This is a genomic window from Dactylosporangium sp. NPDC000555, from assembly GCF_040300025.1.
GTDB lineage: Bacteria > Actinomycetota > Actinomycetes > Mycobacteriales > Micromonosporaceae > Dactylosporangium.
The window spans coordinates 56,033-103,642 of sequence record NZ_JBEPDB010000021.1 but is presented as its reverse complement, the minus strand read 5'-3'; the positions used below and the strand labels follow the sequence as shown (position 1 = coordinate 103,642).

Sequence of the window (47,610 nt, the reverse complement as noted above, 5' to 3'; positions counted from 1 at the left end):
CCCCGCGGCGGTGCCGAGGGTCGGGCACCGCGGCCAGCGCCCGCAGCAGATCCCGCTGTTCGTTGTGCTGCACAGCAGCCGGTAGGTCGATACCGCAGGTCGGGTCAAGGCGGACAGCGTCGATCAGCGAAGATGGCATCAGCGGGTGTGGTCCTTGCTCGGAGTCGTGTGGGCCTCAGCAACTCCATGATCATCGAGGCGACCACACCCGCCTCACACCACCCCGGACTGCCACATCGACCCAGGCCAACGACTTCCCCCGCGACTACGCAATGGCCTGGTGTGGCCGGCCTGCTCGCCCTGCACCCTGGGCCGCCACGGCCGCATCCCCGCAGGGCGCCACCATCACCGCCGCCAGGGCGTGGAGATGGGGCGCCCGTCGACCATCCAGGCCACCGCCACCGTCGTCAACGGGGCGGTGGAGAGGGTCGAGATAGCGGGGAGCGCGGTCGTCGTCGCCGTCGGCCGCCTATACGTATGACCAGCAGGATCACGGCGGCGAGGACCAGGACGGCTCCACCGGCAAGGATCATCAGGGCCCAGCGCAGGTACGGCCCGAGCCCCGTCGGTGGGTGGCCAGGCCGCATCAGGCCGCTCGCGATGGCGGCCTCGGCGACGTCGATGGACAGCACGTCCTCGTCCGAGCCGCGGACCAGGACGCGCTGGATGCCGTCCTCGGCCAGGGCCACCACGCGGGCGGAGCGCACGCGCGAGTAGTCGGCCGGGTGGCTGCTGGAGAAGGACAGCGTCCGGTCGCGGGCGCCGAAGCCGACGACAGCGGCGCCCGGCTCAGGATACAAGGCGGTAATGACCGGCTCGCCGGCTTTCGTCCAACCCAGCAGGCGTACGGCGGCCAGCTCCGGCAGTTCGGGCACGGCCGGCGTGGCCCGGGGCTTCCCGGTCTGCGCGTCGACCGCGAACAGTTTCCAGCGGGACTCGTAGGCATCGGTAACGCAACACTGGCGCTGGCGCAGCAGCATCAGGCCCCCGCCGTCGGGGGTCCACGCGCCCTTGCCGGCCAGGCGGACGCCGGGGTCCACATCGAAGCGGCTCACCAGCCCGCCGCCGGGCGTCACGACGGAGATCTGATTCTCCGACTGGTACGCCAGGAGGCCGCCGCCCGTCTGCGCGAACGCCGCCGTCCAGCCGTCGTAGTTGCCCACCGTCGGAAGTTCGGCGATCTTGAGGTGGTGGCCGGTCGACACCTCGACCATATGCAGCGTCGCCGTGGCCGCGGCGATCGTTTGCACCCCGTTGGATAGGGTGATCCACGTGGTCTTGTAGGCGACCACCGCCAGGTACCGCCGGTCGGCGGACCAGGCCTGCGGAATCGCCAGGGGCGCGTCGAGGTCGGGCAGCTTCGTGACCGTACCGGTACGCAGGTCCGCCACTCCGTCCTTGGTGGCCAGCAGCGCGCCGTCCGGGGACAGCAGGACGTGCTCGCCGGCCCGCGTCGCATAGTTGCTCCGGACGATGCCGTACGAATCCGTGCTCGAACCGACCAGTGCCGTGACGCCGGTGCTCTCGCCCCACCACCACTGGCCCGAACCGAAGGCCACGCTGGCCGGGCCGATGGGATCGTCGGTCACCTCCGGCGTGCCCCACAGCGGTGCGCCGATCTTCGCCGGCAGCGATGGCGTCGGGGGGATGGACGGGTCGACGGGGGCCACCGGGGCCGGCGCCGTCCGGGCCAGCGGCGGGGCGATGACGGCGAGCAGCGCCAGGACCGTGGTCGCCGTCGCCGCCGCGACCCACTGCCGCCGCCGCCGGTGCCGCCGCGCCTTGGCTAGCGCGCCGGCGTAGAGATCGTATGGCGCGACGCTCTCGGCGCTCGCGTGCATCGTCTCCCGCAGCCGGGCCGTCATCGCCAGCCTCCCGTGACTCGCTCCGCGTGGTCGACCAGGTGGGGGGCCGCGGCCCGGAGTCGGGCGAGCCCGTCGTGCGCGTGCCGCTTCACGGATCCCACCGAAAGACCGAGAACCTGCGCCGCCTGTATCTCGGACAGGTCCTCGTAGAACCGCAGCACCAGTACCGCGCGCTGCCGGGGACTCAGCACGGCCAGCGCCCGGTCCAGCGTCATGCGCAGCGCGGTGCCGGCGTGCGGGTCTGTCCCGGCTTGCTCGGGCGGCGTCGCGGCCAGCTGCTCCGGCACCCGCCGACGCCGCCACCACGACATCTGTAGGTGGTACATGGTCCGCCGCACGTAAGCCTCCGGGTCCCCGTGCCGCGCCCGCCCCCAGTGCCGCAGCACCCGCGACAGCGCGGTCTGCACCAGGTCCTCGGCGGCATGGTGGTCCCCCGTCAGCAGGTACGCCGCCCGCCACAGCGCCGGCCCGCGCCCGGACACGAAGTCCCGGAAGCCCGGATACCGATCCTCGTCCATACCCTCTCAAACGCCTCCCCGCCCGCACATGGTTGGGGTTCAGTTGATTACTTGATACGTTCGTAGCTCAAGGCCCTCGTAATGCGGCCCCACCTCGAGCGCATCGGCCGCTGGGATCCCGACCGGGCTACCCCCAACGCGACATCCTCGCCCAGGCCCGCCGGACTACGCCGGGACCGAACGCCGCTACCAACAATCCCTCACCACCAACGAGTGGCTCAGCAACCAAGCTGGCCTCGCAACCGGTGTGAGTCAACTCGCCAACCTGCGGGCCGCAACTGCCGACAACACCGCGGCCATACCCCTGCACATCCAAGCCCTCGCCATCGGGGTGCCGCAAGCCGCCAACAACATCGAGTAAATCGTGCGAATCAGCGACCGGACCGGCGAGGCCGGCTTCCCCGAAGCCAGGGCCATTGCGTGTCCGGCAGATGGCGGATTGAGCTGGGGTTATACGGGGTGACTGGCCTTTGTGGAGGCGGTCAGGGCGGGTGAGATCACCTAGCTAGACTGCTAGTAGGGCAGCCGCACTTATCGGCGTGATTATGTTGTGGCTTGTCGGGCGAGTCGGGTGCGGTGGTGGAACCATCGGGCGCGGGCTTGGTGGCGTCGTCGCCACCAGGTCCAGTGCAGGTGGTGCGCGTCGGTGTGTGGCCGGCGGGTGATCAGGATGAACAGTCGTTTGATCTCCGCGACGGTGAACGCGATCAGGCCGGCGTCCTTGGGTGGGTTCTCGTCGGCGCTGCTGGGAAGGATCGGTGCTGGCGCACGGGTCTTCGCCTGTGCTGCGGTGACCGCGCAGACCGCGAGGGCGGCCATGCTCAGCACCAGGTGCCGTGCGAGGGCGGTGTAGAGCCGGACCTGGGAATGGTCGAGGCCGAAGTGGTCCTTGCCGAACTCGAAGTCCTCCTCGACTGGCCAGCGTAGACACGCCACCCGTACCAAGGTCGTCAGCGGGACCTGCCGGCCGGGCGGGACGTGGCAGTAGTGGTAGGCGACCTCCCCGGTCTGCAGATGCTTGCGCAGCAACAGGAAATGGTGCGGGCTGGCGGTCGCGACCCACGCCCAGGCGTAACGCCGGTCGCCCTTGGACCCGGGTACCGCACGGACCTGCCAGCTGTCCTGCGTGGACAGCACCGTGTCCACCACCGCGTCGGCGCGTAGCCGGACACCGGCGGCCAGGTCTGCGTGGAACGCCCGACCGACCCGCAGCACATAGCCGATCCCGTTGTCCTCGCAGAAGCTGCGCAGTTCGGTGGAGCGGCCGTAGACCTCGTCACCAGCGCACCATCCGGGCATCGTGGCGTCGGTGACCATGTCCCGCAAAATGTCCACGGCCAGCTGCGGTTTGGACCGGAACCCGGTCTCCTGCCCGATCCCCAACGCGGCCCGGCGATCCGGGTCGGCGAGCTGGTCGGCGGGCACGTAGATCCGGGCACCTACCAAGGCATGCCCGCCCGGGGTGGCGTAGGAGCAGTACACCGTGTTCACCCCATTCGCGACCCGCCCGGCGCAGCCCATGTACTGCCGCGGCACCCCAGCCGTCGCCGCACCGTTCTTCTCCTGCCCGGACTCGTCCAACGCCGCCACGACCAGGGGCTGACCCCGCAACGCCTCGACCACGAACCCGCGGATCGTCGCCATCGCCGCATCGTGGTCCCAGACAGCGTGGTTCAGCAACCGCTGGGTCGGGTCCGGGCAGGCATCGCCGGCGTGTTCCGCGATCGTCCAACCGTTCTTCCGTGGCAGGTCACTGACCAGCGCGGTCACATACTTCCCCCCCTGCTCGAATGGTTCCAACCGCCGGAAATGCGGTCGTAGCCGTCGATGCAGCACGGCCAGGTTCTCCACTGCGAGGGCACCCTCTACCATGGCAGCCACAGCCGCCTCATGGTTGTCTTGCGTCACAACTTGATCATCGTGGGGCGGCTGCCTCTATGATCATCGCCCCCACACAAGCCGGCTACCAGCCAAAATCCCTCAAGTGCGGCTGCCCTACTAGTTCTGCTGTTCTACTAAAGCTCTTCGCCACGCGCGATCTGTTCAAGCACCGCGACGGTCTGTCTCGGTTGCTTTGCAGCGACGCCGACAGCGTCCATGTGGACCTTATATGGGTCGGTTGCGCTTGGGGCCGAAAAATACTCGGCGTGGTCCAGATGCTCGAGGTAGACCACATCAGGTACCTGGTTGGGCCGCGATCGGAATATTGAGAATGAGTTGCCAGTCTCGGCACGCAACCCGTCGCGGGCGGGTAGCACCTGGATGATAATATTCGGCGCTTCCGTGGCCTGGGCGACGTGCGGGGTGGTGCCGGCGGCGTGCTTGGTGGCGTCGTTGCGCTCGTTGCCTGCGGTGGAGGACATGCGGTGGGCTCCCATCGGGCGTTGCGGGTGCGGCTCACCTGCTGTGGCGCCGGGTTCGGGGTGATCCCGGAGGCGTCGGTGTGCCGCGCTGACGGGGCCGGTCAGAGCCCGCCCTGGGCCGGGGCCGCAAGCTTCCAGAAGGAAGATCTTGGCGTCGAGCGGAGCGAGACGTGGGTGCCAAGATGTTCCGCGCTGGGGGCTTGCTGTCCCCGGTTCGGGTGGGCTGACCTTTGGGACCCTCAGTGGCGGTCGTCTCCGACCGCCACTGTGATCTCCAGGCCCCGGCAATGCGGATGGCGCTGGATCGCGTCCGCGAGAGGGCGGCGCACCCTGTCACCTCACGTGGCAGTGGAGGCGTGCCCGTTGGGCGGTTGCGGGTTCCGGTTCGGTGTCGCCTTATCGCCGTCCCCGGATGCCGGGATGGCGGTGGCGCGGCGTCGGATCTCCCGCAGTGGCAGGGGCCGGCTGACGCCGTTGCGCCGTTCCCGGAGGATCGCCACATCGCCGAGCCGGGCGCGCAGCTGTTCCTCTTCGGCTTCGGCGGCGGCGAACCGGTCGGGGGCAACGTCGAGCAGGTGTCGCCACTGCCGCTGACCTGCTCGGACGCATGCTCCGAAACAGTTGTTGTGTTCTCCAGAATTCGCGTGTCTCACGAGACAAGCCAGTGAGGCTGGGCCAGGAGGGGCCTGGAGATCATTGAGCTGGTGTGGGACTGGACGAGGGGTGTCGGTCGTTTGAGTGCCGATGGCCGACCGGTCGGCTGCAGACGGCCGGTCAGGTCGTGGGGTGCGACTCAGGCTGGTGCGTGACGACGGCGTGGCCTGTCCCTGGCGATGGCCGTCCACGGCAAGGTGGCGTTGGACGTGGACTGTCTCCAATGCCGGTAGTAGTTGAGGCGGGCCGACGCAAACCTAGGGTTGTGATGCAAGTCACGCAGCCTATTAGCTGTGCGTTTGTCCTTGTGGTGGCGTTCGTCGTCTTGTTTGCACTGATGGGTGCACTACTCTCTCGACCACAGTGCGTTCCTGTCCGGTGACTGCGGGGAGTTGCGATGCCGGCTGCATGGCGTTCACGAGTGTTCATTTCGGTCAACTCGGGCGCGCGCCGGCGTGGGCTGCGCACGTTGGCGTCTGTGGTGTCGCTGGCGTTGGTCGCGTCCTTGGCGCAGGCGGTGGAACCTCCTGCGACGGCGGTTGCGGCGCCGCCGGCGAAGGCGCCGGCACCGTCGTGTCCGGATGAGCGGCAGGATGCGGTGTCGGCCTTGGTGACGGCGCGGCTGTGTAAGAAACGCATCCAGGTCAGCGGGGACACCACGGAGACCGATCAGGTGTTCGTCAACCCGGATGGTACGTCGGTGGTGGAGCAGTACCGCCGGCCGGTACGGGTCAAGCAGGACGGTAAGTGGACTCCGGTCGACGCCACGTTGGTGTTCGCTGCCGACGGGGCCGTGGTGGCTAAGGCGGCCGCGGTGGAGTTGCGGTTGTCTGGTGGTAACGACGCGGTTCTGGCGCGGACCGTGCAGGGCGAGGTTGGCATCGAGCTCGGGTCGCCGTTGGGGGCGTTGCCCAGGCCTAGCCTGGCCGGCAACGTTGCCACGTATGCGGATGTGCTACCTGGCGTGGACCTTGTGGTGGTGGCGAAGGTTGACGGGTTTTCCCAGCGGTTGGTGGTGAAGCGGCGTGAGGCGGCTGCGGATCCTGCGCTGCGGGCGCTGCGCTTCCCGATGAAGGTCACCGGCGGGTCGGTGGGTATGCAGGCCGGCGGTGCGCTGCAGGTGCTTGATGGCAAGGGGTCAGCGGTGTTTGCCATGTCGACCGCGCAGATGTGGGACGACACGGAGACGAAGGCGAACGACGCCAGCGCTAGGCCAGCTGTGGGGGCGGACGGGGCTAGGTTGGCCGATCTGCCGACGGGGCGGCGGGTCGCCATGGGCGTGACGTATGCCGGCGGGGTGCTGGCGGTCACCCCGGACCGGGCGCTGCTGGAGGACCCGGCCACCGCGTATCCGGTGACGATCGATCCGGGGTTCACCGCGTACATGTACGGCTGGAATTACGTCGATTCCTCGGCGCCGAACCACAGCTACTACAACGTGGCGGACTGGGCGCCGGTGGGCACATCCAACTCGGGCGGGTTCAAGAGGCGCTCGTTTTGGAACATGAACCTGGAGCCGATGGGCACGGGCAAGCAGATCCTGTCCGCGACCTTCCGGATCAGGGAGGTCTGGGCGTGGAGTTGCACGGCGCGCGAGGTGGAGCTGCACCGTACTGCGTGGGTGAACAGCAACGTCACCTGGAACACCCAGCCTGCCAGCAATTGGTGGGTTGGCAACCTGAACGTGGCGAAGGGTTGGTCGCCGGGCGGCATCGGTGGGGCATCGTCGTGTCCGGCCGGTGATCTGAGCTGGGATGTCACCAACGCGGTGCAGGACAACCAGAACAACGGCTATACCGCGATCACCTTCATGCTGAGGGCGCAGAACGAGACCGACAACGCGTACTGGAAGAGGTTCGACCCGAACCCGCGCCTGGACATCACCTACAACTCGTACCCGTACCCGCCGTCGATCTCCACGTCGCCGACGACGCCATGCGTGTACGGGGCCGGGCGCCCGTACATCAACACGGCCACCCCGCGACTGAACGCGGCGACCGGTGACGACGAGGGTAGCCAGCTGACGACGACGTTCGAGTGGTACCACTCCGGTGGCACGATCGTCGGCAGCGGCAGCGCCTCCACGCCGGCCGGCACGGTGGCGTCAGTGACCGTACCGGCCGGGCAGTTGTCCGAGGGCGGATCGTACGGGTTCCGGGCGCGCAGCTATGACGGAATCGGGTACGGCCCGTGGACCGGGTTCTGCGAGTTCACGGTGGATACCATTAAGCCGGGTGTGCCGTTGGTGTCCTCGACGCTGTATCCGTCGACCAGCATGGACAACACCTGGGGCCATGGCGGGGCCGGGCAGGATGGCCAGTTCACGTTCACCCCGCCGTCGGGCACCACTGACGTGGCCGCCTGGGTGTACCAGCTGGACACGCAGACGGCCGCGACGACGCTGACCGCGACCGGCGCGAGCACGGTGACCGTCACGCCCACCGAGGAGGGCCGGCGAACCCTGACCGTGCGGGCCAAGGACCGGGCCGGAAACCTGTCCGACCCCAACACCTATGTGTTCAACGTTGGTCGGGCGGGTCTGCGGTTGCCGGCGCCGGGCGCCACCGCGGTGGCCCGGATGAAGCTGGCCATCGATGGCGACTCGACCTATACCAGGGCTACTTTCCAGTACCGGCGGGGGCCGGGCGGCGCGGAGTATGACGTGCCGCTGGTGCACCTGCGTAAGGCCGATGGTTCGGCGGTAGCGGCGTACCCGGTGACCCTGTCGGACCTCGGCGGCAACGCCATCTGGAACGCGGTCGACACGCTCGGCGCGACGGGTGGTGTGGTGCAGGTCCGGGCGGTGCTCTACACCAGCACCGACGCGACCAACGGCTACAACACCCAATGGGTCACCGCCACGGTCGACCCGGACGGTGACGGCGCCGCTGCCACAACCGTTGGTCCCGCCAGCGTCAACCTGCTCACCGGCGATGCCTCGCAGTCATCCACCGACGCCGACGAGTTCGGGTTGTCGGTTGACCGGACGGCCTCGTCCCGGAAGCCCAGCGACGGCTGGCTGCCGCAAGGTGAACGACTCAGCAGTAACCAGCAACAGATCCTGGCGGATCCGAACCGGTACTCCGGCGTCTGGTACAACACCCGGTTCGGCGACTACTCCGGCGACGGCAAAGCCGACCTGGTGAAGATGGAGGGCGGCTATCTTTACGGCTACACCAGCTACGGCAGCAGCTGGAACGATCCGTTCCAGGTTGGCTCGGGGTGGAGCCAGGCGCAGTGGGACAACACCAGGCTGGGTGACTACTCCGGGGATGGTAAGGCCGATCTGGTGCAGATGGAGGGCGGCACCCTCTACGGCTACACCAGCAACGGCGCTGGTTGGAACAACGCGGTGGTGGTGGGCTCGGGGTGGAGCCAGGCGCAGTGGGACAACACCAGGCTGGGTGACTACTCCGGGGATGGTAAGGCCGATCTGGTGCAGATGGAGGGCGGCACCCTCTACGGCTACACCAGCAACGGCGCTGGTTGGAACAACGCGGTGGTGGTGGGCTCGGGGTGGAGCCAGGCGCAGTGGGACAACACCAGGCTGGGTGACTACTCCGGGGATGGTAAGGCCGACTTGGTGCAGATGGAGGGCGGCACCCTCTACGGGTACACCAGTTACGGCAGCGGCTGGAACAACGCGGTGGTGGTGGGTTCGGGGTGGAGCCAGGCGCAGTGGGACAACACCAAACTCGGTGACTACTCCGGGGATGGCAAGGCCGACCTGGTGCAGATGGAGGGCGGCAACCTCTACGGATACACCAGTTACGGCACCAGTTGGAACAACGCAGTCCAGGTCGGTTCGGGGTGGAGTCCGCCCGGCGACGGCGTGCCGTTCGTCACCAACACCGCCCTGCTGGCCCGCTCCACGACGCGGGGCCAAGGCTCCAGCACCGACTCGCTAGCGGTCACCCCCGCCGCGACCACCCCGCCGGGCGCCGCCGCGGGCGACACGTTCGCCGCCGTGGGCGCCGACCAAGGCGCGCTGCGACTGAACATGAAGCCCGCACACCGGTACCGGCTCACCGGCTGGATCTACGTACCGGCCGCCACCGGACTCAATCCGGTCCACAGCCGGGGGCTGCGCATCGTCGGGTTCTACAAGGACAGCGGCGGGGTATACCGGGAGGTCTCCTCGGTCAAGGCTGGCTGGGTCGACGCCTGGCAGGAGCTGACCGTCGATCTGGACATCCCGGCCGGCGCCACCGAGGCGTTCTTCCGCCTGTACAACGGTTTCGAGTTCGGCACCGGTAAGATCGTCTACTGGGACAACCTGTCGCTGCGGGAAGTCATCGCCCCGTTCGGGCCGCAGTGGCGCGGCGGCACCGGCGGCGGCGTCGCCGACGTGGACTACACCGCGCTGCGATTCCCCTCGGCCGAGCTCGCCGAAATCAGCACCACGACGGGCAGCCCGCTCACCTTCGCCCGCAGCCTGTCCGGCCAGTTCTACCCGGAGCCGGGCGCTGAAGATCTCACCCTGACCGCAGTGGACAGCCTGACCTACCGGCTCAGCGATCTGGACGGCACGGTCACCGAGTTCACCAAGCAGGGCGATGGCTTCGTCGTGACCGCGACGTGGACACCGGAACAGAACTCCAGCACCCGCTACCTGTATGACACCACCGACAACCGCAGCCTGCCCAAGCGAATCATCAACGCCGTGCAGCCCGGCCTCGGGGACTGCACCACCACCATCCCGGCGCGTGGCTGCGAGGTCCTCGAGTACGACTACGCCACCGCGACGACGGCGACTACGACGACCTTCGGCAACGTCATCGACAGGGTCCGGGCGATCAAGATCTGGTCCTGGGATCCAACCGCGAACGGCGGCACCGGCGCCGAGACCGCGGTCGAGGTCGCGAACTACGCCTACGACGATCAAGGCCGGCTGCGCGAGGTCTGGGACCCGCGGCTGTCCCCACCGCTGAAGACTACCTACGAGTACGACAGCGCCGGACGAGTCACCAAGGTCGGCACCGCCGGGCAGCTGCCGTGGATGTTCGACTACGGGACAATCGCTGGTGACACCAACGCCGGCCGGCTGTTGAAGGTCCGGCGGGCGGCGCTGGTTGCCGGCTCCAAGGACCAGCTCGACGGCGAGGTGGCCACGACGGTCGTCTACGGCGTGCCGTTGACGAAAGCGGCCGGCGGCCCGCACGACCTCAACGCGGCGGCGATCTCCACCTGGGGCCAGAAGGACCTACCCACCGACGCTACCGCCGTATTCGGCCCCGAGTCCGTGCCCACCGTCAATGTCGCCACCCAGAGCGCACCCGGCACCGGCGGCTACGGGCTGGCGAACATCACCTACCTCAACGCCTCCGGACAGGCGATCAACACCGCCGCACCGGGCAACTACATCGACTCCCAGTCCTACGATGAGTACGGCAACGTCATCTGGTCGTTGGAGGCGACCAACCGGGACCTCGCCCTGGGGCTGCTACCCGACGCGGCCACCCGCGTCGCCGAGCTGAACCTGCCGGCGGACACCGCACAACGCGCCGCCCTGCTGGCCACCACGAACCGGTACAGCCCCGACGGCCTCGACCTCCTGGAAACCACCGGCCCAGTAGTGAAGGTGGCCCTGGAACGGCAGCTGGTCGATCCGACCGGTGCCCTGCCCACACTGGCGCCGGGCACCCAGGTCATCGCCCGCGGACACGCCACCCACCTCTACGACGAGGGCAAGCCCGACGGCGCCACCTACCATCTGGAGACGACCGAACGCTCCGGTGGGGCCGTGGCTGGCTACCCTGACGCCGACGTGCGCGTCGTGCACACCGGCTACGACCCGCAACCGGGCACCACCTCCGGCTGGGTGCTGAAGAAGGACACGTCGACCACGACCGATGCCGGTACCGCGTACACCGTCTACGACAGCGCCGGCCGGGTACTCAAGTCGTGGGGCATCGGCTCGAACGGCGCCGATGCCCGCGCGACGGAGACGATCTACTACACGGCCGGGACCAACAGTACCGACGCGGCGTGCGGGAACCGGCCGGAATGGGCTGGGTCGCCATGCGTGACCCGGGCAGCGGGGGCGGTGACCGGGCACGATCCGGCCCGGGCCACGACCACGTTGCCGGTGAAGCGGGTCGAGGAGTACAGCCGGTTCGGTGACCCGTCGAAGGTGTCGGAGACGTCGAACGGCAAGACCCGCCGCACGACCACGACGTACAACGGCGCGGACCGGGTCACCAGCGTGGTGATCACCTCCGACGACGGGTCGATCGCGCAGGATCCGGTGCTGACCGAGTACGACGCGGCGACCGGCAACCCGTGGAAGACCACGGTCGGCACGTCGGTCATCACCCGCGAGTACGACCAGCTCGGCCGGGTCGTCACCTACACCGACGCCGACGGCGGTACGACGCAGAGCCAGTTCGACCGGTTCGGCAAGGCGACTAGGGTCTCGGACAACACCGGCTGGACAACGTACACCTACGACCGCAACATGGAACCGCGCGGCATGGTCACGTCGGTGACCGACTCGGTCGCCGGCACGTTCAACGCCAAGTACTCCCCGGACGGTCAGCTGACCGAGGTCAAGTACCCCGGCGGGATCACCCGCACCGACACCCTCGACGCCAACTTCGCTCCCGTCGGGCGAGTGTACAAGCGCGACAGCGACGGCACGGTCATCTATGCCGAATCGATTGTGGAGAACACCGCCGGGCAGTGGATCAACCACACCTATACCGGCGGCTCGAAGACCTACGGCTACGACACCCTCGGCCGGTTGACCAGCACCCAGCAGCTGTCCATCTCGGCGTGCGCGACCCGCACCTACGCTTACGACAGCCGCACCAACCGGACCTCGAAGAAGACGTTCTCCGGTTGCCAGACCGACACCGCCGATACGGAGGAGGGACATACCTACGACACCGCTGACCGGATCATGGACGCCGGCTACGTCCACGACGCGTTCGGCCGAATCACCACCACCCCGGGCGGTCTGACCAACACCTACTACACCAATGACCTCGTCGCGCAGCAGGTACTCGACGACACCAAGCAGAACTGGACCCTCGACCCGGCACACCGCTTCCGTAGCTACACCACCTCGAAACTGGTCGGCGGCACCTGGACCAACGCGTCGTCGAAGCTCAACCACTACGGCGACGACTCCGACGAACCCCGCTGGATCGTCGAGGACACCAGCCTCGGCTCGATCACCCGCAACGTGTCCGGCCCCGATGCCGACCTGATCGCCACAACCTCGGCCACGGGCGACGTCCGCCTGCAACTGACCAACCTGCACGGCGACGTGGCTATGTCGATCGACACCGCGCTCACGACGCCCGAGGCGTACAGCTACGACGAGTTCGGCATGGCCCAGGACTCGTCATCGGATCGCCGGTACGGCTGGCTGGGCGGCAAGCAACGCTCCGGTGAAGCGTTGGGCGGCATCATCTTGATGGGCGTCCGGCTGTACTCCCCGTCGCTGGGCCGCTTCCTCCAGGTCGACCCGGTGCCGGGCGGCAACTCCAACGCCTACGACTACTGCTCCGGCGATGCCGTCAACTGCTCGGACCTGGACGGCAAGTTCGGCTGGGGCAGCATCAAGAAGGCCCTGAACAAAGTCGCCGTCGTCGCCTCGTACGCGTCGATGATCCCCGGCCCGATCGGCACCATAGCCGGCGTCGTCTCCGCCGTCGCCTACGTCGCCACCGGCAACTGGAAAGAAGCCGCCTGGGCCGTCGCCGGCGCCGCCGCCGCAGTCGTCGGCGCTGGCGCCGCAGTCAAGGGCGCAAGGCTGGCGGTCGGAGCGGTGAGAGCCGCTCGGAGCGCAAAGTCGTCAACGTTTGCTTTCAAGACGGCCCGGTCCTGCAAGTTGCACAGTTTTGACCCGGCGACGCTGGTCTTGATGGCGGATGGGAGCCGCAAACCGATCGGTGAGGTGACGATCGGTGACATGGTCTCCACAACGGATCCCGAGACCGGGGAGACGGTGGCTCGAATGGTCACCGCCTTCCACGACAACGTCGACACCGACCTCACCGATGTGACCCTGCGGAACGGAGGTGCGGATGCCGTCGTCCACACCACCCGCCATCACCCGTTCTGGAGTCTGACCAGGCAGGACTGGGTTGACGCCGAAGACCTCGTCGCAGGGGAGTTTCTGTCGACCGCGGGTGGTGGAAGCAAAGAGGTCGTCCAGGTCTATTCGTTCGGTGGCGCCAAGCATATGAACGACCTGACAGTCGACGAACTGCACACGTACTATGTCGCCGCCGATGCGTCGGCGGAGCCGGTCCTTGTGCACAACTGCGGCGGCATGATTCGGGGGGCCATCAAGCGTTGGAAAGACAGTGGTAACATCAACTTGCAGAAGCAAGCCGGGCATCTGCGTGGAACTCCCCAATACATAAACCGCCTCAAGGTCGGGAAGTCAACTTCGGAATGGAGGGGCGGAGAAAAGTTTGCCCGAGTTCATTCCCGCTTGGCATACACGTTCGGAAGGGCGACGGGGGGGTGCGGGTGGCGAACGCATCTTGCGACTTCCGTATCGGGTTGGATCAATCAATGGCCGGGTGCAAAGCAAGGTTCGCGTCACGATGGGTAGGAAAGGGCTTCATGGCACTCCATGGGGATGACCTGTGCGGGCTGGTGGCCCTTCACGAGTGCGCTCGCCGCAGCTACGGGGATCTGCTGAACCCTACGTTCCACTTCGTGCGGGACACGGTCGCCCGGCAGCCGTATGCTGCCACGGTTGAGAGCATCGGACGCTCCGTCGACCGCGTCGAGGAACTGTCCGACTGGCACGATGACGTCGCTTTCCGGTACGCGGTGCAGATCGGAAACGAGCGCTGGATGGTGTTGCTCTCGATCGTGGGTCCGGTGGCCTGTGTGCATCGGGCGGCCCGCGACGGAGAGCTTTATCTGAAGGCGGCCGATTTCGTCACCGAAGCCCCGGCGGGCAATGCCCGCCTAGGCGTCGTCATCAGCATCATCAAGGCCAGCGGATTCCTGATACTCAATGCTGAGCAGGTCGCTCAAGAGATGATGTTCAACCCAGTGAATGACGTTGGTCCCTGTCCGGTGTTCCGAGTGTTCTTCTCGGATCTCGAAGACGTTCCGTGGAGTGAGTAGCGGCGCGAACTCGGCGGCGTTGTGTGACGACTTCAAGCACCGGGAGTTGCGCCAGGTGCGGTGAGCGCAGGGCCATTGTCGAGCCCCGGGTTTGATGGAGAGTTGGTTACAGACCTTGAAAGGTCAGGGTCTGGACAGCTCTGGTTCGAGAGTCATCCCGGTTTGGGCGAGGAACCCGGCGATGAGGTCGGGGTGTCGTTGGATGTGTCGGAGTCGGCGTCGCACGGTGGTGACGAGGTCGTCGATGCCTGGACGGCGAGGTTGCCGATGCTGCGTTTCAGGTGCGACCAGACACCCTCGGTGGGGTTGAGGTCGGGCGCGTAGGCGGGCAGCCGGATCACGGTCAGCCACTCCCGGGCGTCGATGAGGGCCCGCATCGCAGCGCTGACGTGGACGTTCAAGTTGTCCCAGACCACCACGACGGGTGCGCCGAGCAGACTGTGGGCGGCGTCGAGCAGGGCGATGTAGTCGGTCTCGGCGAAGCTGCGGCGCTCGCCTTTGCGACCGCGGTGGGTGATCGTCCGGTAGATCAGCCGGCCCTGGTGGCCTTCCTTGAGACAGACCAGGCCGGCGATCGAGACCCGGCCGGAGCCTTTCCCGGACACGGTCACGGTCGGGGTCTGCCCGCGCCTGGCCCAGGTGCGGGCTTTCGGCGGTCGCAGTGTCTGGCCGGTTTCGTCCTCGAAGCAGATCCAGGCACCCTGCGCCGCCGCTAGCCTCTTACCGACGGCCACCGCCTCGACCGCCACGCCGCGATCGCGTCGGGGTCCCGTTCGGCCGCGCGCCGGGCGGGCATCTGCGGGGTGAAACCCATCCGGTGCAACAGATACGACGTCCCGCGCAGGGTGTATGACACGTGGAACTCTCGCTCGATCAGCTCGGCGATCCGGGCCAGGGTCCAGCGTTGGTCCAAGCCGAACCCGTGCACCACCGGCCCCTGGTCCAGCATGGCGGCCAACCGCTGCAACTGCTTGCCGTCGAGTCGGCACGCCGAGCCGCTGGATCCCGTCGATACCAGGGCTTGCCGGCCTCCGGCCCGCCAGCGTCGCCGCCACCGGTACACCGACTCGGCCGACACCCGAAGCCGGGCTGCGATCTCCGCGACCGGGACGCCTCCATCCAACAACGTGGCCGCCTGCAGCCGGACCGCCTCACGCCTGGATCGGCCCGCAGCGGTCAATCCACCACCATCGGGATACCTCATCCATCGGGCATAGTCGATCAATCGACCGATGTCACCCCGACACGCCGCATCGGCCCTAATCTTTCAAGCCCTGTAACTATCTAGCCTATAAGACGTTGGTCGCATCCCCTGTACTCACTAAGTCGCTAGTGAGACGCTTTCCGGTCCTCGTGATCGACGAAGCGCAGGATATGACCGCCGTGCAGCATGCCTTGCTGTCCCATTTGATAGCCTTCGGCCAGCGGCACGTTGTGTTGGTCGGAGACGAATACCAAGCTATATACGAATGGAACACAGCCAGGCCGAGCCTTTTCACTGCGCGAAAGAGCGAGGAGGGTTGGCTCCCACGTCCACTTTCTGAGACGTTTCGCTGTAGTCCGGCCATCTGTACCGTTCTAACGCGCATGACAGCGGACGGCGAGCCCGTCAAAGTCGCCGCCGATGGTAACAATAAGTACTACGGCGAGCTGGTTCAGGTTCGGAAATATGACGCAAATGACGAGAGGTTCGGTCTCCTGGCGGCACTCGACGAAATAGCAAGAATGCTGACTGGAAAGCCGCCGCACGACAATGACGAGGGAGTCAAGACCGTTGCTGTGGTCGGCCGTGCAGGCGACCACGCCTCACGTTTGCAGACTTACTTTACTGGGGGAACGTCGCTTCCGAGAGGCGCCCCCGAATGGGCAAACAGACTGACCCGCGACTACCTACGTGTAGTGCATCACTTGATACAGGGTGACCTCCACGCGGCGTTCTCTGCCTACGAAACTTTTCTGTTCAGCGCTGGAGGCCACCGCACAAAGGACGAAATGCGACGGGCGTTGGCCGAACAATGGGCTACCGGCGAAGCGGACGTTCTTGTCTACAGGCGTACGATCGTCGGGGACCTCAAGAGGATTGAGCTTCAATTGACTGTCGGCGTGGATGTTCCAATATCAGCCGCCACAGGTTTCTGTGGAGTTGATTTGGTGGCGGTTCCGTCCGCACTTCTTGTGAAGCTTAAAACGGATTGCGGAGCATTCAGGCGGGCGAGGCAAGATCAGGATAGGATGCTTTCTAGCCTGTTCGCCGCGAAAGATGCGAGGGAATATTTCCGTCACCGGGATCATCCTGATGTTCGATTCGCGTTCTCGACCATTCACGGTGTCAAGGGCGAGACCTACGATGGCGTTGTGTTCTACACCCGGGCCGAGACCGACAACTGTAGTTGTCCGCCGGGTATCAGAGGCCGTAAATGGTCGAAGATTCTAACGCATAGTCTCGTTGAATGCGAGCATAAGCGCCTAGCGTATGTCGCGCTATCGCGGGCGGCGCAGGTGCTGTTTATTCTTGCGCCCGATGAAAGCTTTCAGGCATGGAGCGCGCTTGCTGGTGCTGACTGAGCCATTCCGCGCATGTAGCCGAGGTCGCCGAGGGTGCGCAGGTCGGCGGCGACGGTGATGGTGGTGGTGAGGGCGGGCAGGATCTCGGTGATCTCGGCGCCCTGCTGGCCGCGGTAGCCCTACGATCCCCGTAAGACCGCCACTCGCACACATGTACTATTGGCATTTTTGTCGTACAGGCCTGGCATCATCGATGCGTGTTGGCGACGTCGACGGGATGTCACATGAGGAATGTTCGCGCCTGGTGGTCGGCGATCGCGGCGGGCACCGGCGGCTGGTCGCAATGCCGAGCCGAGGCCAGCCGGGGTGGAAGGTGCGGCATTCGGTGACCGACATTGTCGGTGAGCTGGCCCGGGTCGGTGGTGCGTTCGATCAGCCGACCCTGACGCTGTTGTACCGCAGCCACGCGCGGGTGGTGATCGCGATGTTCCGCGGCGCGTTTAGCCGGGACAACCGCAGCGTCCCGGCGGCCAGGTTGCACGCCCAGGTCGACACCTATCTAGATCAGCTGCGGGTCGCCGGTGTGACCGACGTGCCGGCGGGTTCGGGTCGAGAGCTGTGTCTGCGGTGGATGCGGGGACAGTGGCTGGTCCGCAGCGTCGATGACGACGGCACCGAGGTCTACACGCTGACCAGCCACGCGCAGGACGCGCTCAACCTGGTGACGAGCCTGACCCGGGAGCGGGCGAGCCTGAGCGAGCACCGGATCGCCACGATCGTCAACGCGGTGCGACGGTTCAACACGGAGGCAAACCCGGACCGCGGCGCCCGGGTGGACATCCTCAACAGCGAGATCGCACGGCTGACCCGGGAACGCGACCGCCTCCTGGATGGCGGCGACCTGCCGCCGGTGTCGGCCGACTACATGCTGGAAGGCTTCGGGGAGCTGCTGCAGCTGGTCGCGGCGTTGCCGAGTGACTTCGCCCGGGTGGAGGAGGCGTTCACAGCGTTGCGGGCGCAGATCTTGGGCTCGTTCCGGGCCGAGGACCGGCACGCCGGCGACGTGATCGACGACTATCTGCGGCGGATCGACTCGCTGATGACCGCGACCGCGGAGGGTCGGGCGTTCGAGGGGGCGTTCACCTTGTTGCGCGACGACGAGTTGCTGCTGCAGCTGCGGGAGGATCTGTCGGCGTTGCTGAGCCATCCGACGGCGACGGAGATCCTCAACGACGCCGACCGTCGTGACCTGCGCGGCACGGTGGGACTGATCCGGCGCGGTATCGACGCGGTCCTGGCGCAGCGCAACCGGGTCACCGCGACCCTGCGCGAGTACATCCAGACCCACAACACCGTCCGGGACCGGGAGCTGGACAGTACCTTGCGCCGTCTCGACGCGGAACTGGCCCGGTGGATGAGCACCGCCGGCCCGCGCAGCACGGTGCCGGTGCCGATGCTGCCGGCCCGCATCGAGGTGCACCACCTGCGCGAGCGGTTCCACAACCCGGACGAGGACGCCGGGCCGCCCGCGCTGCGGGACATGACCGGCCAGCAGCCGGCCGGGCTGTCCCTGGCCGAACTGCTGGCCCAGGGCGGCCCGTCACTGGAGCAGCTGCGCACCGCGGTCGAGGACGCCCTCGCATCGCCGCAGCCACTGGTATCGCTGGGGCGGCTGTTCGACACGTTGGATCCGTCGCTGCGCCGCCCGGTCGAGGTCTTCGGCCTGCTGCACCTGGTCACCAACATGGACGGGCTTTCCCGCGACGACGAGCACCGCGAGGTCTACCACGCGGTGCGCCCGGACGGGACGCGCCGCGACCTGGCCGTTCCGATGATCACACCCTTACCGCGTCGTGCGAGCACGACGACCGCCCCAATGGGATCGGAGCCCGCATGAGCCTCGACGATGCCGGTCCTTCCCCTGCTCCGGCCGCCGGCTGGGATGATCCGGGCCGGGAGTTGACCAGCAGTGTGGCGTTGTTCGAGGGCGACGACGGCTCCCTGGAGCTGCCGCAGCGGCGGGTCCTGGTCGCGCTGCTCAAACAGCGGTTCATCACCGCGCGGAGCCACCCGACCGAGTGGCGGACCCTCACCGCGAACCCGCGGCCTGTCCGGTCCCGGCTCAACGACCTGTTCCTCGATCTGCACCTCGACCCAGTGCGTGAGGTCGCCTACAAGCGGCAGGTGGTCCCCGAGGGGGGCGGCAGGTTCCCGACGCTGCTGCATGACACGGCGTGGACCCGAGAGGAGACGATCCTGATGGTGTATCTGCGGACCCGCAGCCGTTCTGAGGAGGTCGCCGGCGCCGCCCGCACCTATGTCGACCGTCAGGACATGCTGGAACACGTCGCCGCCGTCCGCCCGGCACACGCCACCGACCAGGCCGGCGACGGCCGGCGCGCGGTGAAGGCCATCGAAAGTCTCAACCGGGCCGGGCTGCTGGTCGGGGCGAGCACCGCCGACCGGTTCGAGGTCAGCCCGGCCATCGACGTGGTCCTGCCGCTGGAGCGGCTACAGGAACTGCTGCGGTGGATCACCGCCCAACAGCACTCCGCCGCCAGCGCACCCGCCCCAGCCGACAACGCCCCCGACCTCGACAGCATTGACGGGACCGCCTCCGGCTTCAGCGGTGAGGATGCGCAGTGACCATCGACAGCCCGGACCAGCCCGCGCTCATGCCCATGTCGCTGGTTTCGCCGCCAACGGGTCAACCGCCCGCGCCACTGTTCTACCTCGCCGGTGCCACGGACGGCACGCTGCAAAGCAAGGCCGAGTCGTTCCAGCTGGTCAACTGGGGCGGGTTCGAGGGCCGGGTCCGGTTCGACTTCCATCCCGGCGCGACGCTGATCTCGGGGGCGTCGGGGACCGGCAAGAGCACCCTGCTCGACGCGTACATCGCGTTGATGATGCCGTCGGACACCCCGTTCAACGGCGCGTCCAACGACGCGGTCGCCGGCCGGGCCCGCAGCGCCGAGCAGCGCAACCTGCTGTCCTACCTGCGGGGACAGACCGACACGACCACCGACGGACACGGCCGGGAACGGCCGAAGGTGCTGCGCGGCGACGGTCGCTCCACCTGGGGTGCAGTGGCGATGACGTTCATCGACGACCACGGCCGGCGGTTCACCGCGCTGCGGGTGTACTACGTTCCGGCACGGGCGACCCAGGTCGGTGACATCACCATGCGCATGGCCACCTACGAGGGACACCTGGACCTGGTCGATCTCGCCCGGCACGCCGACGGGCTGTTCGCGCCGAAGGCTCTTAAGGAGGCGTTCCCCGGCCTGGACACTCACAACAGCTACACCGCGTTCGCCGCCCGGCTGCACACCAGGCTGGGCATCGGCGCCAACGGTGACGGGGACAAAGCACTGCGGCTGCTGGTGCGCATCCAGTCCGGACACCAGATCCGCACCGTCGACGAGCTGTACAAGGACATGGTGCTGGAACGGCCGGCGACGTACGAGGCGGCCGACCGGGCGATCGGCCACTTCGACGACCTCGAAGCCGCCTACCTCGCCATGCAGACCGAACAGCAGAAAGCCGAACTGCTCGGCCCGATCACCGGCAAACACGCCGAACTCACCGCGGCCCGGGCCACCATCACGCAGATCGACAGCTTCGGCCACACCGCCACCGAAGACAGCCCCATCACCCGGTGGCGACTGGGCCGGGAATCAACGCTGCTCGACGCCGCGATCGCCGACTGCCGGCACCAGCAGCAGCGCAACAGCACCGACCTCAGCCAGGCCGTCAGCTCGGTGACGTCGCTGGAGCAGGAACTGGCCACGACCGAGGCCGCCCACCGCGACGCCGGCGGCGGTGAACTGCAACGCCTCGCCGAACAGGTCACCCAGCAACGCCAACGCCGCGACGAGCGCCTGGACCGCCGAGGCGCGCTCGCCGCCCGCACCACCGCGCTTGCCGCACCGCTGGACGACCGGGACACCTTCGAACGGCTGCAGGCGACCGCAGCGGCGTTCCTCGCCGCGCACCCCGCCGCCGCAAAGGCGCTGCTGGAGCGCCGCGACGGCCTGCGTGACCGAGAGTTCCCGCTATTCGAACGCCGCAAGCACCTAACCGCTGAGAGCACCTCCCTCGCCGGGCGTACCGGCCGGGTGCCGAAGTACCTCGACGACCTGCGACACCAGGTGGCCGACGCCGCCGGCATCGACGCCGCGGACCTGCCGTTCCTCGCCGAGCTGATCGACATCGCCGCCGGCCAGCACCGGTGGCGCACGGCGGTGGAGACCGTCCTGGGCGCCAGCGCACGCCTGCTCCTCGTACCCCACGACCGGTTCGAGGCTTTCTCCGCCGCCATCGACCCGCTGCGGCTACGCGGCCGGCTCACCTTCGAAGGGGTCCCGCACGCCCCGGACCGCCCCGGCGAACCCGACCCGAACACGATCGCCGGCAAGCTGCTGTTCAAGAACTCCCCGTACACCGGCTGGGTCCGCCGCCACGTCGGCGATCCCGCCCGCAACGCCCTATGCGTGGAAACACCGGACCAACTGACCGGGCCGGGGCTGCGGGTCACCCTCGCCGGGCAGACCCGCATCGGCACCCGCGGCAGCCACGGCCGCACCGAACAGACGAGCATCATCGGGTTCAGCAACGAAGAAGCCCTCGCCGACATCGACCGCGAACTCGCCACCATCACCACCGCACTCGACGCGATCGCCACCGAACGCGCCACGCTCGACCACGAACGCAGCGTCCTGGACACCCAGCGCAGCGCCTACGAAGCGATCGACGCGGCCACCTGGGACGACATCGACGTCGCCGGCGTCGACGCGCGAATCGCACAACTGGAGGGCGCCCGCACGGCGATCCTGCACGCCGACGACCAGCTCCAGCACCTGCAGGACCGCATCGACGCCCTCGCCGGCGACCTCGAGCAGGCCCGGGCGGACCGCTTCCGGTTCACCGACCGCGCCACCGCGCTGCAGCGTCGCATGTCAACGCTGACCGAACAGCAGAGCACCGTCGCCACCGACCTGGACCGCATCGGTCAGGAACACAAGGTCACCCTCACCGACGAGCAGACTACCGCACTCGACCAGCATTTCACCGCCGCGGTCGCACCCGGCGACCCCGCGGACCTGGATCAGTTCCCGGCCAACCTGGCCCGGCTCAGACAACGGCTGTCCGCCGCCGCCGAGTCCGCCCGCACCCAGGCCCGCAACGCCGAAGCCGAACTCGAACGGATCTTCACCGCATACCAGCTGAAGTTTGAGGACCCCAATCTCGGCCGCACCGCGGCGTCCTACCCAGACTACGCGTCCATCCTCGACACCATCCTCACCACCGGCCTGCACGAACGTCGCGACGCGTGGCGGCAACGGCTGATGAAATGGAGCGGCGAGGACCTCGTCCCGCTCGCCGGCGCCATGGAATCGTCCATCGACGAGATCGAGGAACGCCTCGACCCGATCAACGCCATCCTGCGCGACCTGCCGTTTGGCGCCAACCGCGATCGGCTGCGGATCAAACTGCGGCGCCTCGCCCCGGACGCCGTGGTCCAGTTCCGTCGCCAACTTCGAGCACTGTCCTCCGGCGCCACCCGCGAACTGCCCGAACAGCAGATGCAGCAACGCTTCCACGAACTGCAACAGTTCATGCGCCGCATCCGCCGCCGCGACGACCCCCGCGCGGTCGCCGACCTCAGCGACCGCGACCGGCTCCTCGATGTACGCCGACACGTCGAGATCACCGCAGAACGCTACGACGCCGCCGGGCAACTGCTCAGCACCCACTCCTCCCTCGGCGGCAAAAGCGGCGGCGAAAGCCAGGAACTGGTCGCCTTCATCGTCGGCGCGGCACTCCGCTTCCGCCTCGGCGACGAACTACGGACCCGCCCCCGGTTCGCACCCGTCTTTCTCGACGAAGGCTTCGTCAAGTCCGACGCCGAGTTCGCCGGCCGCGCAGTACAGGCGTGGAAAGGACTCGGATTCCAGCTGATCGTCGGTGCGCCGCTGGACAAGGTGACCGCCCTCGAACCACACATGGACCAACTCCTGGCGATTACCAAAAACACCACCACCCACTACTCCTTCGTCACAGGCATCAGCGACGCCACGACTCCGCCGGGCAGCTATCCGCTCGCCATCCCCGGCGCCCGCACCCCGATCACCGGCACCGGCACCGCGGTGCAGCACTTCGCGCCGGACAGCAGTACGACACGATGAAAACCGTCGATCAGCTGCTGACCGATATCGAACGCCGGCTCAGTACCACCTGGGCAGCTGGCGTCACCCCTGCCACCACAGCTGACCAGCACCCGTCACTAGCCCCGCAACCGGACATGTCGACGGCATCCTGGCCACACGCGTTCCCGCTCGGCCAACGCGCGACCAGCGACCTAGCGAACGACTTCGCCGCCGCCGCCGCATGGGCCGCCACCTGGCGGACCTGGAGCGACGCCAATCACACGACACTGCGAACCCGCACCCGCCGTGTGCACGGCACCGACCAGCAGATCCCGACACACCTCGTTATCACCGACGTCGATCATGCTGCCCGGCTCTGCGGCCCCACCTGGACACGGCGGCTGGAACAAGGCCGCCGCCGGGCTACCACCCTCGCCGACCGATTCCCCCACCTCACCGACTCCGGGCTCCTCACCGCGACCGTCGCCGCGGTCGACAGCCTCGACGACGTCGACTTCGACCTGCTCTGCCGCGCCGGCGCCTGGTTCGCCACACATAACGCCACCGGCCTTACCCCGCGACAGGTACCGATCGAAGGCATGCACGCCAAATGGCTCAACCACCGCCACGCGCTGGTACGGCGACTGTCCGCCCGCGACGATCTGGGACTGCTGCCACCCCATCCGCCCCGGGTCCACTTCACCTACCTCGACCCCCACCATCGCGCCGCAGGCCGACGCCGGCACGACTCGGCCACCATCGGGGACCGGGCGCAACCGGCGTACCAGCCCCGGATCGTCGTGATCTCCGAGAACAAGGACACCGCGATCCACTTCCCCGAACTGCACGGCGGCATCAGCATCGAGGGCGTCGGCCGCGGCGGCTCCACCATCGCCGCCCTGCCCTGGCTGACCACCGCCGAGCGCATCATCTACTGGGGCGACATGGACGCTGACGGACTCGAGATCCTCAACGAGTTCCGCGCCGCGGGCATCCCCGCCGCCTCACTGTTCATGGACCTGGCCGCCTATACCGCCTGGGAACGCTACGGCACCAACGTCGACGCACGCGGACGGCCGCTGCAAGCCCGACCACCACGACCGGTCCCGCACCTAACCGACGCCGAGACGGAGCTCTACCGGTGCCTGACCGCCGAGGCCTGGACCCGTCATCGACGGGTGGAGCAGGAACGGATCCCACTCGACGTGGCCGCGACGACGGTGCGGCGGATCCTCGACAGATAGCGGAAGCCTGTCTTCGCGGTACCGTCACCAAGAGGTTGTTACCACCAGTAGTTGTCCTGAGGCAGGTACGGGTCTTCCAGGGCGGCGAGCTCGTCATCCGTGAGGTCGACGTCAAGGGCGGTGACGGCGTCCTGCAGGTGATGCGGCTTGGTTGCCCCCACGATCGGGCAGGAAACCGCCGGCTTGGACAGCACCCAGGCGAGCGCCACCTGGGCCATGGAGACGCCCCGGCCCTCGGCGACCCGTTGGATCGCGTACACCACCGGCTCGTCGACGTCTCGGTCGAACGCCTTCGCCACCGTGTCCGACGATGAACGGGTCGTCTGCTGACCCCAGGGCCGGGCGGCCCGGCCCTTCGCCAACGGCGAGTACGGGGTCAACCCGACACCCTGATCGAGACACATCGGGATCATGTCCCGCTCTTCCTCGCGCTTGAGCACGTTGTACTGGTCCTGCATCGCCGAGAACGTCGTCCACCCGTTCACCACGGCGGCATGCTGCAACTTGGCGAACTGCCACGCCCACATCGACGACCCACCGAGGTACCGCACCTTGCCGGCACGGACCAGGTCATCGAGGGCCCGCATCGTCTCCTCGACCGGCGTGTCAGGGTCGAAGCGGTGGATGTAGTAGACGTCGATGTAGTCCGTGCCCAGCCGTCGCAGCGAGGCGTCGGCCTGCTCCAGGATGGCCTTACGGGACAGGCCGCTGCCGCCTGGCCCGTCGTGCATCTTCCCGCTGACCTTGGTCGCCAGCACGATATCCTCCCGCCGGGAGAACCGGCTGATCGCCCGGCCGATGAACTCCTCCGACGTGCCGCCCTGGTAGACGTTCGCGGTATCCCAGAACGTCACCCCAAGCTCGACGGCCTGCCGGAAGAACGGCGCCGCCGCATCCTCATCCAAGGTCCACTGGTGCATCCCGGCCGCGGCCCGGCCGTAGCTCATGCATCCCAGCCCGATGCGACTCACCTTCAGCTCGGTCCGGCCCAGCCGTGTGAACTCCACCGCAGCCCCTTCGTATCAGCCAACCACCGCCGAAACCTTGCGTGGCCATACCGTTCAGCCTCGCACGCCACGCCCGGTCGTCGTCGGCAGAGCCCGCCCCGATCCGGCCCGAGCCAGACATGTGCGGGTCCTGGGTGCCCTTCGCAGCGGTCTCCGGCCGGCGGCGTGCACGGGCACGTTGTGTTCCTGACGTGATCGGACGTAGCGCGACCGTCGAGCACAACCCGCACCAGACCAGCACGGCCGCCAAGCGTTCGCGAGTCCGGGAGCGCCGGCGTGCGGTGAGATCGCGTGGACCTGCGGATACGCGCCGCACCGTTTGAGTACGGAGCCCTTGCGAAACGACACGCTTTCGTGAGAGGGTAAGGGGGTGGGGGACTGCGCGGACCATCTGACTACGGATCAGAAGGTCAGATCGCCGGGACGGCTCCTCGGCGCCCCGCCTACCGATCCAGCGAAGAACGTTGGCCAGCGCGAGGCTAGACAACTCGCCGATTTCCCGATGCGCGTACCTGCTGGACGCAGTCGGACAACGAGGCCTCCGGTCGGACTTGGGCACGCTCAACCGCTCCAAAACAGACGAGCACCTATCGAGCACCCCGGATCCACAGTGGACGGTCAACTTTAACGTTTTGGCTGGTCAACGGCCATTTAGGTCGACAATGATGGCGCGTTCCAGGGGATTAAAAGTCCGCAGCTCTGCCATTGAGCTAGCAGCCCGCGCTTGACAGGGTACCCGTGTCTCGAAAGTCGCTCCACTTGATACTCCAAATGCCGCATTTTCGCAGCTCAGAGCGGTGGAGGTCACCGACAGACGGGACGGGGCCGTGGCGCTCCGGCGCTGGGCGGACGAGCATGCCGAACAGACGAGCAACCACGGAGCAACCACAGGGCCGCCAGGAGTGCCAGTCGAGGGCCCGTCAGCAACGCCCCTCCCGAAGGATCACCCTACATACAGCCACTGCTGGATTGCGGTTCGTACTACCACCCGCCCCAATGATGGACGACTTCCGCGCTGGGTCTGACTCACTGCACGTACCGAATACGACCGACACGTGCGGCAACGTCTTGGATAACCGGTCAAATCAGTTGATCAAGGGTATTACGGATGATCGCTCGCGACACCTTGCCCGTGGATCGTCGATGCCTGCAAGTTTCGCGAATATGCGCTCGTAGAGGTCGATCTCGGTTGGGCGGACCACCTCGAGGCTGGCGGTTGGTGTCTCGAGGGCGACAAATACGTCGTCGAAGATCCAGAAGCCGGTCGACGCTACGGTGCCCCCGACGCATCTGACGGCCGTCGGATTGGAGCGTCAGCGGTCCGGGATTCACTGGCGTGGCATCGCTGCCTGCGGGTAGTCGACAGCAGCAGCAGCGGCGCCGGATCGTGCGGTTCACTAGGCCAGCGACGTTCGAGAGCGCAGTTTCTGGCAGTGCGAAGGCTTCGACTTTGGCCCCCGAAACCCTTGCTCACTGACCACACCCGCCCCGGCGTTGGAGCAGACCGCGGAGGAGGGCCGCCTGGCCGACGTGCTCGAGCCCTTCGACGAGCACTCCGACCAGCCGCTCCTGAACCGACACGGTGTTGCCGAGCGTAGGGCTAAAGACCAGCCGCGCCGGGTCGCCGGCCAGCGCAGCGTCCAGGTACGCGTGGAACCTCGCAACCACCGCACGGTGATAGGCGGCGACGACCACCGGCTCCGGACTACGGAAGGCCGCCACCTGCGCGGGCTTATGCCGATAGCCCGTCTCGTCAGGATCCCCTGGCCGGCCGAACCGAGCGTGCCACCCGTCGGCCACCCAGAGCTGGGCCTGACCATGCAGCTCGCTCACGTTCCGGTCATGGCTTCGGGTTAGGTGCCATAGCAGCCACCCGATCGAGTTGGTGCCCGGCTCGGGCACCGCGTCGAGCAGCGCCGGGTCCAGCCCGTCGAGCACAGCGATCACGTAGCCCGTCGAGGCCGCACTCACGCCCCTGACGGGTTGGGAAGCGGGGTCGGCGCGAAGGCCCGGAAGAATCTGTTCGCCGACGGCAACGCCAGCAGCACCAACGCGAGCGCCAGGGCAATCAGCAGCAGCAGGACAAGCACCAACCTCGTAGGCGCCCACCAAGAAGGCAGCATGTGTTGCAGACGCTGCTGGATCGGGTCTCGCGGCGCCGACCGGAAGGCAATCGAGCCGGCGGCGTCAATCGTCGGGCAGCAGAGCATGACGCCACCCAGCCACCAGGTCTTGGTCCGGGCTGAGTTCCTTCCCCGCCAATTCGAGCGGGCCAGCACGATCATCGCGCAGGCCGCAGCGACCTGCAGCACGGCGAAGCCGTGATTGGACAGGATGCCGAACCCCTCGAAGGACTCGGAGGCAACGGCGCCGTCCGCGACCGCATTCTCGTACGCGTCGACCCACATGTAGTAGTTCCACAATGACGAGGCGGCGTCAAGAACGGTCAGGATGGCGGCGCCGGAAAGTAGGCAAGCGGAGACCGTGACGGTAATCGGTCGGACCGGAGATGGTTGGGTCACGTCGAAATCCTAATGCAATACATTCCGGCGCCAAACGGCGCCAGTAACTGGAGTAACCGGTGTCCCGGCCGCGAGTTGACTGCGGCCGGGCCACCGGCGTGAAACAACGCTCACAGTTCCGCCTCGACACAGCAGAAGAGACGGATCCGGCGATTACATCACTGCTTCTTCGGAATAGTCACCGTGATACTAAAGTTTATGTATACGGTACGGTTGAACGATTCCGGCACCTGAGGCCACCAATCTTTGTAGCCGAAATACGGAGGTCGCAGCATCGACGTCGCCGACATTTGGTTATGGACGTCAATTTGCACACGATCATATCCATCGTACGAGTCGAGCAGGTGCATTTTTTGTTGCTGCCGTGCAGGCCACACGCTGTGGCGTTGTGCACGACAGCCGGGCCCGCGTTCGCCGCCCCGCTGAACGCGGCTATTCAGACAGATCCGACCGTGGCGTGTCGTTGATGACCGACGTGACGTGGATCGGGGCTGCGGGCCGGTTTGACTTCGACCCCTCGTCACGTGGTCCAACGGATGTCGATGCGTCCGTCAAGCGCGCAACGCGGACTGTTGGGCCGATCGCGGGGTCGCTACCAACCCTTATATTGGCGACGTGGACGCGCGAAGGCGCCGGCTCGGGGTGGACTTCGGTACGTCGAACACCGTGGCGATGCTGGCCTGGCCCGACGGGCAAGTCCGGCCGCTGCTGTTCGACGGCTCGCCTACGCTCCCGTCGGCGGTGTTCGCCGACGCGCAGTCCGGGCTGCTCGTGGGGCGCGACGCGATGCATGCGGCGCGGATCAGCCCCGAGCGGTACGAGCCGAATCCCAAACGGCGCATCGACGAGGCGGTGGTCCTGCTCGGCGACTGGGAGGTCGCGACGGTTGATCTCGTCGCCGCGGTGCTCGCCCGGGTCGCCGGCGAGGCACGGCGGGTCACCGGTGGGGCACTCGGCCCCACGACCGTCACCTGCCCGGCCGCGTGGGCGCAGACCCGGCGCGGCGTGCTGCTCGCGGCCGCGGAGCGCGCCGGGCTCGGGGCCGTGACGCTCGTGCCGGAGCCGGTCGCCGCGGCGCAGGTCTTTCGCATGCTGGGCGGGGCCGGCGCGCCGGTGGGGCTGCCCGGGTCGGCGTTCGTCGTGTACGACCTGGGCGCCGGGACGTTCGACGCGTCCGTGGTACGCCACGGCGGTGGGGCGTTCGAGGTACTCGCCGCGGAGGGGCTGAGCACGTCCGGCGGGCTGGACATCGACGCGGCGATCGTCGGGTACCTCGGCGCGACCCACGCCGGGCGCGACCCGGGCGCGTGGCAGCGGCTGACGCATCCGTCCAGCAGCGCCGAGCGTCGCGCGAACCGGCTGCTCTGGGACGACGTGCGCTCCGCCAAGGAGATGCTCTCCCGGACCTCCTCGACCATGATCCACATCCCCGCCCTGGAGACGGACGTTCCGCTCGGGCGGGATCAGTTCGAGCAGCTGGCCCGGCCCATCCTCGCCGCCACCGTGACGGCCACCCGGGCGGCGGTCGCGGCGGCCAGGCTGAGCGCCGCCGATGTCGAGGGCGTGTTCCTCGTGGGCGGCGGGAGCCGGATTCCGCTCGTCGCCACGCTGCTGCATCAGGCGCTCGGGAAGGCGCCCACGGTGGTGGAGCAGCCGGAGCTCGTGGTGGCGCAGGGGGCCGTGGGGGCCTCCGCGCAGTTCACGGCGCCCGGGGCCGGTTCCGCCGGCGCCGGGCACGCGGCGGGCGGCGCGATCTGGGGGCCGCCGGTTTCCGGAGCCGGGGGCTCCGGTGTCGTGCCGGGTGCCGTTTCCGGGGCGCCCGCGTCGCCCGCCGTGTCCGGGCCGCCTGCTTCCGGCGTTTCAGGGCCGCCGGACGTGTCGTCGGTGTCCGGGCCTCCCGGGACGTCGATGTCAAGGATGCCGGGCGGCGGTGGTAGTGCGAGCATGCCTTCGGCGCCCGTCTCGCCGGCGTTCTCCTCGGCCCCCGTGACCGGGTATCCCGTTTCGCCGGCCGTTGGCGGGTACACGGCGCCGACCTCGGGGGCTCCCGGTGGGCCTGGGGTGCCCGGGCCGCCCGTGGGACGGGTGGCCGGACCCGCGCCTGCTGGGGTCGCGGCTTCGGGTGGCGGTGCCGCCGGCGGTGGGGCGGTGCCGCCGGTTGCGGCGCGTGCCGCCGCCGGGGCACCTTCCGGTGGTACCGCCGGCGAGCGCGGCCGGCGCACCGGAGTGCTCGTCGCGGTGGCGGTGGCCGTACTGCTGGTGATCGGGGCCAGCGCATACGGGGTCAGCCAGCTCGTCGGGAAGAAGGGCAACGACGTTCCCGGCGATAACAGTTCCAGTCAGGACAGTTCGTACGTATCGGCCGAGATCGACCATCCGAACGTCGACTGGGCCAGCAAAGCCGAAGAGTACGACGGCAAGGCGGGGACCACGATCGCGTACGAATGCCCGTCGCACGGGACGATCGGGACGGTGTGGGGATCCGGGCCGTACACCACGGATTCGGCGGTCTGTACCGCAGCGGTGCACGACGGGCGGATCTCGCTCGAGGACGGCGGGCGCGTGGTGATCAAGATCTTGCAGGGACAGAGCTCGTACGAGGGCAGCACGCAGAACGGCATCATGACCACCGCGTACGACGCCTATCCGTGGGCGTTCCAGATCATCAGCTGATTGGACAGGGGAACAGCGCGCTCTGTTCCAGTGCACGCTTGTCCCCGCACCCCGGCCCTTCCGCACAGCGAAAGCGCCGGCCCACACCGGGTGGGGCGGCGCCTCCGCTGCGCTTGCGCTTCCGCTTGCCTTCTTCTCTCGCGCCTGGGGTCCGGGGCCATCCACTCTTGCCTTGTGCCGCGCCAATTCTACGTGTAGGGCCTGTGAGCTGGCGTTTCTGGCTGTGGTCAGGCTGCTCGGCGGTACTCGTTGATCAGGCCCTGAAGGACTTGGCGTTTGTGTACCGGTCGGTCGAGCGGGATCACGACGTCCGGGTTGTGGCGGGGTGGGTGCTGGTCGAGACTCTGATGTGGACGGTGCTCGTTGAAGTGCCGGGCGTAAGCGTCAAGGATGGCGCGGGCGTGCTGTTCGTTGTAGATCAAGATGTGGTCGGTGCATTCGCGGCGGACGGTGCCGATGAACCGCTCGGCGTAACAGTTCGCTCGCGGTGTCCGCGGCGGGATCCTGACCACCGCGACGCCCCTCGGCGGTGAACACCGCGTCGAATGAGGTAGTGAACTTGCTGTCACGGTCTCGGATCAGGAACCGGAATGAGTTTGCCCGCTCGCAGAGGTCGACGATCAGGTTCCGGGCCTGCTGCGTGGTCCAGTCCCCGGTCGGGCTCGCAGTCACGCCGAGGATGTGCACCCTGCGGGTGACCACCTTCATCACCACCAACACGTAGATTCGCCGCAGCGCGATGGTGTCGAGGTGGAAGAAATCGGTGGCCAGCAGCCCGTGCGCCTGAGTCCGGAGGAAGCGTCGCCAGCTGGTGTCCATACCGCGCGGCGCCGGCCCGGTCCGTGTGCGGGCCAGGATCCGGCGGATCGTGCCGGCACCGACCCGGTACCCGAGGCCGACCAGCTCGCCCTGGATGCGGCGGTGTCCCCAGTCTGGGTTCTCCCGCGCCAGCCGCAGGACCAGATCCCGAACCTCGGCGTTGATCGGCGGCCGGCCTGGCCGGTTCGGGTAGGTCCAACGGCGTTGGACCAGCCGGCGGTGCCAAGCCAGCAGCGTGGCGGGCGTGACGAGGCGATGCCCGCGCAACCATCCGGGCAGCAGCCGCGTCAACGCGGACAGCACTGCCCGGTCCGGCCACGACGGTCGCGGCCGGCCGGCGCAGGACCGCGACCTCGTGACGTAGGACCAACAGCTCCGCAGTCTTGGCAGCGTCGCTGCGCGATAGCCACACCAGCCAGCCGAACACCTGCACCATGCTCAGGTACAGCAGCCGGAACACCATCACACGAGCATGCGCCCGATCAGCGAAACCCCAGCTCACAATCCGTGCGACGAGTTATGGCACGGCACAAGGATGACAAAGAGCTGGGTAACGGGAGACTGTCACGCCCAAATCTCTGAGAGCCGAGAAGTGAGACCCCTCCCGGCTACTCGACCTTATCCAGGCTTCAAGCGTTGCCGACGCGGACGAACACGTCGGCCGGCTCGGCGTCGAGGTCGGTCGCGACATCCACGTCCAGCGGTGTTGTGGTGGCGTAGTCGACGTCGATGACGGAGAACTGCTTAGCGGCGTTTCGCGGCCATCCCCACTCGGCGGGCACGGTCGAGACGAACCGCGCAGGCTTCACGGTGGCGGACCCGGTGAACCGGTTCAACGCGAGGAAGTCCTCCGCGCACGGCCGGGGCACGGACAGGCGCAGGTAGAACGAGCTGGAGAACCCGACCCCGTCCGAGTGGGCGGCGTACCGCACCGCATGCTCGGCGCACGCAGGGAGCGCAACGTGCGCCCACCGTAGCCCCTCCTCCAGTGTGCCCCGATCGCTGCCTGGATAGGCCCGCTCATCCCGGCTGAACAGTTTCACCCCGACGATCGCCAGTCCGGCGACGAGGGTGACGACGCCCACTGCGATGATGACGACCGCTGGCCGTCGGACAAGTTTGGCTAGGCTGCTCATCTCGTATCTCCGTACGCCGCCAGTTCCCTGAGATCAGGAAATGCTGTGAGGGCCGCCGGTGCCTTTCAAGACATAGTTGTGCGCCATTCAGTATTCGTGCAGAAGATACAGCTCGTGCGGAACCAGCTGACCGTGCACGGTGGGAACTCCTCCTTGTCGAAGACCAAGAACTGGAGGCTCACCTCGGACATACGCCGACGAGACTGACTCCGAGGCGTCCTACACGAGAATCAACATGCCGCTTGGGCTGCACGGACGAGGTACTCGGCAGGCGCAGTCTCCTCAGGGCCGGCGGGCCCAACCCTCCTTGTTCGAGCCGGTCTCGTAGTCGAACGGCTCGACGTGCGACCACTCGTCGCCGGTGGCCTCCTCGTACGCCTCGGGGGCCACTTCGAGCAGTCCGTCCGCGTGCTGGCTCACCACGTCGGTGAAATCCCGAAACGCAGCCGGGTCGGCAAGCACCTCCAGGTACCGCTCGCGGCCGGCGAGGACCACGGCACACCGCGCATATAGGAATGTGTCGGCGGACATCTCCACCGGCCGGTGCCGCTCGGCGCTATCCTTCGCCGGCTGCCGCGCCAGGTCGGCGCGGTCGAGCCGGAACAGTACGCCCGCCAGGTGGTCAGCGAAATCTTCAAGGTCGCCAGGGCTACGGGCGGCGAGCGCGGCGACAAGGTTCTCCTGCCCCCCGTCAAGGAAGCCAGCCAACCCGCCAACCCCGTGGATCAGTTCCCAGAACTCCTGCTCGGTCACGGTTTGCCCTTCACTTTCGGGTTCGCCGGCGCCGCCGGCTGTTGCTCGCCCAAGCGAAACGTTTGATCAGGCGACCCTCAACGGTCTCGGCGGCCGCGGTCCCCTCGTGGTCGTCGTAGAGCTTGCGGTGAGTCCAATTGTCGTTCGGGAACTCCGCTGCAGGCTCGCCACCTGCCGCTCGACCCGCAGCAGGGGTGTAGCGTGCCGGTCGCTGCCGCCCGTGCTGCCGGTGGCGCTGCAGCTGTGTTGCTCTGGGCCAAGCACTGATGGCATCGGAGATAGTCCGGCATGATCCGCGCTGGCACCTTCGTTGCGACCGGCGCGGCTCAGGCCCTGCACGCGGCGCGGCCGCGCTGGACGCCCTGCAGGGGTTGTTCCAGTTCACCGGCGATCTCGAGCCGCTGCGCCGGGGGCGATAGCGTTCGGCCGTCACTCGGTCGCCGACCTCGACGTCGACCGGCGCAGCGAGCCGGTCACTGGCGGAGATCGGCATGGTCTTGGTGGCCTGGCAGGCCGCAGCGCATCGGGGCTGGTGTTCGCAGTTGTCGACACTAGCGCGATTGATCAGTGTCGGCCGCGGCTTGGATCAGGGCTCGCGCTGCTTGGCCGTATATGGCAAGGCTGTGGAGCTGATTGAACATCCTGCCGTACATCTGGACCCCTCGTGGCTGGGTGATTTCCAGGCCCGCTGTGGGGGTTTCGATGCCGACCAGGTGGTCGTCGTAGATCCAGAAGCCTACGGACGCGAAGGCGCGGCGTGGTGCTGCCTGTGGGATGACCCCGAGGCTGACGCTGCCAGGCGACGAGCACAAGTGTGACGATGCTCCTGGTGCCTGCGTCTTGATCAACCGACGTGCGGTCGTTTCTCACGACCATTGACCATGGTTCGGTCCCGGTTGGCGCTCCGCATGAGCCGCTCGATTCGCGCCACGCGGCTCTGGGCGCCTGCGTCGACACTGATCCGCAAAGCCTGCTCGTAGAGGTCCCGCTGGCTGCCGCAGCCGGACTGCGCACATGCCACCAGCGCGTCGGCCTCCAGCATGCGGTAGCCACCCTTGCGGGCGAGCCGCAACGCCTCCTGTGCGGCGTTACCGGCCTCCCGCACCGCGCCGTCGTACAGATGCGCGGTGGCGAGGCCGATCAGAGCTCTGGTCTGCAGGTAGGGGGCGCCCACCGCCTGCGCCAGCACATATGAGTCTCGCATGCACTGCGCCGCCTCGTCGGGCTGGCCCGCGTCGAACAGCAGCGAGCCCAGCGTGACGAGCATGCCGCCCAGCCCGGGCCGGTCGTGCGTCGCCCGTATCAGTTCGAGGCCGAAGCGGGCTGTGTCGATCACCTTCTCCTGCGGATGCCCGGTCTCCGCGTACAGCAACGCCAACTGCTCCAGCACGCTGGCAGCCGCATACCGCGAACCGAGCCGTCGATGAATTCCTTCGCAGTGTTCGAACTGCACCAGTGCCTCGTCGAACCGGCCCATCTCACGCAGTACGAGGCCGAGGTTATGTCGGTTTATGCCCTCGCCGTCGAGGTTGCCGCCCCGCTGGTTCAATGTGAGGGCGTCGGCGAGGTATGCGGCGGCTGCGGCGAACTGGCCCAGCTCCCAGCACATCATGCCGAGGTCGTTGAGGGTGACCGCCTCCACGTAGTCGTGCCCGTGCGCACGGCAGCCCGCCAGTGCCTCCAGGTATGCCTTCCGGGCCTGTTCCGGCTCTCCCAGTGCCAGGTGCACCAGGCCGATGTTGTGGTTGATGTAGCTCACGGCCGCGAACCAGCTGGTCGACTCCGCCAGGGCCAGACCTAGCCGGTACTGCCGCAGCGACTGCCTGAATTCACCAATCGACCAGTGCGCCTGGCCCAGTGTCTGGTACATCGCGGCCTGGGCACGCCGGTCACCCGCCTGCTGGGCAGCGCTGAGCCCTGCCTTGCCGGTGGCGAACCACTGGGTGGCCTGCCGGGTGCTGAAGAAGTAACCCCTCAGCTTGTCGGCAAGAGTCCACGCCAACGGTCTCGGGCCCTGCCGTGACGCGTGCTCGATGATCGAGACCACCTCGGGTAGTTCCGTGTCCAGCCACAACAACGCCTCGTCGCGGTCGCCGAACTGCCCCGTGGCACCGCTGGCCCCCAGCAGCCGCACCATGTTGGGGTGTTGCAACGTGGCGGTCTCCGCGACTCGGTCGGCGTAGAAGGTATACAGCCGTTCGAGCGCGTCGGCCTGCTCGATCGGGCCGTCGTCGGTCAGTGACAGGTTGCGGGCGTAGAGTCGCAGCAAATCGTGGAAGAGGTACCGGCCCGGCGCCGGCGTCAGCAGCAGGCTGCCGTCCACGAGGTCGTCAAGGACGTCCTCGGCTTCGTGCTGACGCAGGCCGAGCAGTGCCGCCGCGGCGGGCACCGACCACTCGTTGATCGGCCCGACGGCAAGCAGTCGGAACGCCTTGGCCGTGGGCTCGGCGAGATCCTGGTAGCTGAGCTGGAAGGTGGCGCCGACCTGCAGGTCACCTGCGCGTAGCTCGTCGAGACGCCGCACCTCGTCGCCGAGGCGCCGGGCGAGGGTGTCGACCGTCCAGTTCGGGCGGTTCGCAAGCCGGGCACCCGCGATGCGCACGGCCAGCGGAAGCCCGCCGCACATCCGCGCGACCGCCGCGGCGGTGACCGGGTCGTCGAAGACCCGGGTCGGCCCGGCGATCTTTGCGAAGAGGTCGACCGCCTCGTCGACCGGCATCGTCTCGAGGTCGATGGCGTTCGCGGCTTCTAGGTCTACCATGCGACGCCGGCTGGTGACGATGACGCCGCAGCCGCCCCAGCCGGGCAGCAACGGCCGGACCTGCCGGGCGTCGCGGGCGTTGTCGAGCACGATCAGGACTCGCCGGGCGGCGAGCGTCGAGCGGTACAGCGCGGAGCATTCCGCTTCGTCGGTGGGAATGAGCGCGGCGGTGACACCCAGCGCACGCAGCAACTGGCTGAGCACCTCGATCGGGCGGAGCGGGTGCAGGCCGTCGCCCCGCAGGTCGGCGTAGAGCTGCCCGTCGGGATAGTCGTCGCGCACGAGGTGCGCCGCCTGCACCGCGAGGCTGGTCTTGCCGACGCCGCCGGGCCCGGCGATGGCGCAGATCATCACCGAAATGGGTGCCGGTCCCGAGGGCCCGCGCCGCAGCAGCTCGCACAGCAGCCGCAACTGAGCCTCTCGTCCGGTGAAATCGGCGACCGGTGCGGGAGTCTGGAACGGCCGGTTCCCCTCGACGGACACCACTTGCGGCACATCCGGCTCGGGCGGCGGCACCTCGATACTGGTGCGTGACCAGTGCTGGCGCAGCACCCGGCGGTGGAACTGGGCGAGTTCTGGCCCGGGATCGATGCCCAGTTCGTCGGCGAGCCTGCCGCGGATCCGCTCGTATGCGTCCAACGCCGCGGCCTGCAGGCCGCTGGCCGCCAAGGCCAGCATCAGCCAACCCCACAGCGGCTCGTGCAACGGATGCTCCTCGCTCAGCGTCCGCAGCGCGGTGAGCGACCGGCCGTGGCAGCCCAACCTGTCGGCGATCTCCGCCTGCTGCAGCGCCGCTTCGATGCGCTCGTTGGTCAGGCTGAGAGAGCGGGGATGGCCGAGCAGCTGCCCGACGTCCCCAGCGGGGGCTCCCCGCCAGAGCGCCAGTGCGTTGTCGAGCAGATCCAGCGCGGCGGGCGGCCGCGCGTCGCGTGCCTGATCGACCAGCTCGCGGAACCGCAGCAGGTCGAGTTGGTCGGCGTCGGCCCGCAGCAGATATCCGGTGGGCCCGGACCGCAGCATCCCGGCCCGGGAGGGGCCAGCCGCCGACGGGTTGAGCAGGCGACGCAACCGTGTCACATAGGTCTGCACCAGGCTGACTGCCGACTCCGGCGGCTCGTCTGGCCACAACAGGTCGATCAATTCCGCACGGGGCGCCGCCTCGTTGGGGGTCAGCGCCAGCCGGCCCAGCAGGGTACGCTGTCGGTCCGCGCCGAACTGCGCCTCGGTATCGCCGTGCTGCACGGCGATCGGGCCGAGGACCAGGATGCGTACCGGGCGGATGGCGGTGGTGTCGAACCGCTCGGCCGGAGCGGTCGGCCGGACCGCTGCGCGGCGCAACGCCTCGGCGTCGTCGCCGGTGAGGCCGAGCGCTTCACACAGTCGGCGGACCGAGGCTGGATGCGGGTACAGCGTGCGGCGCTGTTCCAGGTCCCGAACGGCCGCCGCACTGATGTCGGCGAGGGAGGCCAGCTCCCGCTGGGTGAGCGCGGCGACCTCGCGCCAAGTGCGCAACAAATGGCCAAAATGGACAGGCGGCCCGTCGTGGGCGTCTTTCACTGCCGTCCCCCGTAATGTCTGATGTGAATGCATCATAGTGCGGGTTTGATGCGGATGGCGCCCCGCAAGTCACGGTCACCTTCACCGAGCCGAATGAGCGTGAACTGCGAATACATCCTACGGTCCGGTGCGGGAACCGCAGCGTACGGTCGCCGTCAAGTCCTTCCACGAATGCTGTCTGCACCGCCGGGCGAACGGCCCGAGCGAATGCCGACAATCATCGGAAAGGACTCGAATGTCCATTGACGCACTTCCCCGAACCGGAATGGCGCTGCGCGCTGGTGTCGCCGTCGCCGGCGCGATTGCCGCCGCGCTCCTCGGCACCGTCCCCGCACATGCCGGCACCGATCAGTCGTCGTCGACTGCCGCCCTCCCGCCGGCGCTGGCGACAGTGACCTGCGGCTACAACGGCGCGGAGAACCAGTGGATGACCCGTTCCAACGCGGTCGCGCGTGCGCGGAGCTGGGTCGGCAAGACGCCGTACAGCCAGGGCCGCTGCTACCGCAACGTCTACGGCGACTACCGTACGGACTGCTCCGGCATGGTGGCCATGGCGTGGGGCCTCGGGGGCTACGGCCACGATTGGTGGACCGGCAATCTCGACCGGGTCAGCACGCCGATCGCGGCGGCACAGCTGCAGGCCGGCGATGCCCTGCTGCACCACGACGGCACCTCCGACGGCAGCCATGTCGCGCTGTTCGTCCGCTGGGCGGACAGCGCGCGCACCCGGCCGGTTGTGATTCAGGAGACTGGCTCCGCCGGTAACACCATCGAGGGCGAGCCGACGAACTTCAACTGGCGCAACTACACGCCGATCCGGTATTACCGCATCGTGGACGACTCGTCCGGCGGGACATTGCGTGAGGTGTATGGGGACTCGTCCGGCTGGCACGACGGGTCGCTGAACCTCACCACACGCGCCTACTCGGCCGTGGCCATGGCCGGCAACAGCCACCCGCAGATCATGGCCGTCCGCAACGGCACCCTACACCAGATCTACGGCGACGCCACCGGCTGGCACGACGGCGACACCGGCATTCCCCTGTCGGACAGCGCCACCGTCTCCGCCGTCAAGACGAACGGCACCTGGCCCCAAACCATGGCCGTCGACAACGGCGTCCTCTACCAGATCTACGGTGACGCCACCGGCTGGCACAAGGCCTCCACCGGCATCACCCTGCCTGTCGGCGCAGCCATCTCCGCCGTCAACACCGGCGGCACCTGGCCCCAAACCATGGCCATCGACAACGGCGTCCTCTACCAGATCTACGGTGACGCCACCGGCTGGCACAAGGCCTCCACCGGCATCCCCGCGACCACCGTCTCCGCCGTCTACCGCGGCGGCGTCTGGCCCACCTCCATGACCATCCGCGGCGGCACCATCCACGAAGTCTGGGCCGACAGCACCGGCTGGCACGACGGCGACACCGGCATCACCGCCGAAGCCATCACCGCCGTCGACATGGGCCGCGCCCATCTCGACACCATGGCCATCCGCAACGGCACCCTCCAACAAATCTACGGCGACAACACCGGCTGGCACACCGGCAACACCGGCGTCCACGCCAACACCGTCGCTGCCGCCAACACCGGAGGGCAATGGCCGGTCTCCATCACCACCGCCTGACCTGACCCCCACACACCCGCCGGGCCGCACCTCGCGGCCCGGCGGGTGCCGTCGGGCGTCAGGTAGGCGGTCGGCAGTAACTGCAGCATGGCGATGAAATCCGTCGCACGGCGGCGGGCAAAGCGTTGGGGGCTGGACAGTCCGGTCGGCACACTCAACACGCCTGGTTCATCTGCACTGCGGACAGTATCGAAATACTGGACCAAACCCGGACAGGCGCGGACAAATCGCCACTTGAGTCGCAGGCCGCGCAGCCGCATGTCGGGCTTGACGGGCTCGACGGCCAAGCCACGCTCGACAGCCCGCCCGGCAACCGCCGCGCCGGTCGGCCGGGTACGCTATCGACGTCAATTCGTCCGGCGAAGGGACGGTCATCGTGTCGGAAGACGCGCAGGCGCCAGTCGGGGTAGACACGTCGATACCACACTCGGCGCGGGTCTACGACTGGTGGCTCGGCGGCAAGGACAACTTCGCGGTTGACCGGGCGATGGGTGCCGCGATGATCCAGGCGATCCCGGGGCTGCGCGACATGGCGGCGGAGAACCGGCGGTTCGTCCACCGGGTGGCGCGATACCTGGTCACCGAGGCCGGCATCCGCCAGTTCCTGGACGTCGGCACCGGCATTCCCACCCCGCCGAACCTGCATGAGGTCGCCCAGCGGCTCGCGCCGCAGACCCGGGTGGTCTACGTCGACAACGACCCGATCGTGCTGGCACACGCCCGCGCGCTGATGGTCAGCACCCCGCAGGGGCGCAGCGAGTACATTCACGCCGACCTGCGAGAGCCAGCCAAAATCATGGCTGATCCGACGTTGACCGGCACGCTTGACCTCGATCAGCCGGTGGCGTTGACGCTGATCGCGATCCTGATGCTGATGCGCGACGAGGACGACCCGATCGGCAAGGTCCGGGTGCTGATGGACGCGTTGCCGTCAGGCAGTTATCTCACGATCACCCATCCGACGCAGGACTTCAATCCAGCCGAAATGGCCGCAGCGGTGGCAGCGGCCACGCACGGGCACATGACGCTGGTGCCGCGCACCCACGCCGAGGTGGAGCGGTTCTTCGACGGCTGGGAGCTGATCGAGCCCGGTCTGGCGCCGGTGATGGGCTGGCGCCCCGAGGGCGCGCCTCCGGCCGACGACAAGGCCGCCTACTACTGGGCAGGTGTGGCCCGCAAGCCGTAGCGGCCCTGCCGGACTTCCCACAGTGACGGGAACCGCCCCTCCACCGTCGTCGACACAAAGGTATCGACGACGGTGCGGGCCGAAAACAGCCCGCGACTTTCTGTACTACCGACCTGACGTCGACTGCATAAGTCCGGCCGGCTTGGCCAGCGCCGCCAGGGCACCATGATGTGGTGTCTGGATGCGGTTGGACCCACGCCCCTGGCACGGTGACCGCCGCCCGGCTGTCGCTGTCGGTGCTGGCGGTGACGGTGCTCGTCTCCTGTCTGATCAGCCTGTTTGTACACGATGAGCTCGCCATGACGTGCCGCTACGAATCCATGGATCAATGTGCCTCTGACACGACGTCCCTCGTGCTGGACGGTGTCGCGAGCGGAGTGTCCCTGGCCGTGATCTATGCGGTGCCGGCCCTGCTGCTGGGCCGTCCGCGCAACAGGAGCTGAGGACGCATGTTACCCACGCGACAACTCGCCTCCAATGGTTCGGCGCCGACGGTCCAGGAGCTCGCCGGCGCCGATGGTCGGTGGGCTGACGATGCGCTTCCGACGTGGTACATCCACACGACGGTGTCGCTCGCCGCAGCCGGGCTGATCGCGGCCGTCGCGGCCGCGATGTCGCTGGCCCTGCCCCCGTCCAACGTCTACTTCCGCCGCCATGGTGACTGAACCACAGCCGTACAGCGCAAGGGGCCGGCGGATCACCGCTGGCCCCTCTGCTGTGCGGTATGCGCTACCGCAGCGCCCGCTCGAGCTCGGACTTGCATGCCCACAGATGACCTGCTCGCACCTGCCCGCTCGACAAGCCGCTGGCCGGGCTGATCAAGGCGTGAACAGTGAGCTCCGTGGTCGCTCTCCTTAACTGAGCGCCCCGTTGGTGGGCTGTTGGTGGTGTTGCGCCCGTGCGCCGAGTGCCTGGGCGGCGAGGCGTATGCCGAGGTACGCGAACGGCAGCAGCAGCAACAGGTCCGCCGCATACGCCACAGCCGGTACCCGCGGGATGCGGCTGAGCGGGAACGCCACCGCACCCGCGCAGGTCAGCAGGCCGACCGCGAGCGGTACGGCGCGGATTCGGATCAGGACCGCGCCGAGGACGAAAACGGACGTGGGGAACAGCACGCCGGCGATCCAGAACGCCAGGAACGCGGCGGACGGGTGCTCACCGAGCAGTCGAACGGCCTCGGCGTGGCTGACATTGAAGAGTTCCTCCTGCATGCCCTGGATGCCGAAGGTGGCGCCGCCGACGCAGCCGTACATCGCAAGTGGATGAGCGAGCGCGGTGTACCGCGGAACCCGGTCCTCGATCGAACGGAATACGGCGGTGAGGCCGACGATCCAGCAGACGGTAGCCAGGATGATGAGCGTGCCGGTGTTGACGCCCTGGAAGCCGTCCTTCCAGAAGTACGAGGACAGGCCCTGGAATATGGGCGCGGCGACGAGACATGCGCCGGCGACGATGTTGCGCAGGCGGTACATCAGCCCTCCCGCACGGCGGTGAGGCGGTACGCGACCCATCGGACCGCGCCGGCCACGAGGCCGGCGAACGCGGCCGCCTGGTACACCACGACCGCCCGGCCAAAGCCGTCCTGGAACACGGTCTCGGCGAGCGGCTCATCGGCGAGGATGGCGACGCGGAGGAGCACGATGACGGACCAGCAGGCCAGTGCGGGGACGAGCGCGATGGCGAACGGACGTGCCAGCAGCCGCCACAGCAGGGAGCCTGTGCCGGCGCCCGCAGCCAAGACCACCCCGCCCACCAGGAAGAACAGCACCGCTGCCATGTTCGTTGTGCTGGCCAGTGCGATGCCGCGCAGGGGCTCTCCGGCGTAGAGCAGCAGCATCAGCGCGAGTCCGACACCGCCGGCGATCCCCGAGGAGCGCCAGGGCCAGCGGCGCAGGAGTCGCACCACCGATTCCCGTGTGGTCATGTTCGTTGTTGTCATGCCATCAACGGTAGGAATCCGTCGGCGTGCGGCCGTCCGCTCAGCGCTGCGACCTCGGTACCGCGTCCGCGCTACGGCGACTACCGCAACCGCGGTATGCCGGTCAGCCCGGACTGGTAGGCGATGACCACCAACTGCGCCCGGTCGCGGGCGTCGAGCTTGGCCATCGCCCGGTTGACGTGCGTCTTGGCGGTCGCCGGGCTCATGTTGAGCCGGTCGCCGATCTCCTGGTTGGACAGGCCGTCGGCAACGAGCGCGACGACCTGCCGTTCACGCGCGGTCAGCGTGTCCAGGCGCTCCAGCGGCGTGCCCTGCCGGCCGGTGCGACCGGCGAACGCGGCGATGAGCCGGCGGGTCACCTTCGGTGCGAGCAGGGCATCGCCGGCAGCGATAACGCGCACGGCGTTGCGCAGTTCCTCGGGTTCGACGTCCTTGAGCAGGAAGCCACTCGCACCGGCGTGCAACGCGGCGAAGACGTACTCATCGAGGTCGAACGTGGTCAGGATGAGCACCTTCGTGCCGGGCAGGCGTTCGTCGCCGACCAGGCGCATGGTGGCGGTCAACCCGTCCGTGCCCGGCATCCGCACGTCCATCAGGACAACATCAGGTCGATGCGCCCGGGCCAGCATGATGGCCTCGTCGCCGTCAGCGGCCTCGCCGACGACCTCGATATCGTCGGCGCGCTCCAGCAACACCCGAAAGCCCGCGCGGACCAACGCTTGGTCGTCGGCCAGCAGCACCCGGATCGCCACGGTCAGACCACCACCGGCAGCCAGGCCCGCACCCGGAAACCGCCGGCGTCGCCGACCGGACCGGCGTCGAGCGACCCCCCGAGGCTCGCCGCCCGTTCCGCCATGCCGACCAGACCGTTGCCACCCGGCGACGTATTGCCGCGCCACGCGAGCGAGCCTCGGCCGTCGTCGCGGATCTCCAGCCCCAGACCGTCCCGGCGGAACTCGACCGTGATGTCGACCCGGGTGGCATTCGCGTGCCGCAGGACGTTGGTCACCGACTCCTGCACGATCCGATAGGCGGTGATCTCCACCAACCGCGGCAACGGGCATCGGTCGCCGACGTAACTGATATCGATCGACGGTTCACGCAGACCGTGCGCGGTCGCCAGATCCTGCAACCGCTCCAGCCCGTGCGCCAGCGCCGAAACGTCCAGCGCACCGTCACCGTGGGCATCGATGACGTCGGTGGACCGCAACACGCCGACCGCCGCGCGGAGTTCGCCCATCGCCTCCCGGCATGCGCCACGCACCACGTCCAACGCTTCACCTGCTCGTCTCGGGTCGTCATCGATCAGTTCGGCGGCCACACTCGCCTGCACCGAGATCACCGCCAGCGTGTGCGCTGAAACGTCATGCAGCTCCCGGGCGATGCGCAGCCGCTCCTCGGTGAGCATCTGCGCGGTTGCCCGCTCACGCTCCGCGGCCAGCAGCGCTTCGCGTGCCTCGTGCTCCGCACGCCAAGCCCGCCGGCTGCGCACCCCGTCACCGAGCAGGAGCGCGGCCAGGAACAGCAGCGTGGAACTGTCGAGCGCGGCGTCGAACAGTCGAGCACCGGTCTGTGCCGTGCGGGCGAGCGCGTCAGACACCAGCAGGCCACCGGCCACCGCCAGGCCGGCACGCCGCTGCGACGTGACCGCCACCGAGTACAACGCCACCCACACCGGCACCGCGGGAGCGCCGCCCGGGTAAGCAAGCATGTGATAACACACCCACAGCACCGCGACAATGCCCAACGTCAGCGCGGGCCACCGGCGCCGGGCGAGCAGGGCGACCGACATCGCCACTCCGATGCCGTACCCGACGGCGTCCGCCGCTCGATCGCCGGCTTGCAGCACGCCGTACCCGATCCGGTACACCGTCGCGACCCCGGCGATCACCACCAGGAACACGTCGACCGCCCACGGCGGCAGGTCCACCACCAGCCGCCGCAACCGCGCAACCGACATTGTCACCTCGCCCGTCGCCCGCCGGCTGAACTCCGCCACTGGGTCATGGTGAAGACGAACGGTAGGTCGAAGAACACGGCTTCGGTGTCGACCATGGCTGAAAGTCTAGTACCCGCACTCAGCGAACCCGCTCAATCTTGGGCAGATAGGCGTAGCCGGTGCAGTGCTCTCCACACGGCGCCCGTCCACCGTGCCCGGCTGGCGAGCACGGCGCCCAGACCGAGCACGGCGATCACGAGGTGGATCACCGCGACGAACACCGCGACACCGACCCAACCGCCCGCCTCGGCGGGATCGAGGAAGAAGTACGGGTACCAGTGGTCGCTCGACTCGGCCGCATAGGTGAGGGCCATGGCGGTCCAGATCGCCGGGTGTACGAGCCACAACGCCGCCGCGGCGAAGGGCAGCGGCCGGGCGGGTGGCACGGCGATCCACCACACGGCCATGAGGACCGGCATCGCCTGGTGGAGCACGAAGTCGGAGAGGTTCCATGGCGCCCCCGGCTCAGCGAGCAGGGCGTTGGCGACGATCCCGGTGATGCTCGTGCCCACCACGGCGAGCCCGCGCAGATACTCGGCCGCCTGACCCGGATGCCGGCCACGCAACAGCGCGACCCCGAACACGGCGCAGGCGGTCACCGCCAGCACGTTCGACTGCGTCGTGAAGTACAGGAACAGCCGGCCGCGACCGAGCAGCGGGTTGGCGTCGTCCCAGGCCAGCAGCGGGTCGATGACGACGAAGGTGACCGTCGCGACCAGCAGCAGCACGACCGCGACGACGACGGGCAGGATCGGATAGGGGCGAGCGGGAGGAGCAGCGACCACGGGATACCTCTCTGATCGGATGTGTGGGTCCCGCGACGCAATCTCGCGTGCCGGGGTCATTGCCGGTATCCGGAGCAGCCCTGACGTTGCCCCAGCGGTGTCCGGGCTAGCCCTGAATCCGCGGGTCCAGCGCCCTGTCCGGCTAAACTTTGCTTCCGGATACGCGCCCGGAGGACTGCCTGGGGGGCCGATGCACAACGCACGCATGTGGCTGGGGGGTCCGGGGTGGTGGCGGCGGCTCAGGCCTGTCCTGTTCGTCGCGTGGCTCGGACTGGGCTCGGTGGTCACGCTCGCCGTCGCGCGTGCCGACGGCGCCGGCGGTTATGCGACCCATCCCGCCTCAACGCTCGCCCTCGCGGGCGGCGCGATGGGGATCGCCCTGCTGTCCCGACGACTGGCCGACCGGGGTGACCGTACCGGTGGCGGCTGGCTCCTCGCCCTGGCCATCGCCGTCCTCGCGTACCTGGTGCTCGGCACGCTCGCCGTCGTCGCGGTCACCGCCGAGTCCGGTATGGCGCCTCTCCTCGTCGGCCTCTGGGGCGGATGGTGGCCCGTACCGCTCGCCGTGCTGCAGCTCGCGGCACTGCGGGCGGAACCGCGCGCCCGCCGGTGGTCGATCCTGCTCGGCGGCGTCGTCGCCGGCGCGGTCGTCTGCATGGCACTCGTGCTGGAGCCCGTGCGTCCGTTCGCCGGTCACCCGCCGGCGGCACCGGAGGATTGGCACACACCCGTTGTCACAGACGTCGCCAGTGGCCTCGTCGGCTTCGTGGTGCTCGCCACCGTGCTGCTCCTGGCACGTCGCGCGGTCCGCGTCCCGGCGGACGAACGCGCGAGCGCCACGCTGAACGCTGCCGCCGCGGCGATGGCACCCCTGTTGATCATCGTGTGCATAGGCACGGCTGTGGCCAGCGACCCCGGCGACATCGCGCCGACGGCCGGCAGCGTCGCATACCTGGTCTCGCTGGCCGCCGGCTGCCTCGTCGGGGCGATGGCGCTCATCGCGTCCACCGACGCGGCGGCCAATCCGAAGGCGGTGCGCTGGCTGCTCTCCGGGGTGCTCGGTGGATACGCCGCCATCGGCGTGACGCTCGCCGCGACCTGGACCGGCGCTGCGCTCCGCCCCGCCGGGCCGCTGCTCTCCGGCCTCGCCGTGGCAACCCTCACCGCCATCATCGGCGTCGCCTGGTGGCGGGCGTCCTCCGCACTGACCGGGTTCGCCGTGCCGCCCGTTGTACATCCCGTCGCACCACTCCCGGGGCCGCCAGTCGTACCGCCAACGCCACCGCAGCCGGCCACGGTGTCGCCACCCAGGCTCGAACTGCTCAGCCCGCGTGAACGCGAGGTTCTCGCCCTCGTCGCCGCAGGCGCCCGCGACGCTGCGATCGCCGAGCGCCTCCACCTGTCGCAGCGCACCGTCGAGACCCATCTACGGCGAATCTTCACCAAGCTCGGGCTCGAGAGCGACGGCCGCCGCAACCGACGGTTGCTAGCCGCCCGGGCCTGGCTGGAGGCCACGAACACCGGCGCGTAGCGGACGACCGGTTGTCCGCTGCGGCTACCCTGGCAGCATGTTGCAGGCCAGGAGGACCAGCGTCTGGCGGAGCCGTTACGAGGTCGTCGCCGACGGCCGCACGGTAATCACGTGGGACGGCGGGCTGTGGAACAAGGGCGGCGATTTCACGCTCGACGGCCGGCGCTACGAGGTGCGCGGCAACGTCTGGGGCAGCCGGTTCACCATGGTCGACGAGTCCGGCGCGCAGGTAGCCGGGGCCGAGCGGGTCGGCCGCAAACAGTGGACCGTCGAGGCAGCCGGCCGGACGTACCACTTCCGGCGCGCCTCGATCTTCGGCCACGAGCAGGAACTGGTCGTCGACGGGCGCCGGGCCGGCTCGGTGCGGCGCACCAGCGCCTGGCGCGGTGACGTCGACGCCGACCTGCCCGGCCTGCCGCTGCCGGTGCAGATTTTCGTGCTCGGCGTGGTCGTCACGATGTGGAACGCCCAGGCCGCCGCGGCCGGTGGGGGGAGCTGACGCCGCAGAGCGGCTCCGTCGCGTTCGAGCATTGGATTGATCGATGGTTACGGATTCCGAGGGCGCGATTCACCGGTTCGACGCGTGCGGCGCGGTCACGGTCGGCGAGCCCGTGTTCCCGCACGGACAGCCCGCACAGTACGTCTCCGTCGTGCACACCGCCGACGGCCGGATCCTGCTGGCCACCCTCGCCGGTCATCGGGTGCGCTGCGTCGACGCCCGCACCGGCGCCAGGGTCGACGACCGGGAGCGCCCCTGGCACGTGCGTGCGACACGGTTGACGGGTGCCGCGCTCCCGGACGGCCGCACCTTGTTGCTCGCCGCCACCGACGAAGGCCTCGAGCGCCTGGACCTGGCCACCGGCGAAATTCTGCCGCTGGGTGCCGGCCCGGTCGACCTCTACGACGTAACGGTCGCCCGGC

35 protein-coding genes and 2 pseudogenes (1 of these 37 running past the window's edge) are annotated in these 47,610 nt (G+C 68.3%); 16 read left to right on the top strand and 21 right to left on the bottom strand.

The features are described from left to right. Positions 1–407: 407 nt before the first annotated feature. From ABT297_RS16115 to ABT297_RS16100, 4 genes are all read right to left on the bottom strand, one after another. On the bottom strand, positions 408–1,865 hold the full coding sequence (locus ABT297_RS16115; RefSeq protein ID WP_350549493.1) for a hypothetical protein: 1,458 nt from the start codon (positions 1,863–1,865) through the stop codon (positions 408–410). Beyond that, positions 1,862–2,383 (bottom strand): SigE family RNA polymerase sigma factor, encoded by a 522-nt coding sequence (locus ABT297_RS16110; RefSeq protein ID WP_350549491.1) that lies wholly within the window; start codon positions 2,381–2,383, stop codon positions 1,862–1,864. Before ABT297_RS16110 ends, ABT297_RS16115 begins: the two co-directional genes overlap by 4 nt. Before the next feature lie 543 nt (positions 2,384–2,926). Further along, the gene (locus ABT297_RS16105; RefSeq protein WP_350549503.1) at positions 2,927–4,255 is read right to left on the bottom strand and encodes an IS701 family transposase; all 1,329 of its coding nucleotides are present in this window, start codon (positions 4,253–4,255) and stop codon (positions 2,927–2,929) included. Between the two features lie 143 nt (positions 4,256–4,398). After that, positions 4,399–4,746, bottom strand: a complete 348-nt coding sequence (locus ABT297_RS16100) for a Scr1 family TA system antitoxin-like transcriptional regulator (protein ID WP_350549489.1) — start codon at positions 4,744–4,746, stop codon at positions 4,399–4,401. Positions 4,747–6,010: 1,264 nt separating this feature from the next. On the opposite strand from ABT297_RS16100, the gene ABT297_RS16095 reads away from it, so the two are divergent. Continuing rightward, positions 6,011–13,969, top strand: a complete 7,959-nt coding sequence (locus tag ABT297_RS16095; RefSeq protein WP_350549486.1) for a DNRLRE domain-containing protein — start codon at positions 6,011–6,013, stop codon at positions 13,967–13,969. A gap of 107 nt (positions 13,970–14,076) precedes the next feature. After that, positions 14,077–14,496: a hypothetical protein gene (locus ABT297_RS16090; protein ID WP_350549484.1), complete on the top strand. Its 420-nt coding sequence runs from the start codon at positions 14,077–14,079 to the stop codon at positions 14,494–14,496. 152 nt (positions 14,497–14,648) lie between these two features. Here the strand turns inward: ABT297_RS16090 and ABT297_RS16085 are convergent, their stop codons facing one another. After that, the gene (locus tag ABT297_RS16085; protein ID WP_350549482.1) at positions 14,649–15,245 is read right to left on the bottom strand and encodes a transposase; all 597 of its coding nucleotides are present in this window, start codon (positions 15,243–15,245) and stop codon (positions 14,649–14,651) included. After that, on the bottom strand, positions 15,209–15,700 hold the full coding sequence (locus ABT297_RS16080) for a winged helix-turn-helix domain-containing protein (protein ID WP_350549480.1): 492 nt from the start codon (positions 15,698–15,700) through the stop codon (positions 15,209–15,211). The genes ABT297_RS16085 and ABT297_RS16080 overlap by 37 nt, the downstream gene beginning before the upstream one ends. 95 nt (positions 15,701–15,795) lie before the next feature. Here ABT297_RS16080 and ABT297_RS16075 point away from each other — a divergent pair. The 6 genes and pseudogenes from ABT297_RS16075 to ABT297_RS16050 form a co-directional block, all read left to right on the top strand. Next, a pseudogene (locus ABT297_RS16075) lies at positions 15,796–15,993 on the top strand (UvrD-helicase domain-containing protein); the annotation flags it as partial. A gap of 90 nt (positions 15,994–16,083) precedes the next feature. Beyond that, a complete protein-coding gene (locus ABT297_RS16070) occupies positions 16,084–17,061 on the top strand; it encodes a P-loop NTPase family protein (protein WP_350549505.1) in 978 nt (325 codons plus the stop codon). 325 nt (positions 17,062–17,386) lie between these two features. Next, a complete protein-coding gene (locus ABT297_RS16065) occupies positions 17,387–18,898 on the top strand; it encodes a DUF3375 domain-containing protein (RefSeq protein WP_350549478.1) in 1,512 nt (503 codons plus the stop codon). Then, positions 18,895–19,647: a DUF4194 domain-containing protein gene (locus tag ABT297_RS16060; RefSeq protein WP_350549476.1), complete on the top strand. Its 753-nt coding sequence runs from the start codon at positions 18,895–18,897 to the stop codon at positions 19,645–19,647. The genes ABT297_RS16065 and ABT297_RS16060 overlap by 4 nt, the downstream gene beginning before the upstream one ends. Further along, positions 19,644–23,189 (top strand): ATP-binding protein, encoded by a 3,546-nt coding sequence (locus tag ABT297_RS16055; RefSeq protein ID WP_350549474.1) that lies wholly within the window; start codon positions 19,644–19,646, stop codon positions 23,187–23,189. Before ABT297_RS16060 ends, ABT297_RS16055 begins: the two co-directional genes overlap by 4 nt. Next, the gene (locus ABT297_RS16050) at positions 23,186–24,394 is read left to right on the top strand and encodes a Wadjet anti-phage system protein JetD domain-containing protein (protein ID WP_350549472.1); all 1,209 of its coding nucleotides are present in this window, start codon (positions 23,186–23,188) and stop codon (positions 24,392–24,394) included. The genes ABT297_RS16055 and ABT297_RS16050 overlap by 4 nt, the downstream gene beginning before the upstream one ends. A gap of 38 nt (positions 24,395–24,432) precedes the next feature. Here ABT297_RS16050 and ABT297_RS16045 read toward each other — a convergent pair whose 3' ends face one another. From ABT297_RS16045 to ABT297_RS16030, 4 genes and pseudogenes are all read right to left on the bottom strand, one after another. Beyond that, positions 24,433–25,401 carry an aldo/keto reductase gene (locus ABT297_RS16045; RefSeq protein WP_350549470.1) on the bottom strand — a complete coding sequence of 323 codons (969 nt, stop codon included), beginning with the start codon at positions 25,399–25,401 and terminating at the stop codon, positions 24,433–24,435. A gap of 1,151 nt (positions 25,402–26,552) precedes the next feature. Continuing rightward, positions 26,553–26,675, bottom strand: a pseudogene (locus ABT297_RS16040) (XRE family transcriptional regulator); the annotation flags it as partial. 196 nt (positions 26,676–26,871) lie between these two features. Then, a complete protein-coding gene (locus ABT297_RS16035) occupies positions 26,872–27,372 on the bottom strand; it encodes a DinB family protein (RefSeq protein WP_350549468.1) in 501 nt (166 codons plus the stop codon). Next, entirely contained in the window at positions 27,369–27,923 is a 555-nt protein-coding gene (locus ABT297_RS16030; protein WP_350549466.1) for a hypothetical protein, read from the bottom strand. The genes ABT297_RS16035 and ABT297_RS16030 overlap by 4 nt, the downstream gene beginning before the upstream one ends. Positions 27,924–28,538: 615 nt before the next feature. Between ABT297_RS16030 and ABT297_RS16025 the strand changes: the two genes are divergently transcribed. Next, a complete protein-coding gene (locus ABT297_RS16025) occupies positions 28,539–30,596 on the top strand; it encodes an Hsp70 family protein (protein WP_350549464.1) in 2,058 nt (685 codons plus the stop codon). Between the two features lie 227 nt (positions 30,597–30,823). On the opposite strand, the gene ABT297_RS16020 is transcribed toward ABT297_RS16025, so the two are convergent. The 6 genes from ABT297_RS16020 to ABT297_RS15995 form a co-directional block, all read right to left on the bottom strand. Beyond that, positions 30,824–31,099 carry an integrase core domain-containing protein gene (locus ABT297_RS16020; protein ID WP_350549501.1) on the bottom strand — a complete coding sequence of 92 codons (276 nt, stop codon included), beginning with the start codon at positions 31,097–31,099 and terminating at the stop codon, positions 30,824–30,826. Then, positions 30,981–31,718, bottom strand: coding sequence for a helix-turn-helix domain-containing protein (locus ABT297_RS16015; protein ID WP_350549462.1), 738 nt, complete (start codon positions 31,716–31,718; stop codon positions 30,981–30,983). Before ABT297_RS16015 ends, ABT297_RS16020 begins: the two co-directional genes overlap by 119 nt. A gap of 326 nt (positions 31,719–32,044) precedes the next feature. Then, positions 32,045–32,551 (bottom strand): hypothetical protein, encoded by a 507-nt coding sequence (locus ABT297_RS16010; protein ID WP_350549460.1) that lies wholly within the window; start codon positions 32,549–32,551, stop codon positions 32,045–32,047. A 282-nt stretch (positions 32,552–32,833) separates the two neighbouring features. Next, a complete protein-coding gene (locus ABT297_RS16005) occupies positions 32,834–33,304 on the bottom strand; it encodes a DUF4240 domain-containing protein (protein ID WP_350549458.1) in 471 nt (156 codons plus the stop codon). 551 nt (positions 33,305–33,855) lie between these two features. Then, complete coding sequence (locus ABT297_RS16000) at positions 33,856–34,116, bottom strand: Scr1 family TA system antitoxin-like transcriptional regulator (protein ID WP_350549499.1); 261 nt, start codon at positions 34,114–34,116, stop codon at positions 33,856–33,858. Between the two features lie 32 nt (positions 34,117–34,148). Next, positions 34,149–37,658 (bottom strand): BTAD domain-containing putative transcriptional regulator, encoded by a 3,510-nt coding sequence (locus tag ABT297_RS15995; RefSeq protein WP_350549456.1) that lies wholly within the window; start codon positions 37,656–37,658, stop codon positions 34,149–34,151. A gap of 199 nt (positions 37,659–37,857) precedes the next feature. Between ABT297_RS15995 and ABT297_RS15990 the strand changes: the two genes are divergently transcribed. The 4 genes from ABT297_RS15990 (at position 37,858) to ABT297_RS15975 (ending at position 41,100) form a co-directional block, all read left to right on the top strand. Beyond that, positions 37,858–39,249 (top strand): NlpC/P60 family protein, encoded by a 1,392-nt coding sequence (locus ABT297_RS15990; protein ID WP_350549454.1) that lies wholly within the window; start codon positions 37,858–37,860, stop codon positions 39,247–39,249. A 373-nt stretch (positions 39,250–39,622) separates the two neighbouring features. Beyond that, positions 39,623–40,435 (top strand): SAM-dependent methyltransferase, encoded by an 813-nt coding sequence (locus ABT297_RS15985; protein WP_350549497.1) that lies wholly within the window; start codon positions 39,623–39,625, stop codon positions 40,433–40,435. Between the two features lie 209 nt (positions 40,436–40,644). Next, positions 40,645–40,878 (top strand): hypothetical protein, encoded by a 234-nt coding sequence (locus ABT297_RS15980; RefSeq protein ID WP_350549452.1) that lies wholly within the window; start codon positions 40,645–40,647, stop codon positions 40,876–40,878. A 6-nt stretch (positions 40,879–40,884) separates the two neighbouring features. After that, complete coding sequence (locus ABT297_RS15975; protein WP_350549450.1) at positions 40,885–41,100, top strand: hypothetical protein; 216 nt, start codon at positions 40,885–40,887, stop codon at positions 41,098–41,100. 189 nt (positions 41,101–41,289) lie between these two features. On the opposite strand, the gene ABT297_RS15970 is transcribed toward ABT297_RS15975, so the two are convergent. From ABT297_RS15970 to ABT297_RS15950, 5 genes are all read right to left on the bottom strand, one after another. After that, positions 41,290–41,907: a hypothetical protein gene (locus tag ABT297_RS15970; protein WP_350549448.1), complete on the bottom strand. Its 618-nt coding sequence runs from the start codon at positions 41,905–41,907 to the stop codon at positions 41,290–41,292. Continuing rightward, a complete protein-coding gene (locus ABT297_RS15965; RefSeq protein WP_350549446.1) occupies positions 41,907–42,374 on the bottom strand; it encodes a hypothetical protein in 468 nt (155 codons plus the stop codon). The genes ABT297_RS15970 and ABT297_RS15965 overlap by 1 nt, the downstream gene beginning before the upstream one ends. Positions 42,375–42,454: 80 nt before the next feature. Next, positions 42,455–43,126: a response regulator transcription factor gene (locus ABT297_RS15960; RefSeq protein ID WP_350549444.1), complete on the bottom strand. Its 672-nt coding sequence runs from the start codon at positions 43,124–43,126 to the stop codon at positions 42,455–42,457. 2 nt (positions 43,127–43,128) lie between these two features. Then, complete coding sequence (locus tag ABT297_RS15955; protein WP_350549442.1) at positions 43,129–44,373, bottom strand: sensor histidine kinase; 1,245 nt, start codon at positions 44,371–44,373, stop codon at positions 43,129–43,131. Positions 44,374–44,465: 92 nt separating this feature from the next. After that, a complete protein-coding gene (locus ABT297_RS15950) occupies positions 44,466–45,158 on the bottom strand; it encodes a Pr6Pr family membrane protein (protein ID WP_350549440.1) in 693 nt (230 codons plus the stop codon). A 205-nt stretch (positions 45,159–45,363) separates the two neighbouring features. On the opposite strand from ABT297_RS15950, the gene ABT297_RS15945 reads away from it, so the two are divergent. The 3 genes in view from ABT297_RS15945 to ABT297_RS15935 are tightly spaced (at most 43 nt apart) and all read left to right on the top strand, a layout consistent with a single transcriptional unit that may run on beyond the window. Further along, on the top strand, positions 45,364–46,689 hold the full coding sequence (locus tag ABT297_RS15945; protein ID WP_350549438.1) for a helix-turn-helix transcriptional regulator: 1,326 nt from the start codon (positions 45,364–45,366) through the stop codon (positions 46,687–46,689). 37 nt (positions 46,690–46,726) lie between these two features. After that, entirely contained in the window at positions 46,727–47,188 is a 462-nt protein-coding gene (locus ABT297_RS15940; protein ID WP_350549436.1) for a hypothetical protein, read from the top strand. A gap of 43 nt (positions 47,189–47,231) precedes the next feature. Next, positions 47,232–47,610 carry the 5' end (the start) of a WD40 repeat domain-containing protein gene (locus ABT297_RS15935; protein WP_350549434.1) on the top strand. Its footprint extends 620 nt past the window's final position, so 379 of the gene's 999 nt are visible here — the first part of the coding sequence; its start codon is at positions 47,232–47,234; its stop codon lies beyond the right edge, outside the window.

Excerpts from the sequence above, each read along its gene's own strand:
- ABT297_RS16070 (WP_350549505.1), top strand. The coding sequence starts at position 16,084 with ATGACAGCGGACGGCGAGCCCGTCAAAGTCGCCGCCGATGGTAACAAT.
- ABT297_RS16115 (WP_350549493.1), bottom strand. The coding sequence starts at position 1,865 with ATGACGGCCCGGCTGCGGGAGACGATGCACGCGAGCGCCGAGAGCGTC.
- ABT297_RS16100 (WP_350549489.1), bottom strand. The coding sequence starts at position 4,746 with ATGTCCTCCACCGCAGGCAACGAGCGCAACGACGCCACCAAGCACGCC.
- ABT297_RS16050 (WP_350549472.1), top strand. The coding sequence starts at position 23,186 with ATGAAAACCGTCGATCAGCTGCTGACCGATATCGAACGCCGGCTCAGT.
- ABT297_RS15970 (WP_350549448.1), bottom strand. The coding sequence starts at position 41,907 with ATGTACCGCCTGCGCAACATCGTCGCCGGCGCATGTCTCGTCGCCGCG.
- ABT297_RS15975 (WP_350549450.1), top strand. The coding sequence starts at position 40,885 with ATGTTACCCACGCGACAACTCGCCTCCAATGGTTCGGCGCCGACGGTC.
- ABT297_RS15990 (WP_350549454.1), top strand. The coding sequence starts at position 37,858 with ATGTCCATTGACGCACTTCCCCGAACCGGAATGGCGCTGCGCGCTGGT.
- ABT297_RS16010 (WP_350549460.1), bottom strand. The coding sequence starts at position 32,551 with ATGAGCAGCCTAGCCAAACTTGTCCGACGGCCAGCGGTCGTCATCATC.
- ABT297_RS16080 (WP_350549480.1), bottom strand. The coding sequence starts at position 15,700 with ATGAGGTATCCCGATGGTGGTGGATTGACCGCTGCGGGCCGATCCAGG.
- ABT297_RS15965 (WP_350549446.1), bottom strand. The coding sequence starts at position 42,374 with ATGACAACAACGAACATGACCACACGGGAATCGGTGGTGCGACTCCTG.
- ABT297_RS16110 (WP_350549491.1), bottom strand. The coding sequence starts at position 2,383 with ATGGACGAGGATCGGTATCCGGGCTTCCGGGACTTCGTGTCCGGGCGC.
- ABT297_RS16105 (WP_350549503.1), bottom strand. The coding sequence starts at position 4,255 with ATGGTAGAGGGTGCCCTCGCAGTGGAGAACCTGGCCGTGCTGCATCGA.
- ABT297_RS16060 (WP_350549476.1), top strand. The coding sequence starts at position 18,895 with ATGAGCCTCGACGATGCCGGTCCTTCCCCTGCTCCGGCCGCCGGCTGG.
- ABT297_RS15940 (WP_350549436.1), top strand. The coding sequence starts at position 46,727 with ATGTTGCAGGCCAGGAGGACCAGCGTCTGGCGGAGCCGTTACGAGGTC.
- ABT297_RS15945 (WP_350549438.1), top strand. The coding sequence starts at position 45,364 with ATGTGGCTGGGGGGTCCGGGGTGGTGGCGGCGGCTCAGGCCTGTCCTG.
- ABT297_RS15995 (WP_350549456.1), bottom strand. The coding sequence starts at position 37,658 with ATGATGCATTCACATCAGACATTACGGGGGACGGCAGTGAAAGACGCC.